Source organism: Bradyrhizobium sp. 179 (assembly GCF_023073535.1).
In the GTDB taxonomy this organism is placed as follows: Bacteria; Pseudomonadota; Alphaproteobacteria; order Rhizobiales; family Xanthobacteraceae; genus Bradyrhizobium.
In genome coordinates, this window is the sequence record NZ_JADPJR010000020.1 from 55500 (window position 1) to 100028 (window position 44529).

General features: G+C 62.2%; 45 protein-coding genes and 3 pseudogenes (1 of these 48 cut by a window edge). 22 read left to right on the forward strand and 26 right to left on the reverse strand.

What is annotated here, in order from left to right:
• The 3 genes from gor to rpiA all read right to left on the reverse strand — a co-directional run.
• A protein-coding gene (gor, locus tag IVB12_RS03655; protein ID WP_247295733.1) for a glutathione-disulfide reductase crosses the window boundary here: on the reverse strand, positions 1 to 561 show its beginning. Its footprint begins 828 nt before the window's first position; the window shows 561 of its 1389 coding nt (coding positions 1-561); it begins with the start codon at positions 559 to 561; its stop codon lies beyond the left edge, outside the window.
• 126 nt (positions 562 to 687) lie between these two features.
• Complete coding sequence (locus IVB12_RS03660) at positions 688 to 1227, reverse strand: DUF2059 domain-containing protein (RefSeq protein WP_247295735.1); 540 nt, start codon at positions 1225 to 1227, stop codon at positions 688 to 690.
• A 2-nt stretch (positions 1228 to 1229) separates the two neighbouring features.
• The gene (rpiA, locus tag IVB12_RS03665) at positions 1230 to 1943 is read right to left on the reverse strand and encodes a ribose-5-phosphate isomerase RpiA (protein WP_247295737.1); all 714 of its coding nucleotides are present in this window, start codon (positions 1941 to 1943) and stop codon (positions 1230 to 1232) included.
• A gap of 166 nt (positions 1944 to 2109) precedes the next feature.
• Between rpiA and IVB12_RS03670 the strand changes: the two genes are divergently transcribed.
• From IVB12_RS03670 to IVB12_RS03685, 4 genes are all read left to right on the forward strand, one after another.
• On the forward strand, positions 2110 to 2802 hold the full coding sequence (locus IVB12_RS03670) for an HAD-IA family hydrolase (protein ID WP_247295814.1): 693 nt from the start codon (positions 2110 to 2112) through the stop codon (positions 2800 to 2802).
• 367 nt (positions 2803 to 3169) lie between these two features.
• Positions 3170 to 4222 carry a GTP 3',8-cyclase MoaA gene (moaA, locus tag IVB12_RS03675; RefSeq protein ID WP_247295739.1) on the forward strand — a complete coding sequence of 351 codons (1053 nt, stop codon included), beginning with the start codon at positions 3170 to 3172 and terminating at the stop codon, positions 4220 to 4222.
• A 171-nt stretch (positions 4223 to 4393) separates the two neighbouring features.
• Positions 4394 to 4975, forward strand: a complete 582-nt coding sequence (locus IVB12_RS03680; RefSeq protein ID WP_247295741.1) for a TRAP transporter small permease subunit — start codon at positions 4394 to 4396, stop codon at positions 4973 to 4975.
• A gap of 26 nt (positions 4976 to 5001) precedes the next feature.
• Positions 5002 to 6657 carry a TRAP transporter large permease subunit gene (locus tag IVB12_RS03685; protein WP_247295743.1) on the forward strand — a complete coding sequence of 552 codons (1656 nt, stop codon included), beginning with the start codon at positions 5002 to 5004 and terminating at the stop codon, positions 6655 to 6657.
• A gap of 69 nt (positions 6658 to 6726) precedes the next feature.
• Here the strand turns inward: IVB12_RS03685 and IVB12_RS03690 are convergent, their stop codons facing one another.
• The 7 genes from IVB12_RS03690 to IVB12_RS03720 form a co-directional block, all read right to left on the reverse strand.
• Positions 6727 to 8067: an ATP-binding protein gene (locus IVB12_RS03690; RefSeq protein ID WP_247295744.1), complete on the reverse strand. Its 1341-nt coding sequence runs from the start codon at positions 8065 to 8067 to the stop codon at positions 6727 to 6729.
• Entirely contained in the window at positions 8068 to 8742 is a 675-nt protein-coding gene (locus tag IVB12_RS03695) for a response regulator transcription factor (RefSeq protein ID WP_247295747.1), read from the reverse strand.
• Between the two features lie 239 nt (positions 8743 to 8981).
• Entirely contained in the window at positions 8982 to 9122 is a 141-nt protein-coding gene (locus tag IVB12_RS03700; protein ID WP_247295825.1) for a hypothetical protein, read from the reverse strand.
• Between the two features lie 287 nt (positions 9123 to 9409).
• Positions 9410 to 9736, reverse strand: a complete 327-nt coding sequence (locus IVB12_RS03705) for a hypothetical protein (RefSeq protein WP_247295749.1) — start codon at positions 9734 to 9736, stop codon at positions 9410 to 9412.
• 64 nt (positions 9737 to 9800) lie between these two features.
• Positions 9801 to 10163 (reverse strand): SPW repeat protein, encoded by a 363-nt coding sequence (locus IVB12_RS03710; protein ID WP_247295750.1) that lies wholly within the window; start codon positions 10161 to 10163, stop codon positions 9801 to 9803.
• A 92-nt stretch (positions 10164 to 10255) separates the two neighbouring features.
• Positions 10256 to 10741 carry an Hsp20/alpha crystallin family protein gene (locus IVB12_RS03715; protein WP_247295752.1) on the reverse strand — a complete coding sequence of 162 codons (486 nt, stop codon included), beginning with the start codon at positions 10739 to 10741 and terminating at the stop codon, positions 10256 to 10258.
• A gap of 99 nt (positions 10742 to 10840) precedes the next feature.
• Positions 10841 to 11293 carry an Hsp20 family protein gene (locus tag IVB12_RS03720; protein WP_247295754.1) on the reverse strand — a complete coding sequence of 151 codons (453 nt, stop codon included), beginning with the start codon at positions 11291 to 11293 and terminating at the stop codon, positions 10841 to 10843.
• A 494-nt stretch (positions 11294 to 11787) separates the two neighbouring features.
• On the opposite strand from IVB12_RS03720, the gene IVB12_RS03725 reads away from it, so the two are divergent.
• From IVB12_RS03725 to IVB12_RS03745, 5 genes are all read left to right on the forward strand, one after another.
• Positions 11788 to 12222, forward strand: a complete 435-nt coding sequence (locus tag IVB12_RS03725) for a sigma factor-like helix-turn-helix DNA-binding protein (protein WP_247295756.1) — start codon at positions 11788 to 11790, stop codon at positions 12220 to 12222.
• Positions 12223 to 12277: 55 nt separating this feature from the next.
• A complete protein-coding gene (locus IVB12_RS03730; RefSeq protein WP_247295758.1) occupies positions 12278 to 13393 on the forward strand; it encodes a glycosyltransferase family 4 protein in 1116 nt (371 codons plus the stop codon).
• A 214-nt stretch (positions 13394 to 13607) separates the two neighbouring features.
• Positions 13608 to 13922, forward strand: coding sequence for a co-chaperone GroES (gene groES, locus IVB12_RS03735; protein WP_247295761.1), 315 nt, complete (start codon positions 13608 to 13610; stop codon positions 13920 to 13922).
• A gap of 38 nt (positions 13923 to 13960) precedes the next feature.
• Positions 13961 to 15580, forward strand: coding sequence for a chaperonin GroEL (groL, locus tag IVB12_RS03740; RefSeq protein ID WP_247295763.1), 1620 nt, complete (start codon positions 13961 to 13963; stop codon positions 15578 to 15580).
• Between the two features lie 189 nt (positions 15581 to 15769).
• The gene (locus tag IVB12_RS03745; protein ID WP_247295766.1) at positions 15770 to 16114 is read left to right on the forward strand and encodes a hypothetical protein; all 345 of its coding nucleotides are present in this window, start codon (positions 15770 to 15772) and stop codon (positions 16112 to 16114) included.
• A gap of 228 nt (positions 16115 to 16342) precedes the next feature.
• On the opposite strand, the gene IVB12_RS03750 is transcribed toward IVB12_RS03745, so the two are convergent.
• From IVB12_RS03750 to IVB12_RS03770, 5 genes are all read right to left on the reverse strand, one after another.
• Positions 16343 to 16708: a hypothetical protein gene (locus IVB12_RS03750; RefSeq protein WP_247295769.1), complete on the reverse strand. Its 366-nt coding sequence runs from the start codon at positions 16706 to 16708 to the stop codon at positions 16343 to 16345.
• Positions 16709 to 17094: 386 nt separating this feature from the next.
• Entirely contained in the window at positions 17095 to 18183 is a 1089-nt protein-coding gene (locus tag IVB12_RS03755) for a TRAP transporter substrate-binding protein (RefSeq protein ID WP_247295771.1), read from the reverse strand.
• Positions 18184 to 18346: 163 nt separating this feature from the next.
• A complete protein-coding gene (locus tag IVB12_RS03760; protein WP_247295773.1) occupies positions 18347 to 19435 on the reverse strand; it encodes a TRAP transporter substrate-binding protein in 1089 nt (362 codons plus the stop codon).
• 205 nt (positions 19436 to 19640) lie between these two features.
• Positions 19641 to 20777 carry an Mrp/NBP35 family ATP-binding protein gene (locus IVB12_RS03765; RefSeq protein ID WP_247281409.1) on the reverse strand — a complete coding sequence of 379 codons (1137 nt, stop codon included), beginning with the start codon at positions 20775 to 20777 and terminating at the stop codon, positions 19641 to 19643.
• Positions 20778 to 20829: 52 nt separating this feature from the next.
• Positions 20830 to 21267: a VOC family protein gene (locus IVB12_RS03770; protein ID WP_247295816.1), complete on the reverse strand. Its 438-nt coding sequence runs from the start codon at positions 21265 to 21267 to the stop codon at positions 20830 to 20832.
• A 197-nt stretch (positions 21268 to 21464) separates the two neighbouring features.
• On the opposite strand from IVB12_RS03770, the gene IVB12_RS03775 reads away from it, so the two are divergent.
• The 5 genes from IVB12_RS03775 (at position 21465) to IVB12_RS03795 (ending at position 26335) form a co-directional block, all read left to right on the forward strand.
• Positions 21465 to 22337, forward strand: coding sequence for an NAD(P)-dependent oxidoreductase (locus tag IVB12_RS03775; RefSeq protein ID WP_247295775.1), 873 nt, complete (start codon positions 21465 to 21467; stop codon positions 22335 to 22337).
• 120 nt (positions 22338 to 22457) lie between these two features.
• Positions 22458 to 23738, forward strand: coding sequence for a sodium:proton antiporter NhaD (gene nhaD / locus IVB12_RS03780; RefSeq protein WP_247295777.1), 1281 nt, complete (start codon positions 22458 to 22460; stop codon positions 23736 to 23738).
• Positions 23739 to 23908: 170 nt separating this feature from the next.
• The gene (locus tag IVB12_RS03785) at positions 23909 to 25504 is read left to right on the forward strand and encodes an ATP-binding protein (protein WP_247295779.1); all 1596 of its coding nucleotides are present in this window, start codon (positions 23909 to 23911) and stop codon (positions 25502 to 25504) included.
• Between the two features lie 44 nt (positions 25505 to 25548).
• Positions 25549 to 25752 (forward strand): DUF1289 domain-containing protein, encoded by a 204-nt coding sequence (locus IVB12_RS03790; RefSeq protein ID WP_247295781.1) that lies wholly within the window; start codon positions 25549 to 25551, stop codon positions 25750 to 25752.
• Between the two features lie 28 nt (positions 25753 to 25780).
• Entirely contained in the window at positions 25781 to 26335 is a 555-nt protein-coding gene (locus IVB12_RS03795) for a TIGR02281 family clan AA aspartic protease (RefSeq protein ID WP_247295783.1), read from the forward strand.
• 6 nt (positions 26336 to 26341) lie between these two features.
• On the opposite strand, the gene dusA is transcribed toward IVB12_RS03795, so the two are convergent.
• Positions 26342 to 27334, reverse strand: coding sequence for a tRNA dihydrouridine(20/20a) synthase DusA (gene dusA / locus IVB12_RS03800; RefSeq protein WP_256467089.1), 993 nt, complete (start codon positions 27332 to 27334; stop codon positions 26342 to 26344).
• Positions 27335 to 27469: 135 nt separating this feature from the next.
• Here dusA and IVB12_RS03805 point away from each other — a divergent pair, with 135 nt between their 5' ends.
• Positions 27470 to 28594 carry a site-specific integrase gene (locus IVB12_RS03805; protein ID WP_247295787.1) on the forward strand — a complete coding sequence of 375 codons (1125 nt, stop codon included), beginning with the start codon at positions 27470 to 27472 and terminating at the stop codon, positions 28592 to 28594.
• 87 nt (positions 28595 to 28681) lie between these two features.
• Here the strand turns inward: IVB12_RS03805 and IVB12_RS03810 are convergent.
• Positions 28682 to 29454, reverse strand: a pseudogene (locus IVB12_RS03810) (SDR family NAD(P)-dependent oxidoreductase).
• Positions 29454 to 30377, reverse strand: a complete 924-nt coding sequence (locus IVB12_RS03815; RefSeq protein WP_247295789.1) for a Ku protein — start codon at positions 30375 to 30377, stop codon at positions 29454 to 29456. The pseudogene IVB12_RS03810 and the gene IVB12_RS03815 overlap by 1 nt, the downstream one beginning before the upstream one ends.
• Positions 30378 to 30935: 558 nt before the next feature.
• On the opposite strand from IVB12_RS03815, the gene IVB12_RS38075 reads away from it, so the two are divergent.
• Positions 30936 to 31058 carry a hypothetical protein gene (locus IVB12_RS38075; RefSeq protein ID WP_256467090.1) on the forward strand — a complete coding sequence of 41 codons (123 nt, stop codon included), beginning with the start codon at positions 30936 to 30938 and terminating at the stop codon, positions 31056 to 31058.
• A 502-nt stretch (positions 31059 to 31560) separates the two neighbouring features.
• Complete coding sequence (locus IVB12_RS03820) at positions 31561 to 31776, forward strand: hypothetical protein (protein WP_247295791.1); 216 nt, start codon at positions 31561 to 31563, stop codon at positions 31774 to 31776.
• 271 nt (positions 31777 to 32047) lie between these two features.
• On the opposite strand, the gene IVB12_RS03830 is transcribed toward IVB12_RS03820, so the two are convergent.
• Together IVB12_RS03830 and IVB12_RS38310 are read right to left on the reverse strand one after the other, a co-directional pair.
• On the reverse strand, positions 32048 to 32365 hold the full coding sequence (locus tag IVB12_RS03830) for a PilZ domain-containing protein (RefSeq protein WP_247295795.1): 318 nt from the start codon (positions 32363 to 32365) through the stop codon (positions 32048 to 32050).
• Positions 32366 to 33264: 899 nt separating this feature from the next.
• Positions 33265 to 33858 (reverse strand): low affinity iron permease family protein, encoded by a 594-nt coding sequence (locus IVB12_RS38310; protein WP_346658479.1) that lies wholly within the window; start codon positions 33856 to 33858, stop codon positions 33265 to 33267.
• A gap of 895 nt (positions 33859 to 34753) precedes the next feature.
• On the opposite strand from IVB12_RS38310, the gene IVB12_RS03840 reads away from it, so the two are divergent.
• Positions 34754 to 35035: a DUF3606 domain-containing protein gene (locus tag IVB12_RS03840; RefSeq protein WP_247295797.1), complete on the forward strand. Its 282-nt coding sequence runs from the start codon at positions 34754 to 34756 to the stop codon at positions 35033 to 35035.
• Positions 35036 to 35058: 23 nt separating this feature from the next.
• A complete protein-coding gene (gene glgX, locus IVB12_RS03845) occupies positions 35059 to 37296 on the forward strand; it encodes a glycogen debranching protein GlgX (RefSeq protein ID WP_247295799.1) in 2238 nt (745 codons plus the stop codon).
• 24 nt (positions 37297 to 37320) lie between these two features.
• Here the strand turns inward: glgX and IVB12_RS03850 are convergent.
• The 6 genes and pseudogenes from IVB12_RS03850 to IVB12_RS03875 form a co-directional block, all read right to left on the reverse strand.
• A pseudogene (locus IVB12_RS03850) lies at positions 37321 to 37803 on the reverse strand (hypothetical protein); the annotation flags it as partial.
• A gap of 118 nt (positions 37804 to 37921) precedes the next feature.
• Positions 37922 to 38155 carry a 4-oxalocrotonate tautomerase family protein gene (locus IVB12_RS03855; RefSeq protein ID WP_247295820.1) on the reverse strand — a complete coding sequence of 78 codons (234 nt, stop codon included), beginning with the start codon at positions 38153 to 38155 and terminating at the stop codon, positions 37922 to 37924.
• 47 nt (positions 38156 to 38202) lie between these two features.
• Complete coding sequence (locus IVB12_RS03860) at positions 38203 to 38913, reverse strand: SDR family oxidoreductase (protein ID WP_247295802.1); 711 nt, start codon at positions 38911 to 38913, stop codon at positions 38203 to 38205.
• Positions 38914 to 38970: 57 nt separating this feature from the next.
• A complete protein-coding gene (locus IVB12_RS03865; protein ID WP_247295822.1) occupies positions 38971 to 39561 on the reverse strand; it encodes an NAD(P)H-dependent oxidoreductase in 591 nt (196 codons plus the stop codon).
• A gap of 87 nt (positions 39562 to 39648) precedes the next feature.
• The gene (locus IVB12_RS03870; protein ID WP_247295804.1) at positions 39649 to 40314 is read right to left on the reverse strand and encodes a VOC family protein; all 666 of its coding nucleotides are present in this window, start codon (positions 40312 to 40314) and stop codon (positions 39649 to 39651) included.
• Between the two features lie 40 nt (positions 40315 to 40354).
• A complete protein-coding gene (locus IVB12_RS03875) occupies positions 40355 to 40579 on the reverse strand; it encodes a hypothetical protein (RefSeq protein WP_247295806.1) in 225 nt (74 codons plus the stop codon).
• A 285-nt stretch (positions 40580 to 40864) separates the two neighbouring features.
• Here IVB12_RS03875 and IVB12_RS03880 point away from each other — a divergent pair.
• The 3 genes and pseudogenes from IVB12_RS03880 to IVB12_RS03890 all read left to right on the forward strand — a co-directional run bounded on the left by IVB12_RS03880 (position 40865) and on the right by IVB12_RS03890 (position 44428).
• Positions 40865 to 41713, forward strand: a pseudogene (locus IVB12_RS03880) (enoyl-CoA hydratase/isomerase family protein).
• 72 nt (positions 41714 to 41785) lie between these two features.
• Complete coding sequence (locus IVB12_RS03885) at positions 41786 to 42256, forward strand: (2Fe-2S)-binding protein (protein ID WP_247295823.1); 471 nt, start codon at positions 41786 to 41788, stop codon at positions 42254 to 42256.
• A gap of 3 nt (positions 42257 to 42259) precedes the next feature.
• Complete coding sequence (locus tag IVB12_RS03890) at positions 42260 to 44428, forward strand: xanthine dehydrogenase family protein molybdopterin-binding subunit (protein ID WP_247295807.1); 2169 nt, start codon at positions 42260 to 42262, stop codon at positions 44426 to 44428.
• Positions 44429 to 44529: the final 101 nt, after the last annotated feature.

The window sequence follows — 44529 nt, forward strand, 5'->3', positions numbered from 1 at the left end:
CCCGGCGAATTCCAGCGCGATGTAGCCGCCGCCCTGAATCACGATCCGCTTCGGCAACTTTTTCAGATGGAACGCCTCGTTGGAGGAGATCACGTGCTCGATGCCGGGTATCGTCGCGCCATGGTTTGGCGCCCCGCCGGTGGCGATCAGGATGTACTTCGCCGTGATCTTGCGGTCGTTCTCGAGCAGGCGGACAGTGTGCTCATCCTCGATCACCGCCCGGCTCTTGACGATCTGCGCACCCGACTTCTCGACATTGGCCGTGTAGGCCGCCTCGAGCCGCGCAATCTCCTTGTCCTTGTTGGCGATCAGCGTCGGCCAGTCGAAGGTGGCTGGCGGGACTGTCCAGCCGAAGCCGGCGGCGTCCTCGAGCTCGTGACGAAAATGCGAGCCGATCACGAACAGCTTCTTCGGCACGCAGCCGCGGATCACGCAGGTGCCGCCCATGCGGTACTCTTCGGCGATCATCACTCGGGCGCCGTAACCAGCCGCGATGCGGGCGGCCCGCACGCCGCCCGAGCCGCCACCGATGACAAAGAGGTCGACGTCGAATTCAGCCATTGTCCACTCCGACCTCTTTCAGAGCATGTTCCGGAAAAGTGTGGAGCGGTTTTCCGAAAAGATCTTGCTCAAATAACAACCTGGAGCGCGATGACGCGCTTTAGGACTCCTATCAGATAGGTGCGCTCAGATCTCCTTGCCACGCTTGCGCATCTCGGCGCGGAAGGCTCCCATCACTGTCTCGGAGAAGTTCTGGGCCCAGGAATTCATGAAGGCCATGCTGAGGCCGATGGCGCGCGGCTCGGCCTCGATCAGCTTCTTGCCGAGCGGCGACCTGTAGAAGGTGACGAGGTCCTTGAGCTCCTGCTCGGTGAACTCGCTGGCATAGATCTGCGCCATGCCTTCGCCGATTTCGTTCTGGCGGCCGTTGAGCTGCTGGGCGACGATCGGCGCGACCTCGTTGAGGTCCTTCTGGTAGTTGAGATTCTGCTGGATCAGCGCGATCTTGGTCTTCTCGACGAGGCCGGGCACGGCGCCGCTGTACATCGCAGTCGCGTTCTTGATCTGCAAAATCTCCTTGGCCGCCGCAATCGCCGCAGGCGAGGCTTTCGGCTGGGCCGGCGCGGCGGCCTTTGGCGCAGCCTGCTGGGCCATTGCCGGGGCGCCTGAAAGGGCCAGTCCCACGGCCAGGGTCGCAGCCGGCAAGAATTTCAACACGATCTTCATTCCTAGTCTCCTTTCGGCTTGCGCCGTTCAATCACGCGGATTCCCTCGCCGCCCGCCAAAACGGCCGAGCCGGCCAAGCCGATGAACAACCCATGTTCGACCACGCCCGGAATCGCGCTCAACGCTTTGGCGAGACCGGATGGATCCATAATACGTCCGAGCTGGGCATCGACGATCCAGTGGCCGCCATCGGTGACGAAAACGTGGCCGTCTTTGGCCTTGCGGACCGCCATCTGCCCGGAAACGCCGCATTCGGAAAACGCCGTCTCGATCGCGCGACGCGTTGCCCCAAGCCCGAACGGGATGACCTCGACCGGCAGCGGAAAGCGGCCGAGCGTCGGCACCCATTTGCTCTCGTCGGCAATCACGATCATGCGATCCGACGCAGCCGCCACGATCTTCTCCCGCAGCAGCGCCCCGCCGCCGCCCTTGATGAGGTTGAGCTCGGGATCGATCTCGTCGGCGCCGTCGACGGTGATGTCGAGATGGTCGATCTCGTCGAGCGTGGTCAGCGGCACGCCGCAACGCTCGGCGTCCGAGCGCGTCGCTTCCGAGGTCGGTACGCCGATCACCTTGAGCCCGGCGGCGACGCGCTCGCCGAGCAGCTCGACGAAATGTTTTGCGGTCGAGCCGGTGCCGAGCCCGAGCTGCATGCCGTCACGCACCTCCTCGAGGGCGCGCGCGGCCGCCTGCCGCTTTAACTGGTCCATGTTCACGTTTGCGCCCGCCTTGGATCGAGAATGTGCCGCCGGGTGTGGCCGGTTGCGGCGGCCTATGTAGCCTCGTTTTTTCCCGGAGAACAGGGTCTGGGATCGGGTCTATAAGCGGATCTTATGGTCCCGCCCCTTGCTTCGGTACGACCGGGCCGGTAGCGCTTCGCTCATGACCTACCCTCACACCATCGTCTTCGATCTCGACGGCACGCTTGTGGATACGGCGCCCGACCTGATCACAGCGCTGAATCACGTCCTCGACCGCGAAGGGCTGCCGCCGGTGCCGATGGCCTCGGCCCGCAACATGATCGGCGCCGGGGCCCGCAAGCTGATCGAGCGGGGCCTCGAGGCCGAGGGGCGCACTGTCACCACCGCCGACATGGACCGAATGACGGCGGATTTCATCGCCTATTACGCCGACCATATCGCGGTGGAATCCCGCCCCTTCGAGGGACTCGAGGCCGCGCTCGACCATTTTGCCGCCCAAGGCCACCGCCTCGCGGTCTGCACCAACAAGCTGGAATGGCTGTCGAAGCGGCTTTTGGACCAGCTCGACCTCAGCCGCCGCTTCGCGGCGATCTGCGGCGCGGACACGTTCGGCGTCCAGAAGCCGGACCCGACCATTTTCCGCGAGACCGTGGCGCGCGCCGGCGGGGAGGTCAAAGCCTCCATCATGGTCGGTGATGCCGGAACCGACGTTGGCGTGGCCCGGCGGGCCGGGGTGCCCGTGATCGGGGTCAGCTTCGGCTATACGGACGTGCCGATCGCCGAACTGAAGCCGGACCGGCTGATCCATCACATGCGCGACCTGCCCGCCGCAGCGCGCAGCCTGATGACCGCCAAGGCTCCAGCAAACCAATGATTAATCTCAGTTATTCCCGATAACCCTATGTGATCGACGCGCAGTCCGCGGTTGCCTGCCCAAGCGGCACTCGTTAGGTCCGGCTGGGCGATATAGCGGTTCCATCACCGCGCCAAATCCGGGGTTTGCAGAGCTTCAGCCGGCCACTCCGCCCAAACCGGGTCCGTAAGCCGCAGCGGCCGAAGAAGCCGAAACCGGCGGCAGCCGCAGCCCGGCGGATGCCGCACGGGCCGCGTCCCCCCGAGCCAAGCGCGGGAGGCGCTGACCTATCGAACCCGATTGTCCTTTGCCTCTCCGATGCTTAGATTGCTTCAGAGCACCGCTGAAGCGTCGGTGCGCGAGTTGCCCGAAGTACAAGGCCTCCCGTATGAACGGATCTTCCGCCAGTCCCGCCGCCACAGCGAGCCCCCTCGCCGCGCTGTCGAGCCCCATGACCGATCCGTTCGGGCGGACTATCAGCTATTTGCGCGTGTCCGTGACCGACCGTTGCGATTTGCGCTGCTTCTATTGCATGTCAGAGGACATGACGTTCCTGCCCAAGGCTGACCTGCTGACGCTGGAGGAACTCGACCGGCTCTGTTCGGCCTTCATCGCCAAGGGCGTGAAGAAGCTGCGGCTCACCGGCGGCGAGCCCTTGGTCCGCCGCAACGTGATGATGCTGGTGCGCTCGTTGTCGCGGCATCTTTCCAGCGGCGCCTTGAATGAGCTGACGCTGACCACCAACGGCACCCAGCTTGCGAAGCATGCGCGGGAGCTCGCCGATTGCGGCGTCCGCCGCATCAACGTCTCGCTCGACACGCTCGATCCCCGGAAGTTTCGCGAGATCACCCGTTGGGGCGAGATCGACAAGGTTCTGGAAGGCATCGAAGCCGCCCGCGCCGCAGGGCTCAGCGTGAAGATCAACGCGGTGGCCCTGAAGAACCTCAACGAGGACGAGCTCCCCGATCTGATGCGCTGGGCCCATGGCAAGGGCATGGGCCTGACGCTGATCGAGGTCATGCCGATGGGCGAGATCGGCTCGGGCCGGATCGACCAATATCTGCCGCTGTCCCTGGTGCGCGCGCGTCTCGCCCAGCAATTCACACTGACAGACCTAGCCGAGAGCACGGGCGGACCCGCGCGCTATGTCAGCGTCGCCGAGACCGGCGGCAAGCTCGGCTTCATCACACCAATGACCCATAATTTCTGCGAATCCTGCAACCGGGTGCGCATCACCTGCACCGGAACGCTGCACACCTGCCTCGGCCACGAGGATGCTTCCGATTTGCGCAAACCTCTGCGTGCATCGAACGAGGATGTGCTGCTTGCGGATGCGATCGATCGTGCCATCGGGCTCAAGCCCAAGGGCCACGATTTCATCATCGACCGTCGCCACAACCGTCCCAGTGTCTCCAGGCATATGAGCGTCACCGGCGGGTAGTCCTTAACCTGCCGCGGGTGTTATTCCCCTTAACTATCAACAAACTTCCAATTGACTGGCGGCACGCCCGCTGGTTTGGTGCGGCTGCCTCATGCCTGCGCGGCGAGACAAGCCACGCGCCAACTCGGCGCAGTCAAGACGGCCGGGGCACAATCGGGGGAGGACCTATCGTTGCAAGCGCTCCTAAAGTTGAGCAGCAGGATTGACGCGTTCACGCGCTGGACGGGCAAGCGCCTGGCATGGCTGATCGTGCTCGCCGTCATCATCTCGGCGGTCAACGCCGTCATCCGCAAGACCTTCGATACGTCCTCCAATTCGTGGCTCGAGCTGCAATGGGTGCTGTTCAGCATCGTCTTCCTGCTCTGCTCGTCATGGACGCTGCTCGACAACGAGCACATCCGCATCGATATCGTGAACAACGCATTGCCGAAGACGGCCCGCAACGTGATCGACGTGATCGGTCACTTGTTCTTCCTCATTCCGCTGTGCATCGTGATGATCATCACCGGCGTGCCGTTCTTCCAGCGCTCCTTCCACATCAACGAGCAATCCGGCAATGCCGGCGGCCTGCCGCAATGGCCCGCCAAAGCCCTGATCATGATCGGGTTCGCTCTCCTGCTCGTGCAAGGCATCTCCGAGCTGATCAAGCGGATTGCGGTGATGCGCGGACTGATGCCCGATCCGCATGAATCCCAGGTGTCGGCGCTCGAGGCGGAAGTCGAGCATCTCGTCGAAGCGATCGAGAAGAAGTAGCCGTTGGCGACGGTTTAGGGGGAATCATGACCGCGTTTATCATCGCCAATATGGCGCCTATCATGTTCGCGTCGCTGGTCGTCGTGCTGCTGCTCGGCTATCCCGCGGCATTCTCGCTCGGCGCCGTCGGCCTGTTCTACGCCATTATCGGCGTGCAGCTCGGCCAATTCCACCCCGACTTCCTCCAGGCCCTGCCGGAGCGGGTCTACGGCGTGATGAACAACGACACGCTGCTCGCCATTCCGTTCTTCACCTTCATGGGCCTGGTGCTGGAGCGGTCGGGCATGGCCGAGGACCTGCTCGACACCATCGGCCAATTGTTCGGCACCATCCGCGGCGGACTTGCCTACGCGGTGGTATTCGTCGGCGCGCTTTTGGCCGCGACGACCGGCGTGGTCGCCGCCTCGGTGATTTCGATGGGGCTGATTTCGCTGCCGATCATGCTGCGCTACGGCTATGACCGCCGGGTAGCGACCGGCGTCATCGCCGCGTCAGGCACGCTCGCCCAGATCATTCCGCCCTCGCTCGTCCTGATCGTGATGGCCGACCAGCTCGGCAAGTCCGTCGGCGACATGTACGAAGGCGCCTTCATCCCGGGCCTCGTGCTCGCCGCTCTCTACGCCGGTTATGCCTTCCTCGTCAGCATGATCTTCCCGAAGGCCGTGCCGGGCCTGCCGAAGGAGGCCATCGGCTTCCGCGAGGAGGACGGCAGCCGCGGCCTGGTCTCGCTCGGCATGCTGTTCCTCGCGAGCTGTGTGTTCGGATGGTTCATGATGCGCAATTCGAGCACGCATGGCGCCGACTACGTCGTGCTGAGCATGTTCTACGGTATCATCTTCGCCTTCGCCGTCGCCGTGCTGAACTGGGTCATCGACAAGCTCACCGGCTTCCGTTTCCTCTCGAAGATGGCGCAGCAGACCACCTTCGTCATGGTGCCGCCCCTGTTCCTAATCTTCCTGGTGCTGGGTACGATCTTCATCGGCATCGCGACGCCGACCGAAGGCGGCGCGATGGGTGCCGCCGGCGCCCTCATCCTCGGTGCCGCAAAGCGGCGGCTGAGCTGGGACCTGATCCGGCAGGCCACGGAATCGACCGCCAAGCTGTCGGCCTTTGTTGTGTTCATCCTGGTCGGCGCCCGCGTGTTCTCGCTCACCTTCTACGGCGTCAACGGGCATGTCTGGGTCGAGCACCTGCTCACCTCCCTGCCCGGCGGCCAGGTCGGCTTCCTGATCTTCGTCAACGCGTTCGTGTTCGTGCTGGCCTTCTTCCTCGACTTCTTCGAGCTCGCTTTCATCGTGATCCCGCTGCTCGGACCTGCGGCCGAGCATCTGGGCATCGACCTGATCTGGTTCGGCGTCATCCTCGGCGTCAACATGCAGACCTCGTTCATGCATCCGCCGTTCGGCTTTGCGCTGTTCTATCTGCGATCGGTCGCGCCGAAGGATCGATATACTGATCGCGTGACCGGCAAGCGAATGGAGCCTGTCACCACGGGCCAGATCTATTGGGGGGCGGTGCCATTCGTCGTGATTCAGATGATCATGGTGGGTCTGGTGATCGCGTTCCCCTCGATGGTGATGCACTACAAGGGCGTGCAATCGAACATCGACCCCAGCACGATCAAGATCGAAGTGCCGCAGATCGACTTGCCGCCGCTCGATCTCGGTCCGCCGCAAAAGTAGCGCAGGAGGGCGCGACTGCCCTCCTACCCTCCTCTAAAGGGACTCTAAAGGGGCGAGCGAAGCGTCAGCTCACTTGCCCGCCAACCTGAATCGTAGCGTGAACTCCGCGCCGCCGCCGGGAAGGTTCTCCACCGCGACGGTCGCGGCGTGATCGTCCGCGACGCCGCGCACGATCGAGAGCCCCAGGCCTGCACCGTCGCTGCGCTGGCGGTCACGGCGCCAGAAGCGCTGGAAGATCAGCTCGCGCTCGGCCTCCGCGATGCCGGGACCGCGATCGCGCACCCGCACTGAGCCGTCCTCGCCCACCTCGACCTCGACGGCGGTGTCCCTCGCCGTGAACTTGATGGCGTTTTCGGCGAGGTTGAAGATTGCACGCTGAAGCATCTCCGAATTGCCGTGGATCATGACCGGTGCGTCGCTGCCCCGCAGGGCGATGTCCTTGTGCTGCGCGATCGCGAACGGGGCGATCGAACCGACCACCTCGGCACAGACGGCGCGCAAGTCAGCGGTCTCGCCGGGGTCGAGCACCAGCGTGTCGAGCTCGGCGATCTCCAGCAGCTGGGCGACGATGCGGCTCATGGCTTCGATGTCGGCATGCAGCGCCTCACGTGCCGCGCCGTCACCAAGCGTCTCGATCCGCGCGCGCAGGATCGTGAGCGGCGTACGCAGTTGGTGAGCCGCGTCGGCCGTGAACTGCCGCTGTACCCGAAAGCCGTCCTCGAGGCGGTCGAGCGCCTGGTTCACTGCCGTGACGAGCGGCATGATCTCGCGCGGGATCTGCTTCGTCGGCAGGCGGATGTCGGTGCGCGCCGGGCCGATATTGCTGGCCTCCTCCGATGCCTTCCACAACGGCGCGATCGCACGGCGGAAGATGATGATGTCGGTTGCGAGCAGGACCAGAAGGACCGGGATGGTGATCCACCCGACCCGTCGGAAGAAGTTCGAGACGATGTCGTCGATGATGACGTCGCGATGCGCGAGATCCTCGGCGACCTGGATGCGCAGCGTCTTGCCGTCGATCACCCGGGTGACGCCGGCGCCGGAAATCGTCTCGGGTGGCCGAGGAGCCGCCGCTGCGGCCCGCCGATGCGAGGAAAACAACAGCCGGCCTTCGCCATCGCGAATGTCGTACTGATAGCGGCCGTAGGCGTCCGAATAGAGCCCGCGCAGACTGTCGGGCAGGTTGAACGTCAGCGAACCGTCCGGCTGGGCGACGATGCGCTCCGCCAGCACCTCGGCCTGGGCGCGCATGCCGTCGTGGTGCAACTGGTCGATCTCGGAATTGAGCAGCCAGAACAGCACCAGCGGCAGGACGATCGCGACCATCGCGACCGCCACGATGTGCAGGAAGACGATCCGCCAGATCAGCGATTTGAACGTGAGCGATCTGACGTGCCCTTCGGCAGCCACCTATTTTTCCTCGGCCATGAGATAGCCGACGCCGCGGATGGTGTGGATCACCACCTTGGCGCCGTGTTCGCTGAGCTGCTTGCGCAGCCTGGAGACATAGACCTCGACCGCGTTGGAGGCGACCTCGCCTTCGAGCCCGAAGATGTGATCTTCGACGTTCTTCTTCGGCACCACCCGGCCCTGCCGGCGCAACAGGATCTCCAACACGGACGTCTCGCGCGCGGAGATGATCCGCGGCTGGTCGTCGACGAAGATCTGGCGGCTCTCGGTGTCGTAGACCAGATTGGCAAGACGCAGCGAGCGGCCGAGCAGCTGGCCCGGCCGGCGCAGGATTGCCTCCAGCCGCGCCACCAGCTCCTCCATCGCGAATGGTTTTGTGAGATAGTCGTCGGCGCCACTGCGCAGGCCCGTGACGCGGTCTTGCACGCCGCCGCGCGCGGTCAACACCAGGACCGGCAGCGGCTCCATCTTGAGGCGCAGCTCGCGCAGCACCGCCAGGCCGTCGCCGTCTGGCAGGCCGAGATCGAGGATCATCGCGGCATAGCTGACGCTGCTCACAGCCTCGCGCGCCTCGGCTGCGCTGCCGACGATGTCGCTCTCATACCCGGCAGCCGCCAGCCCGCCGGCCACGAGCCGCGACAGCTCGGCATTGTCCTCGACGATCAGAAGGCGCATCAAATTCCCGCCGAATGTTCCGGTGTCACCGCACGGCTCGCGCCGCATCTGCGTTCTTTTCCAGCATTCGCGGCGCTGCGGCCAGCGAAAAAGCACCGGGGCGGCGGGTCGGTCTTCTGTCAGGTTCGCGTAAGCTTCGATGACCGGTCCTTTCTCTCAGACCAAAGGATGAACTTCTTGAGCAGGCCTATGAAAACCGAAAGCGAACTCATCGCCATGGCGAATCCCGAGTTGAAGGTTCATGCCGACTGTCCCGATGGAATGACCATTTCGATCTCGGCGATGGCAGTCCAGAGCCGGCCGGTCCAGGTCGCCAGGACAACGCCGGCAAGTCTCGCCAGCACATGAGGGCCTTCAACGACGAAGTTCAGATCCCGCAATTGGGCCTGCGGCCGGTATGTTTATTGAGCGGTCCTTTGCGCGGCCTTCTCAATCCTTCTGGAAGAGAACAATCATCCTGGGGACCATCGTGTCCCGAGGCCCCGGGCGGCGCCTTCTGCGCGACGATCGGCGGACGTGGTTGCTGCAGCGCATCCTCGTTCACTGTGCTGAGTGAACGGCTTTTCTCGCGCAAGCCGCCGGCGAACAGGCTCCTTGCCCAAGAGACTATTCCTGCGAAGGACGTGTATTTTGGCCAACCCTCCATGATCAGCACGCGCAATCGTCTTCAGGCAGCGGTCTGCTTCCGCGCGGCCTCCATTCTTCGGAATAGCTCCAGCCACCGCTGCTCTTTCGGAGAGAGCGGTAGCTCGGAATGTCGCCAAGCCGGCTTGCCATCCAGCGGAAGCTGAGCATCCAAAAGTTCGAATTCGGTCGTCTCCTCAGGGGTAAGGCCTGCAAGGACCCGGCGACGCTTCTTATCGAGCGTGTACAAGCGCGAGGTCAGCACGATCTCTCCGCTTGGCGCAAACGTCGACGGAGAAACTATTGGCGTGTTCCCTTTCACTGCAGCACCATCATCGTTCATCTCGCGGGCAACAAGCTTGGCCAGCAAAATGGCGCACTCGCGCAGGTCAGTTGCGAAGGGAGGCTGGCCGCAGCCTCCCCTCACCGAGCATTCACGCTGTCACACGTGGATGACCCTGATGCAGTTGCCAGACTCGGAGAGCCGCAACAGCGGCGACGAGGATTCCGGCGATGACGTGGAGCGGTGCCACCGTTGCCTTGGCCGAGAAGTGCAGCACCCAGGGTGACACGGCGACCCAAACGCCGGCGGCCAGAGCTATCCACTCCTGCCATTCGGCGAACATCGCCAGCGCCGCCACGGCCAGCGCAGCGATCAAGATGCCGCTCAACCAAGCATTCCAGTTAGTGGGACTTTCAGCGGCGAACCCGAAGGCCCACGGCGAGATGAACAAGCCGAGGCCGATCACAAGGTTGACCCCATCGGCGATCATGTCCTTTTTCCAGATGGTGTTCATGTTGCAACTCCTTACATTGGCTCCTTTCCCTCACTCTCTTTGCACAGGCCAGTCCGGCGACGTGCGAAAGCGAACTCCCGCCCGTCCCGCGGTTACTTGCCGTTGATGGCGATCCGTTTCACCTTTTGCTGCGCGGTCGGTAACTTCGGCAGCGTCACGGCGAGCACGCCATTCTTGAAAGACGCCTCGATCTTGTCCTGATCGACATCGTCGACCGGGACGGAGCGCTCGAAGCGTCCGTAGTAGCGTTCGCTGAAGCGGCGCTCCTTGTCTTCGGTCTCGCTCCTTTTTTCGCCGCTGATGGTCAACAGACCGCCCCTCAGTTCGACGTTGACGTCCTTCTCCTCGAGACCGGGAAGCTCGGCGAGGACCTTGACTTCCTTCTCCGTCTCATTGACTTCGATGTTCGGCCATCCGGTCGCTTGGGAGCCAAACGGAGTGACGTCGAACGTGCGGAACGCATCATCGAACAGCCGATTCATCTCGCGATGAAGCGCGAGGAACGGATTGGCTTCGCTGCGGTGCGGACTCAGATCGCGAGAGCCGCTATTCCGGGGAATGAGATCACGTAGTGGCATAGCTTTCCTCCTTCGTGTTTTCTTCATGCTCACTTGACAAAATTCGGCCGCGCGCGGCCACGCCGCGCAGGCGGTTTCGACGGCCCGAACGGAACTCCGTCAGGCGGTCTGCTTTCCTTCGATTTGCTGGTTGTCGTTGCCGGCGACTTCGATCGCGATACGACGTGGCTTCATCGCCTCCGGGATTTCCCGAACCAGAGCGATCTTCAGCATGCCGTTTTCGAACGTCGCATCCTTGACCTGGACATAGTCCGCCAGGTTGAAAACGCGGCGGAACGGCCGCAGGGAGATTCCCTGGTACAGGTAGTCTTGATCACCTTTGCTGGGCTTGCGCCCCTCAACCGTAAGCGTCGATTGCTCGGCGGTGATGGTGATCTCCTCGGGACTGAAGCCTGCCAGTGCCAGCGTGATCCGGTACTGGTTCTCACCGATACGCGCGATGTCGTACGGCGGATAATCGTCGTCCGCATTCGTCGCGTTATTGACGAGGTCGAACAGACGATCGAAGCCGACGCTCGAGCGCCAGAACGGGGGCATTTCGTAAGTTCTCATAACCACATCCTCCTTGGAGCAACATGGATAGGAGCAACGCCGGTTTTCCGACGGCCTTGACCGGACCCTGAGGGCGTCCGGCGCCACACATGTGGCAACCAAGAGCTAGAACGGCGCCGATCGTTTTCAAGAGCGCCATGCGCCCTCGAATTGTATTTTTGCCGTCCCGACCTCGGCTTCGGTAGATTGTTGTATTCGCATCAGCCGCCGCTGCAGATGGCCACCTTCGCGCTTGCGCCACCAGCCCCATGCTTGGCCGGCCCACACCTTTGGAGTCGGCACGGGAGCTCCGTAAATCGAGGCCGTTAAGGCCATTGTCGGATTCACCGCCTGCATTTCCCTGCTCACACGGGCCCGGCGCGGCTGTTATTTCTCGAAGGAACAATTCGGAAGATACGACATTTTGTGAGCGCCGCCGGCATGGCGCGCCTGGGCGCCGCTTCTGGGCCCAGGCGCATGCTGGGGGAGCTCACCCGCTTTGCTCCGAGGAGGAATTGGAAAATGAGCACCCTGTCAGTCCGATCGAGTCTGCCCGCCACCTGCTCCGGAGCAGGTCGAATATCACCGACAAAAAAGTAGCCTCGCGCGAGGTCGTCGAGATGAACGGCTGGATACGGGGTGATACTTCGCTCAACCTGCCCACGACGCGGGAGCACGGGGCCGAGCAAATCGAGGACTGGCTGATCGATCCGGCGCCCGACCCGAAGAGGCTGCTGTCGGAGGCGGAGGATCGTAGCGGGGTAAGAAGCGCACCGGAGGACGCGCTCGCTCTCCTTGACCTCGGTGAGCGCCATATCGTCGGGGCGCGATTCCTGGCCGAACAGCCGAAGACCCTGGCGGAGCTTGCCGGCACTTTCGGCGTATCGCGCGAGCGGGTCCGCTCGCGCACTGCAAAAGGTCAGGAACGCGATGCGCTCCCGTTTGGATGATCTGCGCGCCGTCCCGATCGGGGCTGGCGCAGCGGTTAATCGCGGAGGGAAGAAGATGAAGATTGCGCAGATTGCCCCGCTGTTCGAGAGCGTCCCGCCCCGGCTTTATGGGGGAACGGAGCGGGTGGTTTCGTGGCTGACCGAGGAGCTGGTGCGACAGGGTCACCAAGTGACGCTGTTTGCGAGTCAGGACTCCATTACCTCGGCCGAGCTCGTTCCCTGCACCACTCGTGCGCTGCGCCTCGATCCCGACGTGCAAGATGCTATTCCCCATCAGATGGTCATGCTCGACAAGGTGCGCGAGCGCGCGGATGAGTTCGACATCCTGCACTTCCACACCGACTATCTGCATTTTCCGCTGTTCCGGTCCGAACGCGGCCGGACGCTGACAACGTTGCACGGCCGGCAGGATCTGCTGGACCATATGCCGTTCTACCGCCGATTTTCCGACATGCCGCTGGTTTCGATTTCGAACGCGCAACGGGCGCCGCTCTCAGGCGCGAACTTCGTGGCGACGGTGTACCACGGCCTTCCGCTCGATCTGCACACCCCCAGCTTCAGCCCGAAAGGCGGCTATCTCGCGTTTCTCGGCCGCATCTCACCGGAGAAACGTCCCGACCGCGCTATTGCAGTTGCGCGGGCGGCGGGGCTTCCGCTCAAGATAGCTGCCAAGGTCGACAAGGCCGATGAAGCCTATTTTCGCGGTGTCATCGCGCCGATGCTGAACGAGTCGGGAATCGAGTTCATCGGCGAGATCAATGAGAGCGCCAAAAGCGAATTTCTCGGCAATGCGGCAGCGCTGCTCTTCCCGATCGACTGGCCGGAGCCTTTCGGTCTGGTCATGATCGAAGCCATGGCCTGCGCCACGCCGGTGCTCGCCTTCCGTTGCGGATCGGTCCCGGAAATCGTCGACGACGGACTGACCGGCCGTATCGTGTCCGACGTCGATGAGGCGGTGCGGGCCATTCCCGGATTGCTGGCACTCGACCGCAAAGCCATCCGCGCCCGGTTCGAGGGACGTTTCTCGTCCGCCCGCATGGCGACGGAGTATACCAGGATCTACCAGAGGATGCTTCGCAGCCTTACCGCCAACTCCGGCTATCGGCACTCGCTGCGCGTTCGGCCGACCTCCACGGACACCGCTCCGGGAGCGCCGCCCACGGCCGCGTAAAAGGATCATTGAAGGGGCGGACCTGCGGCACTGCGGAAAGCCGGCAAGGGCGCCGCTCCGTCCCGCCGTGCACGGCAAGTCGTCGCCGGCGGTGTCGAAAAATTTTCGTAGCCCCTCTTGACCTCATCTTTGCCGCGCCTAGGTCGATTTGGCCGGACGGCCGGTTGCGGCCCCCGGTTCTTATGACATCGCTGAATTGTAGGGGAGGATGTGCATGCATTTCCGTCCATTGCATGATCGCGTGCTGGTGCGACGCATCGATGCCGAGGAGAGGACCGCCGGCGGCATCATCATTCCGGACACGGCGAAGGAAAAGCCGCAGGAGGGCGAGGTGATCGCCGCCGGGCCGGGTGGCCGCAACGAACAGGGCCAGTTGGTGCCGCTCGACGTGAAGGTCGGCGACCGGGTGCTGTTCGGCAAATGGTCCGGCACGGAGGTGAAGATCGACGGCAAAGAACTTCTCATCATGAAGGAAAGCGATCTACTGGGCGTGATCGAGAAGGCCGCCGCGACGAAGAAGGCCGCGTGAAGCGCTGACACTCATTGAACGGCAAAGGAGAGAACGTCATGGCTGCCAAGGACGTCAAATTCTCGACGGAAGCCCGCGACCGCATGCTGCGCGGCGTCGATACGCTGGCAAACGCTGTCAAGGTGACGCTCGGACCGAAAGGCCGCAACGTGGTGCTGGAGAAATCGTTCGGGGCGCCGCGCATCACCAAGGACGGTGTCACCGTGGCCAAGGAGATCGAGCTCGAAGACAAGTTCGAGAACATGGGCGCGCAGATGGTGCGCGAGGTGGCGTCGAAGACCAGCGACGTCGCCGGCGACGGTACGACGACTGCGACCGTGCTGGCGCAATCGATCGTCAAGGAAGGCGCCAAGTCGGTTGCAGCGGGTATGAACCCGATGGACCTCAAGCGCGGCATCGACCTCGCAGTCGAGGCGATCGTCAAGGACCTCCAATCGCACGCCAAGAAGGTCACGGCGAACGACGAGATCGCCCAGGTCGCGACGATCTCCGCGAATGGCGACACTGAGATCGGCCGCTTCCTCGCCGAGGCCATGAAGAAGGTCGGCAACGAAGGCGTCATCACCGTGGAGGAGGCAAAGAGCCTCAACACGGAGTTGGAGGTGGTAGAGGGCATGCAGTTCGATCGCGGCTATGTGTCGCCCTATTTCGTCACCAATGCCGAAAAGATGCGGGCGGAGCTCGAAGACCCGTACATCCTGATCCACGAGAAGAAGCTGTCCGCACTGCAATCGATGCTGCCGCTGCTCGAGTCGGTGGCGCAGTCGGGCAAGCCGCTGCTGATCATCGCCGAAGACATCGAAGGCGAGGCGCTGGCGACGCTGGTCGTGAACAAGCTGCGCGGCGGGCTCAAGATCGCAGCCGTCAAGGCGCCGGGCTTCGGCGATCGCCGCAAGGCAATGCTGGAGGACATCGCGATCCTCACCGGCGGCACGATGATCGCCGAAGATCTCGGCATCAAGCTCGAGAACGTCACGCTGAACATGCTCGGCCGGGCCAAGAAGGTGGTAATTGACAAGGAGAACACGACCATCGTCAATGGCGCCGGCGCCAAGAAGGACATCGAGGCGCGCGTTGCCCAGATCAAGCTGCAGATCGAGGAGACCACCTCGGACTACGATCGCGAGAAGTTGCAGGAGCGGCTTGCCAAGCTCGCGGGCGGCGTGGCCGTAATCCGGGTCGGCGGTGCCACTGAAGTCGAGGTCAAGGAGCGCAAGGATCGCGTCGACGACGCGATGCATGCGACGCGCGCTGCGGTGGAAGAAGGCATCCTGCCGGGCGGCGGAGTGGCGCTGTTGCGGGCGCTCAAGGCGCTTGAACGCGTCAAGACCGCCAACGCCGACCAAAAGGCCGGCGTCGACATCGTGCGCCGGGCGATCCAGATGCCAGCCCGCCAGATCGTCGAGAATGCTGGCGAGGACGGTTCGCTGGTGGTCGGCAGGCTGATCGAAAACGGCGACTACAATTGGGGCTTTAACGCCGCGACTGGCGAGTACCAGGATCTGGTGCGGGCCGGCGTGATCGACCCGGCCAAGGTGGTTCGCACAGCCCTGCAGGATGCCGCGTCTATCGCCGCCCTTCTGATCACCACCGAAGCGCTCGTCGCCGAGAAACCAAAGAAGGTGGAAGCCCCAGCCGCGCCGCAGATGGACTTCTAACTTAGCAAGTAACGGACCCACGTCTCGACCAGGAAAGGAGACATCGACGTACGAGGAGCGGTCAGATGAGCAGAGATCGTCAGCAAAGGCTGCGTAGAAACGGAGCGGCGGCCGTGCACTGGCTGATGTTCACCCTCAGCTGCGCCACGATCGCCTGGATCAGTCTTTTTCGAACGATAGGAGGATGAGATGATCAGCGATCACATCATTATCTCCGCTCGGGCGGAGAAATCCCGCGTAGTGCTCGCGCAACGCCTGGCCCGCCGGATACTCACGGCGTCGATCGCTGCGATCCTCCTGCTGCCGTCGCTGGCGGCTTGGGGAATGGATCGTATGCCGGGCAAACCCCTTCCGGCCGACGCGTTCGAAAGGAAGATCGCGCTCCCACCGATTCCTCATCTTGAGTCGATGCCATGGATGAAGTGGAACGCTGGCGTGAATACCAGGGTCGATAGCTTGATGACGGCGGATACGCCTTCATCCTGGTTCATGCTGGCGCCGCGCGAGCTTCCGGCACCGTCGTTCGGCTCTTGAACCCGAACATCCCCGGCGTCGGTGAACTCCGCGCCTGAGATCGCTTGCAGCCTCGATGCTTAGATCGGTGGCTGCAGCGGCGTGAAACTCCGCCTCGCGGGAGGGAGCCTCGTGCTTGCCTTGGGCCCCCGAGAACCCTCCGCGGTATTGTCGCCTTATCCTCGAAGCCGGCGTTCTCGGGCTCGATTGGCTCATGCCCAGCGCAGAGGACGCGGCAGGCGTTGTTCGCTAAGGCATTGAACCCTTGCCTCGCTTGGCATGATGTTCCTGAAATGCTGTTCTGAGTTCCGCTAGTTCGTCGTTTGTTGCACCAAGCTCCGCTTCCGCACGACTTGCCAACAAATCCAGGTAAACGATCGGCCGATCGAACTGGCTCGCCGTGAAGTCGTACCTCACGCCTTCGATCCGGTTGTAAAAATGGTCCGCGGCAGGCAGCGGTGTCCTCAGCAACTGGCCGCCGAACAGTTCATGAATGAGCAGCGCAGTGACATTGCATTGCCCGGCCGCCGGATTGTCCGCGGTCCATTGGCTGGCTGTCGATGACGACCATGCCTTTCGCAGTGCGTCTTGAACTTCATCGGGATCAAAGCTCATGGCCATTCCCCCCAGATCGGCGCGAACCCAAATTTCGGATTATACGATTTTCGCTTTTTGCCACTGTTTTGCCCGACGAGTCAAGCGGGCTCCGTAATTCACAGAATCGGAACAGCAAAACGAATCCGTCGCTCGGCATCCCTAGCGCTAGTTTCGCGCCCAAAATCGCGGCGCGGACGCCAGCTGCCCGCCGATCGTCTCATCCCGCTAATTAGCTCGACATATCAGCCTATTGGCAGCACCGACAGGCAATCCCGCTATCACCCCTCGTCTACTGTGCATGGGGTTGTTTTCGCTGTTTTTGTTTTGGACGTGCTTCGGAACGCCGCAACAACAACGCCCCGGAGCCTTCCGCTCCGGGGCGTTGCAGGCAACACGTGGCGTGATCAGCTCTGGGAGCGCCGGGCCATGAAGATGTCGTAGCCGACCTCGGCGACCTGGAACCAGGCGTAGCCGTCGCTCGTGAACTTGGCGAGGGAATCGTGGACCTTCTTGAAGTTGGCGTTGGTGACGCCGACCTCGGCGTGCAGCTCCTTGGCGGCCTTATGGCAGGCGTCCATGATCGGCGGCGAGAAGGCGTGCAGCTTGGCTCCGCCGGCGAGCAGCTTCTTCAGCGCCAGCGGATTGGCGGTGTCGTAGCGCGCCATCATGTAGTTGTTGGCGTAGTGGCCGGCCTGCTCCAGCACGCTCTGGTAATATTTCGGCAGCGCGTTCCACTTGTCGAGATTGACGAAGGCCAGCAGCATCGGTCCGCCTTCCCACCAGCCGGGATAGTAGTAATGCGGCGCGATCTTGTAGAAGCCGAGCTTCTCGTCGTCATAGGGGCCGACCCATTCGGCGCCGTCGATGGTGCCCTTCTCCAGCGCGGGATAGATGTCGCCGCCGGCGAGCTGCTGCGGCACCACGCCGAGCTTCTGGAGCACGCGTCCGGCAAAGCCGCCAATGCGGAATTTCATGCCCTTGAGATCGTCGGGCGTGTTGACCTCTTTCCTGAACCAGCCGCCCATCTGGCAGCCGGTGTTGCCCGCGAGCAGCGAGATGACGTTGTAGTTCTTGTAGAACTCGTTGAGGACGTCGCGCCCGCCGCCCTGCATGTACCAGGCCTGGTTGATGCGCATGTTGGGACCGAACGGCACGGCTGAGCCGAAGGTGAAGGTCGGATCCTTGCCGAAATAGTAGTAGGACGCGGTGTGGCCGATCTCGCAGGTGCCGTTCTGCACGGCATCGAGCACCTGGAGACCCGGCACGATCTCGCCGGCGGCGAAGATCTGGATCTGGAATTTGTTGTCGGTCGCTTCAGCGACCATCTTGCACATCATCTCGGCGCCGCCAAACAGCGTGTCGAGCGATTTCGGCCAGCTCGTCGGCATGCGCCATTTGATTTCCGGCATCGACTGCGCGATCGCAGGCGCGGCGAGCGTGGCGGCACCGGCCGCACTAAGTCCCGTGACCTTGATGAAGTCTCTTCTCTTCATGATTTCCTACCCTGATGGATCTGATTGTGGGCCTTCTTGTCGAGGCTTGGGGACAGCATGGAACATCGCCGGGCCGAATGCCATCCCGATCGCACTGCGGCAAAGAAAAAGCCCGGCCTCGCGAGCGAGGCCGGGCGATCCGTCTTACGACTTAAGCCGTAGATCAGCCGCGCGTGCGGGAGCGGATCATGAAGCTGTCGTAGGTATATTCGGCGACCTGCCACCACAGATATTCGTCGGAGCGATAGGCCTGCATGGCGTCGATCGACTTCTTGAAGTCGGGGTTCTTGGCCGAGACTTCCGCCCAAAGCTCGTTGGTCGCCTTGAGGCAGGCTTCCAGCACCTCGTTGGTGAAGGGACGAAGCTGGGTGCCGCCGGCGACGAGACGCTTCAGCGCCGATGGGTTCTGCATGTCGTAACGCGCGGCCATCCAGGTGTTGGCATTGGCCGTCGCGTTGGTGAGGATCGCCTGATAGTTCTTCGGCAGCGCATTCCACTTTTCCAGGTTGGCGAAGGCGTGGACGGTCGGACCACCTTCCCAGAAACCCGGATAATAGTAGTACTTGGCGACCTTGGCGAAGCCGAGCTTCTCGTCATCGTAGGGACCGACCCACTCGGCCGCGTCGATGGTGCCCTTCTCCAATGCCGGGTAGATGTCGCCGCCAGCGAGCTGCTGCGGCACCACGCCGACCTTCTGGAGCACCTGCCCGGCAATGCCGCCGATGCGCATCTTCAGGCCGGAGAGGTCGGCAACCGTCTTGATCTCCTTGCGGAACCAGCCGCCCATTTGGGTGCCGGTGTTGCCGCAGGGGAAGCCGACCACGTTCGACTTCTTGAAGAACTCGTTGGCGAGTTCGTTGCCGCCGCCCTGATAGAGCCACGAATTCTGTTGGCGCGCATTGAGGCCGAACGGCACCGAGGCGAAGATCGCGAAGGTCGGATCCTTGCCGACATAGTAGTAGGACACGGTATGGCACATCTCCACCGTGCCGCTGGAGGTCGCATCGAGCGCCTGCAGGCCGGGGACGAGCTCGCCGGCCGCAAACACCTGGATCTGGAATTTGTTGTCGGTCATCTCGGCGACATACTTTGCCACCTGCTCGGCGCCGCCATAGATGGTGTCGAGCGACTTCGGGAAGCTCGAAGTCAGGCGCCACTTCACCTCAGGCGAGGATTGCGCGATCGCCGGCGAGGCCACCGCGGTTGCCGCCGCGCCCGCTGCCGACACTTTAAGAAATTCACGACGCTTCATCTTCATCTCTCTCCTTGCTGGGGCGTTTCCCCTCAACTTCTCTTTTGCCGCCGCTCATTCCGGCGACGCGTGAAGGCCGCGTCGAACCGAAGGGGCTTGACTGCCGTGGGCGTTTAACACGGAAGCCCCGCTTGCGGAACGCGACAATGGCATGACGGGACTCTACGAAAGTCGCATGTCCCCGGAGCTTGCCGTGGCGACCGGTTCAGGCCGCGGCGATCACACCCTTGAGCTGGTCCCGGACCTGGCCTGCAATGGCGCGGTAGATCGCCGCATGAGGTCCGTCCGGCTCGCTGTCGACGACGGGATTGCCGGCATCCGAGGTGGCGCGAATCGCCATGTGCAGGGGGATCTCGCCCAGGAACGGTACTCCGAGCTTCTCCGCCTCGTGCCGCGCCCCGCCATGGCCGAATATATCCGACTTGGTGCCGCAATGCGGGCACTGGAAGTAGCTCATGTTCTCGACGATGCCGAGCACGGGCACGTTGACCTTCTTGAACATGGCAAGCCCCCGCCGTGCATCGATCAGAGACAGGTCCTGCGGGGTCGAGACGATCACGGCGCCCTTCAGCGGCACGTTCTGAGCCAGCGTGAGCTGGGCGTCGCCGGTGCCAGGCGGCATGTCGACCACCAGCACGTCGAGCTTGCCCCATTCGACGTCGCGCAGCATCTGCGTCACCGCCGACATCACCATGGGGCCGCGCCAGATCATCGCGGTCTCCTCCTCCACCAAAAAGCCGATCGACATGATGGCGAGGCCGAAGCGCCGGAGCGGAATCATCTTGCGCTCGTCGTTCAGCTCCGGCTTGTCGCGCAGGCCGGTCAGCCGCGGCACCGAGGGGCCGTAGATGTCGGCGTCGAGCAGCCCGACCTTGAGGCCGAGGTCGCGCAGGCCGAGCGCCAGATTGAGCGCGGTGGTCGATTTTCCCACCCCGCCCTTGCCGGAGGCCACCGCGATCACGGCGGCAACGCCCGGGATCTCAGACTGCCGCGCCATCGGCGATTGGCCGGCCTGCGGCGGCTTATGGGCGTGGGCCGGCTGCACGCCGGGCGTGCCGCGGCTCGGCTGCGGTGGTGGCGGCGGCGCGGAGCCCGGCTTGCGCTCCGCGGTCAGCGCCACCATCACGGTGGTGACGCCGGGAATGGCGCGCACAGCGGCTTCCGCTTCGGCCCGGATGGACTCCCAGGCTCGCGCCTCGGCGGCATCGACATTGATCGAGAAGAACACCTTGCCGTCGGAGGCGCTGATTGCGCTCAGCACATTGGCGTTGGTGAGCGCGACCCCGCGCGGCGACTTGATCCGGCCAAGGCTGTCGAGAACCTGTTGCTGCGTCACGCTCAAAGCGCATCTCCTGATTTCAAGATGCCCCATTAGAGCGGAAACGCCCAAAAGGCTACTGCCTGCCGATATCGTCGGCCATCTCCGCGGGCGCGGCTCCCTGCTCCCGGGCCGCCTCGTAGTTCAGCTCGATCATGACCCCGTTGGGATCGTGGACGAAGATCTGCCAGAGGTCGCCGCCGGGCACCTGGCGGGACTCGAACTTCATCCCCTTGGATGCGAGCCGCTGCTTCATGGCGTCGAAGCCGCGGCTGACGAAGGCGACATGGTGGACAACGCCGGAATCCGGCTTTTGTGGCTCGGCGGTCGGAGAAATATCGACGAGGTGCACCACCGGCTTGCCCTCGCTGTACATCCAGGCGCCCGGAAAGGCGAAATTCGGCCGGGCATCATTTTCCAGGCCCAGCACGTCTTCGTAGAAGCGGACCGTCTCCGCCAGTTTCCGGGTTCGGATGTTGAAATGATCGAGCACGCCCACGCTCACGCCGCCCAAACCCATGTCCATGCCTTCGCTCCCTTTTTTGAAGTCCTTGAGGTCGGCCATCCTAGCACAGGGGACCGCCAAACGAAGCCGTTGCCCTCTGGCCTCAAGGGTTTATGGTGCGCCCCAATCCGCCCTCACGGCGGAACCAGGCGCCCTGCTCGCCCGGCAAGAACCGTAAAACCCAAACTACGGACAAGGTCCCATACATGGCAAAAGTCGCTTTCCTCGGTCTTGGAGTCATGGGCTTCCCCATGGCCGGACACCTCGTGAAAAAAGGGGGCCATGAGGTCACCGTCTATAACCGCACCGCGGCGAAGGCGAAGGAGTGGGCGGACAAGTTCGGCGGCAAGATCGCAGCGACGCCCAAGGCCGCCGCTGAAGGCCAGGATTTCGTGATGTGCTGCGTCGGCAACGACAACGATCTGCGCGCGGTCACAATCGGCCCCGACGGCGCGTTTGCCGGCATCAAGAAGGGTGCGACCTTCGTCGACCACACCACCGCCTCGGCGGAAGTCGCGCGCGAACTCGATGCGGCCGCGACCAAGGCCGGTTTCAGGTTCATCGATGCACCGGTCTCCGGCGGCCAGGCGGGCGCCGAGAATGGCGTGCTGACGGTGATGTGCGGCGGCGCGGAGGACGCCTATGCCGGCGCCGAGCCGATCATCACGGGGGCCTATGCGCGGATGTGCAAACTGCTCGGGCCCGCCGGTTCCGGCCAACTGACCAAGATGGTCAACCAGATCTGTATCGCCGGCCTGGTGCAGGGTCTTTCCGAGGGTATCCATTTCGCCAAGAAGAGTGGTCTCGACGTCGCCGCAGTGATCGAGACCATCTCGAAAGGGGCTGCGCAGTCCTGGCAGATGGAAAATCGCTACAAGACCATGAACGAGGGCAAGTACGATTTCGGCTTCGCGGTGGAATGGATGCGCAAGGACCTCTCGATCTCGCTGGCGGAAGCCCGCCGCAACGGCGCCACTTTGCCGGTGACCGCACTCGTGGACCAGTTTTACGCCGAAGTCGAGAAGATGGGCGGCAAGCGCTGGGACACATCGAGCCTGCTCGCGCGCCTGCAACGCTGAGGAGCGCGAGGCGGTCGCGGCCGGGCAGCTGCGGCCGTCACCCGCCTTGACGCGGCGCCATGCCGCATCAAAGCCTGACAAGCGCATTGGGTGAAAGAACTAATCTCCGGGGGGACTGACTTGCTGAGCGTGATAGCCGCCGTTTTCATCGTTGCATATGCTGCGATCGCGCTCGAACACCCGCTCGGCATCAACAAGAGCGCTTCGGCTCTTCTGGGAGCGGGCCTGCTCTGGACCATCTACGCGCTGTCCGTGGGCGACGCATCCCTTGTCAACCACCAGCTCGACGAATCCGTCTCCTCGACCGCCCAGATCGTCTTCTTCCTGATCGGCGCCATGACGATCGTCGAGGTGATCGACGCCCACAATGGCTTCGAGGTCATCACGTCCGTGATCCGCACCACGAAGCAGATCACGTTGATGTGGATCATCGGCTTCGTGACGTTCTTCCTGAGCGCGATCCTCGACAATCTCACGACAACCATCGTGATGATCTCACTGATCCAAAAGCTGATCGGCAACAAGAACGACCGCCTGCTCTTCGCCTCTCTCATCGTCATCGCGGCCAATGCGGGCGGTGCCTGGACCGTGATCGGCGACGTCACGACCACGATGCTCTGGATTGGAGGGCAGATCACGCCTGTCAGCATCATGAGAGCGGTGTTCCTGCCGTCCCTGCTCGATCTGCTGATCCCGCTGCTCATCATTGGCTACTCCGTCAAGGGGAAGGACATCGTCCCGCCGCCGCAGCGGCAAGCGCAGGCTCTCAAGGTCGAGGTGTTCGAGCGCAATCTGATGTTCTATCTCGGCCTCGGTACGCTGGTCGCCGTTCCTGTGTTCAAGGCCGTGACGCACCTCGCCCCCTTCATGGGGATCCTGTTCGGGCTGGGCATCCTCTGGCTGGTGGGCGAGATCGTTCACCGCCACAAGGACGAGGATGCGCGTCGCCCCCTCACCCTCGTCCATGCGCTGACGCGCATCGACATGAGCTCCATTGTGTTCTTCGTCGGCATTCTCATAGCCGTCGCGTGCCTGGAGCACGCCCACATCCTGGAGCTGCTGGCTAAATGGCTCGACACAACTGTCGGCCGTCTCGACATCATCGTCATCCTGCTCGGCCTGTTGAGCGCCATCATCGACAACGTGCCGCTCGTCGCGGCGACGATGGGCATGTACAATCTGGCGCAATATCCGCCCGACAGCTTCATCTGGGAATTCATCGCCTATTGTGCCGGCACCGGCGGCTCGATCCTGATCATCGGCTCGGCCGCAGGCGTCGCCGCGATGGGGCTCGAGAAGATCGAGTTCTTCTGGTACGCCCGCCGCATCGCGGGTCCCGCGCTCGTGGGCTACCTCGCGGGTGCACTGGTCTACATCGCGCAGCACTCGCTGCTGCATTGATCTGCCCGTCGTGACGCCCTCGCCAGTGCCGGTTCCCATCACGGAAGGCGTTTCTTAATCAGGCGTTAACGTAATTCTTTAGCTCCTTAAGGCACCTCTTAAGGATTTCTTGCCAGAGATAGACAATGCAGAAGGCCCGCGTCCGGCGTGGGCAGGAATCGTGTTGCTTGATGAGTAACCCCGCTGAAAAGCCTGAGGTTGTGCAGCTTCCGGCCGAGCCGGTGAGCGCTCCATCGGCGAGCAGCCGCAGGGCTGCGGCGCAGCGGGTACGCGAGGCCCGCGACAAGTTAACGTCGACCAGCGGAACCCGGCCGGCGTTCGACGCCGAGATGTTGCGTCAATATGCCCAGACGCGGCTGTCGGCTTCCTATGTGGTGATGCTGCTGGTGGTCGCCACCGGCGTGCTGTTCGGGCTCTGGTTGCAGCCGATCCCGGCGGCGGCCTGGACCGCGGGCATGCTCTGCATCCACAGTGCGATGATCCGCAGTTGCCGGCGGTTCCTGACAGAGCCCACCTCTCCGGCCGCGACGCGCGCATGGCGAACGCGTTTCGTCGTGCTCGACCTGCTCTATGGCCTGTGCTGGATGGCGATCTTGATCCACCCGGTGCTCGACATGGTCACGGAATCGCTGATGATGTTCCTGATGCTGCTGGTGATCGCAGTATCGAGCATGCTGGCCGCCAATCTGCCGATCGCTGCCCTTGCCGCCACCGCGCCGGTCGCTGTCGCAATGGCGCTGAGCTTCGTGATGACCGGCTCCCTGGACAACTACGTCCTGGCGGCACTCGCGCTGGCGGCCGAAGGCTATTTCGTCCTGCTGGCTCACCGCCTGCACTCCTCGACCTTCGCCACGCTTGAGGCGCGCGCCGAGAAGGACGCGCTGATCGGCGAACTCGAACAGGCCAAGGCCATCTCAGACGAAGCGCGCCACCGCGCCGAATCCGCCAACGTCGCCAAGTCGCGCTTCCTTGCGCAGATGAGTCACGAACTGCGCACGCCCCTGAACGCCATCCTCGGCTTCTCCGAGGTGATGAAGAGTGAGATTTTTGGCGCACACGCGGTGCCCGTCTACAAGGAGTACTCGGCGGACATCCATAATTCCGGCGTGCACCTGCTCAACCTCATCAACGAGATCCTCGATTTGTCGCGGATCGAAGCCGGCCGCTACGAGCTCAACGAGGAAGCCGTGTCGTTGGTCGGCATCGTCGCCGACTGCCATCATTTGATGAAGCTGCGCGCCTCGAGCCGTGGCATCACGATCCACGAAGTGTTCGAGCAGGCCATGCCGCGGCTCTGGGCCGACGAGCGCGCGATCCGCCAAGTCGTGCTCAACCTGCTCTCCAACTCGATCAAGTTTACGCCGCAGGGTGGCGAGATCTGGCTCAAGGCGGGGTGGACCGCTTCGGGCGGACAATATCTCTCGGTGAGGGATTCCGGCTCCGGAATCCCCGAGGACGAGATCCCGGTCGTGCTCGCCTCGTTCGGCCAGGGCTCCAACTCGATCAAGTCGGCCGAACAGGGCGCAGGCCTCGGCCTGCCCATCGCCAAGAATCTGATTGACCTGCATGGCGGCACGTTCACTCTGAAATCGAAGCTGCGCATCGGCACCGAGGTGATCGTCACCTTCCCTCCGGAGCGCGTGATGAGCGCGCTGGCGCCGCTGTCGGATGATTCTCCGCCGCTTCAGCCCGAGAGTTCGCTCATTCCGGACGAGAAGCGCCGGCCGCGCCACAAGCCGATCATGAGCGCAGGCACGGGCTCTTAACGAGATGCTTGCAGAAATGCCCGACGATCCCTCACAATATCCGCATGAGCAAAGAAACGCCGTGCGTCGCCGTCTGCATAATCGATCCCAAGACCAAGCTTTGCTTCGGCTGCGGCCGGACCTTGCCGGAGATCGCGCGCTGGCACGCCATGCACAGCGCGGAACGGCTGGCGGTCATGGCGCTGTTGCCGGCGCGCATGAATCAGGCAGGACTCGCGCCGATCGCAGTATTGCCGAAGCGTACCTGATCGGCACGAACGCCTCTGGAGGCGCGCAATGATCCGCGTCCTGCTCGTTCTCCTCATGCTCGCCGGCACCGCAGGCGCCGTCGTCGCCTATGGCGATCCCGATCAGATCGTGCGTGCCAGTCACAAGGTTTCCCACATCTTCCGGGCGCAGACCGCCGCCCCGGCCCCCGCCGTGCATATCCCGCGCGGCCAGGGTGGCGAATTTGCGCTGCGTGCGAAGATCAACGGCGTCACTGCGCCGATGGTCATCGATACAGGTGCAACTTCCGTGGTGCTGACCTGGGAAACCGCGAAAGCGATCGGGCTGCCGCTCGAGATGCTCGAATACGATGTCGACCTGGAGACCGCGGGCGGCCACACCAAGGCGGCACGGCTCACGCTAGACCGTCTCGCCGTCGGCAAGCTGGTCGAGAAGTCGGTGCCGGCCCTGGTCGTGCAACGCGGCCAGATGAAGACCAATCTGCTCGGCATGAGCTTCCTCGACCGCCTGGAAAGCTGGGGCGTGCGCGCGGACACGCTGATGCTGACAGGTTATCCGGAGCTCCAGAGCAGCCCCCGCCGCTCGCGGATCGCGGCCGACTAGACAACTCTACGCCGCCTCCGCTGGCACGCGTGCACCGACATGCGCGATCGCCTCGCGCAGCACGTCGAGACCGGCGCCCGGCTTCACCCCCTGCTCGGCAAGATGGCGGCGGAAGGCGCGCGCGCCGGGCACGGCGTGGAACGCGCCGACGAAATGTCGCGTAATCGCGTGCAGCCGGGTGCCGCGCGCGAGCTGCTCTTCGATATAGGGCATCATCGCCTCGAGCGCGTCCTGCATCGACGCGTGCGGCGCCGCGTCGCCGAAGATGTCGGTATCGACGCTGAGCAGCCGCCACGGCTCCTGATAGGCGGCGCGGCCGAGCATCGCACCGTCGACGTGGGCAAGATGCGCCTTGGCCTCCTCGATGCCTGGGATGCCGCCATTGATGATGACAGGCACAGCAGGCATCGCGCGCTTGAGCCGATAGACGCGATCATAATTGAGCGGCGGGATGTCGCGGTTCTCCTTTGGCGACAGGCCAGTGAGCCAGGCTTTGCGGGCATGCACGATCAGCGCATCGCAGCCGGACGCCGCCACCGCACGCGCGATCGTATCGAGCGCCACTTCAGGGTCCTGGTCGTCGATCCCGATACGGCACTTCACCGTGACGGGAACGGCGACCGCGCGCTTCATGGCCTCAACGCACCGCGCCACCAGTTCCGGCTCCGCCATCAGGCAGGCGCCGAAACGGCCGTCCTTGACGCGATCGGACGGGCAGCCGACATTGAGATTGATCTCGTCATAACCAAATCCTTCGCCGATCCGCGCGGCCAGCGCGAGGTCGTGCGGATCCGACCCGCCAAGCTGAAGCGCCACCGGATGCTCGCACGCGTCGTACCCAAGCAACCGCTCCCGGTTGCCATGGATAATGGCGCCGGTGGTCAGCATTTCCGTATAAAGCAGCGCCCGCCGCGTCAGATGACGGTGGAACACCCGGCAATGCCGGTCAGTCCAATCCATCATCGGAGCCACAGAAAAGCGATAGTGTTGCGATTTCAATGATTTACCTTATCATCTCAATAGGATGAAACACGAAAGTGTGCACTCCAAACTAGCCGAAATTGCACACGTTTGTACCCGTTTTGACCTCTCGGTGCACACGTAGCGCACACGAAATGGGGAGTGCACACGGCCATGGCCAGCTTCACTCAGTTGCCCTCCGGGAACTGGCGCGTCCAGGTCCGTCGCAAGAACCGCTATGTGTCAGAGACCTTCCGCCGTCGCAAGGACGGCGAGGATTGGGCGCTCGATATGGAGCGCAACATCGACCGCAGCGGGTCACCAAAGCCACGTGCCGCCGTCCAAGCCAAGACGTTCGGCGATATCATCGATCTGCACATCGAGGACATGCACGAGGTCGGCCGCCCTCCCCGCCGCTCCAAGGCAGCGGTGCTAGAGGCACTAAAGGACGCCTTAGGGACAGTAAAGTTGCCCAAGCTCAATCGCGAGCGCCTCATCGAATTTGGTCGTAAGCGCGCGAAGGAAGGCGCCGGCCCGGCGACGCTGGCAATCGATTTTTCCTTCATAAGAACCGTTACTACGCACGCTGCTGCCGTTCACGGCATTGAAGTCTCGGCCGAAGAGGTTCGATTAGCGCGATATGCGATGAAGCATTTGGGCCTTGTGGGGAAGTCCGAAGAGCGAGACCGACGTCCGACCGAAGACGAGCTCGGCGAACTCATTGAGTATTTTGAAACCAATCCTCGACAGGTCATCCCGATGGGTCGGATCGTTCGGTATGCGGTCGCGACAACAATGCGACAGGAGGAAATCTGCCGTCCGGATTGGCCAGACGTAGATATGAAGACGCGGGTACTCATCATCCGCGACCGCAAGGATCCGCGAGCGAAGGACGGCAACGATCAGAAAGTGCCGCTTCTCAATCTAACGGGCTTCGATGCGTGGGAGATCTTGCTCCAACAGCGCATCATCACGAGAGGTTGGGGTCGCGTATTTCCGTATAACCACCGCTCGGTGAGCGCGGCTTTCACGCGAGCCTGCGATGATTTGAAGATCGATGATCTGCATTTTCATGACTTGCGACACGAGGGGACTAGCCGTCTTTTTGAAGCAGGGCTCACAATTGAGAAAGTAGCGCTTGTGACCGGCCATAAGGATTGGCGGACGCTGCGGCGCTACACCAAGCTGAAGCCGGAAGAACTCCACAAGTTACAAACGGCGCCACAACCATCTTTGGAAGAGTTCATGCAAACGCTCGCCGCAAACTCATCTGCGACAAAGGCCCAGCAACAGGTCTAAACGACTACGTTCCGCGCGGAGACTGCGGCAATCCGTCCGCGCGTCGATCGAGGTTCCACACGTCAAAACGAACCCTGGGCTGCGATCTTAAGTTTGGAGAAGCGGTACGCCTGTCAGCTCCGTCAGTCGCGCGATGAGGTTATCCTGGAACGCGGGATCGGCCGCCTCGCGAGCCGGCTGCTTCTGGCGGAGATGATGCCAGTAACGACCACCGACCTTCGCGGCCGGATCATCGCTTACCGCGAGCCAAGTCTGGGTTTGCTGCCCGGTGTCAAGGTCAACCGGAGCTCCTGGGCCACCCATTTTCGTGCGCACCCAGCCGGGATCGACCGCATTGCCCAACACTCCTGGCCAGCGACGCGCCAGCGCGGAAGCGAGAGCGACGGCGTGCAGCTTGCTTTCGGCATATGCCTGTGCCGGGTCCCAAGCGCGCTTCGTCCAATCAAGGTCGTCCAGCAACCCTCACCTCCGCGATGCAGGCCACTGCTGAGGTAGACTAGGCGGCCGGGTCGTTCGATCAGCGCTGTCAAAAGGTAAGGAGCAAGCGTGTTGATCGCCAGCGTACTCGCATGGCCTTCTGGCGTGGAGCCGCGGCTCCGCTCTGCGTAGACGCCCGCGTTGTGAATAATTGCATCCATGCGGCCGATTGCATTTACTTGATCCGCGATGCTTCTGACGTCGCCGGCGCGGCGGAGATCGCCGATCGCAATTCCGGCTGCGCTTGACGCTAGTTCGCCGATGCCCGCCGCACGATCCTTAGACCGGACATGCAGCACCACGCGATGGCCGCCGTCGAGAAGCGACTCGGCCGCGGCCCGACCGAGTCCGTCGGCGCCGCCGGTAATAAATACGATGGCCATTAGGCCGACTTTCGTTGCGGCCGAGCCGCCGGCTTCTTCGCCGCTGCCTCCTTCAGCTTCTTCCCTTCGATTGGCATTAGCATCTCCTTCTGCCCGGCGGAGGCTTTCTTCGGCTTCTTGGCAGGCTTGGGACCCTTCGCCGGCGCGGCCTCCTTGCCAACGGATCGACGGAGAGCTTCCATGAGATCGACGACGTTCGTCGCCGCCGGCTTGGACTTCGGCGTGATCGGCTTGCCGGCGCGCTTCTGGTTGATGAGGTCGATCAGCGCGGTCTCGTAGTGATCCTCGAATTTCTCAGGTTCGAACCGCCCGGCCTTCTGGTTCACGATGTGCTTGGCGAGATCGAGCATGTCCTTGGTGACCTTCACGTCCTGGATCTCGTCGAAATACTCGGCCTCGCTACGCACCTCGTACGGATAGCGCAGCAGCGTGCCGACCAGACCTTTGTCCATCGGCTCGAGTGCGATGATGTGCTCGCGGTTGGTCAGCACCACCCGGCCGATGGCCACCTTGTTCATCTCGCGAATGGTCTCTCGGATCACGGCGAAGGCGTCGTGCCCGACCTTGCCGTCAGGGCGGATGTAGTAGGGTCGGATCAGATAGCGCGGATCGATGTCGCGCTTGTCGACGAACTCATCAATCTCAATGGTGCGTGTGGATTCCAGCGCGATCTCCTCTAGCTCCTCTTTCGTGACCTCGATGAACTGATCTTTCTCGAGCTGGTAGCCCTTGACGATGTCCTCGTTCGGCACCTCGTCGCCGGTGTCCGCATCGACCTTCAGGTACTTGATGCGATGGCCGGTCTGCCGGTTTAGCTGATTGAAGGAAATCTTCTCGCTCTCCGAGGTAGCGGGATAGAGCGCGACCGGGCAGGTCACCAGAGACAATCGCAGAAAGCCTTTCCAATTGGCGCGCGGTGCCATGTACGCAGAACTCCGGTCTTAGGGTACCTGACTCAAGACGGATGGGAGCACCGGGTTCCGACAACCCAGGAAGCCCGTTGCATGATTTCTACGGGAGGGGTATCGACTCTTTCGTTCCCGTTATGTTCTAATTGGGGTATGTCTGGACCACGAACAGCCGATCGCCGTGCCCGGCGATCCCCGAGGCCTTCGGTTGCTGCCTCTCCCCACACCATCCAGACGTACGCCTTCGCGCGAAGGGCGCCTCTCCGCGAGTACGGCTCAAACTGAGGGTGAGACGCGAAAAGGAGATCAAGGCCAATAGGAGCGGCGGTGCGAGCCGCCGCTCCTCCCACGACGAGAACCGCCAATGAGAGCGATCGATCGCCAGAGCAGATTGAAGCGAGCCAAAAAGCTGGGCCGGATGGCGTACGATATTCTCCGGTTCGAGCACATCTGTTGTGTCATCGGGATCGAGGATGAAGAAGCAGCTTCCGAGACGATCAGCGAGAGGTCTCAGGCTCTCTCGTTACGCTGTTCCGGCCCAAGGCGCCCCCGGACGAGTTCTCGCGAATTCAGGTGCGCCGCCTGGGCCTGACGGTTCTTGAGCTGCGGTTGGTGATGGTCGGAAACTTTCAGATGGCCGCTTATGAGCCTGACGACTGGGAGGAGCTGCTGGAGTGCGTCGCGACGGTGTTCTGAACTGCAGTCAGTTCTGTGATGGGTGCGTGTGGCCGAGCGCCGCTCGAGCGGCTCAGGCAGCAGGAGAGGTGGCAATCCAGCCGACCCAGATCAGGAGCACAACGAATATGGCTACGCCGATCGCGATGTATGATGGATCACCTCGCCTCACAGCCGCCACTCGCACGCCTAAAGTTGGACCTGCAACTCAGGCGCCCTTAAGATGTTCCGCGGTGAATAGGACGGGCGGCTCCCGCGCATCTTGGGATGGGTAAGCCGAAGCCGCCCTGACCGGAAACGGAGGCGAAGCCAAACCGGATGCGACAGACGATAGTCGGCACGGGCGAGGGGCCAATGTTCAATTTTGAACATTGCAGAGGCGATCTTCATGTAGATGGTTTCTGAACAGTGCTCCCCGTCTGCGACGTGGACGGCAGCTGGTGTTAACGCTCTTGCCGCTTTGCTGTTGTGCGTGAGCTCCGAGGCGGCATGCTGTGCACTTCCTTAAAGCCCGGAGGGAGACATGGGCGAACTCAGCTCGCGCACGCAGGCCAATATGGATGTTATCCTCGAGCAAGTGTGCCGAGAGCTTCCGAACGGCGGAGATCATGATAGCCGCAAGTTCATCGCAGAGCAGTTGATCCAGGCTGCGCAGGCAGGTCACGTTTCTCTCGGTGAACTGACCGCGGTTGCGCGTCGCGCAATGATCGAGCTGAAAAACCGCCCGATGTCGGCCTGACGCCACGACGCCGCTGGTCTATTCGCCTTCACGAACGAACTCCACTCCGATCCGGTTACCCATTGACCAGATCAAGCGGCACTCCCTGACCATGCGACTGCACTCGAGCACAGAGTAAACCGCGCTCTCATAAAGCGGCTGTCCGGCAGCTCGATAGCAGCGCCATAATCGGAGATGTTCCGCACCCGACAGCGAAGGCTTGATCCGTCACCTGAAATGTACGCAACCTCGTCGACTTCGCTGCGCTCCTGTCTGCGACGATCGGTTGTCATCACTTCACCAGCGTTTCGCCGCGTCGCGCTCTCTTCGAAACTCGACCGCGATTGATGAATTGAACGCCGGCGAACTCTCCGTTGACCCAGGAGAGCTCGCAGTGTCGGTAGGCTAATCCGATCGGCGACAGTACGAGGAAAAATTCCTTCTGGCCGATACCTGTCACCGCACCGTCAATCACTAGCTTTGCGCCAAATTCGCAAACATCATGAATTTTGGAGGCGCGCTGCCATGTGCCGTCGATCGCCATCAACCGCGCTTCGATTGGCCGTTCGAAGACGACGCGCCTGTCGGATCGTTGTTCCGCCTCACTCATGAACCACCCCGTGTGGCCTTCGGGCAGCCGCTCAGAGTAAGGCAAGAGCGTTGACGGTCTGTGAACGAACAGTTGGGCCGCTGCGAGCGCCCAACACGCGCGTCTGGGTAGCGCGCTATCGCTGACTGCCCGGCTCGGTTGATGCCTACGATGAGCCGCCGGCTCAACGCGCGAAGCTGACGGCGAAGCGGAAAACCCGCTTATGAGGCCCGCCCGCCCGGAGACTACGCTCCCGACCGCGCTTCGTCGCATGGCCGCCAGCATCAATCCTAGCACTGGGCGGGGCCGCCGGCCGAAGGGCCGGCGCCCCCTCGCCGCGAAGACGCCAGTACGCGAACAAGGGCGACTTCGCGACTGCATCCGGCATCGGCGCGCCCGCCGGCAAGCGCAATGAGATACGATCGTTAGTGTTACTTGGGTCGGTTAGTGGTGACTGGTCGCTTCGCTAATGACCTGCGCGAGGTGATCGCCTCCACCTTCTTCAGCGTCTGTGCAAACTCAGATTGGAGATGCTGTTCGTGCTTCGGGTCTGTAGGCTCCGAGAGGAATGCAACCTTCACGAGGAAGCGGTTCAGTAGCGATGCTATCGCAAGGTTTTCCGAGTGCTGTGAGCGCAGGACCGTGAGTTGCCGACGCATCTCGATAAGGTCAAGTTTTCCGCCGTCTGACTGCTGTTTCAAATACAATGGCCTGCAATCAAACGAAGCCGCCGCGTCGAATATAATGGCGCGACGGCTCCGCCATTGGGGACCCGGACCAAGGGCAATGTCCGGCCATAAGAAGCTAGCGCTCCGCAGCTTCGGTGCAATCAACCTCTGGAATTAAGCTTGATGTCGCGGTGGCGAGTTAATTCTGGAACCAGGAAGGAGGAGCATTCAACGTGGTCAGACCGCCAGGGCTCACGACGCACGCGCCTGGGCTCGTTCCCGCTCGACTTCCTCAGCGTCCTTGTCATCGATGTTCATAAGGGAGTTTTTGGCATCGCCGTGAACCTTCAGCAGCTCGTCGAGCTTCGCATGAATGGCTTGCGTGTCGCGGTGCTCGGCGCGCTGGATCACGAGGGTCATTCCCCAGGTCGCGAGAGTGGCAAGCGAATGCCACTCTAGGCCATTGCCGAAGGCGAACCAAAGCGCGGCATAAGCGAGAAACACCACGAACGCGGCTGGCCGCGAGGCCAGCACGCCTATGTTGGTCAACCAGCCTCGGATTTCCTTCAGCGCCATGACGATCAACGTGGCGCTGCTTTGGTCGGTTCCAGAAAGCTCTACAACTCGCGATCCATTGCGCAAAAGCGTCAAGGGCTCATTAAGCGCGCGCGGTTGTTCCACCTGCCTGGATGGGGGATCAGATCGGGCTCCAGACCGCCAACTGCCGGTTCGTAAGCCTCGAGGCGAAGGAATCGAGCGCCGCTTTTTCTTCAGCAAGCGCCGAATCTGGTATGGCTCGTCGTAGCCTGTGGTCGACCCGTCGGCGTTAAGAATATCAATGCCCAACAGATAAATCGTTCCATCCGTTAAAGTTGTCGATGGGACATTGCCACTGGCGTCGACATCCGGTCAGTCCCCGAAAAGGGGTGGTCGGCAAGTTGATAGATCTCAAACTCGCGCGTTCCATCCGCGTTGTCGATTTCACGGTGGATCACATTGGCCGTGGCATCGGTTGTTGTGTGATCGTGGTAACGCCGTTGGTGAACGTCGATGTGGTTGTGTTAGGCGCTCCGGTGCCGCGGGGAGTATGCTCGTGTGAGAACTGGTGATAGGCGATGCCAAGCACGTCCATTTCCACCCGGAAGTCACCAGCGCGATGGTTGGATCTTCTCATGTCGCTGATTTAACGCGATCAACGTAAGCGCAAGCACCGCTCCGACCACGTTCGAGGACGATGATCCAGTCTCGCTTCAAGAACCCATAAGCAATCCAGAGGATAGCCCGCTGGCGAGCGCGACCAGCATCTTCAGGGAAAGGTCCTCGGTCGAACCAGGCGCACGTGCTTTACGCACTTGCTGCAAGTAAGACAGAGACGTCAAACCCGCGGCGAGAACTCCCATGGCCTGAATGGCAGTTTCCACGCCGGTCAGTTCTCGTGATGAACCCGAACGACGATATCATCTGGAAAAAAGTCGGTGGTCGGGCCGGCACGTGATCGCCACAGGTCCTTTCCTCGAATCAATGATGGGATAACTAGTTCGCGCTCGGCAATGCTCGCCACAATGCACCGGGCCGCCATGGACCACGTCTTCAGTTGGGCCGTTCAGCGAAGTCATGCGCGGCCTGCCCAAAGCATCGAACAAGGGGGCGGGCCGACCAGTGCGCCTTGTTGCATTCAGCAAGCGATTTCTGGAACAGAAGGACCGGCCGCTGGTTGCTCCGATAGACAGGAGCCGTCGCCATGCAACGCTCGAAGCCACAACCCATCCGCAACAAGCTGGACCTGACGGATCGTACCCAGGTGCGCCACGTCAGAAAGCGACTACGCCTTTCTGACGCCGAACTGATCGCGATCGTCGGTCGGATCGGAAATTCCATTTCGGCGATCAGCAAGGAAGCGACGCTGCAGAAGGCCAGCGTGGCAACGCAGGCCGCCGATGCGCTTCCTGCCGCCGTGGTCGCCTGCGCGCCCGGCACGGAGCAAACAGCAACCGAGCCTTTGCCAACCGCGCCGGTTTCTTAAATAGATTCCTCTTGGGGGCGGACATGGATCAATCAGCGCGTTCGGATGAAGCCCTGACGCGGACGGCCTCGAGCCTGCGCCGCTCCCGGATCACAGAAGGCAGGCCGTTTCCGCTCGGCGCCACCTGGGATGGGCTCGGCGTCAACTTCGCGCTGTTTTCGGCTCACGCCACCAAGGTCGAGCTTTGCCTGTTCGATGACACCGGCGAAACCGAACTGGAGCGTATCGAACTTCCGGAATACACCGACGAAGTTTGGCACGGCTATCTTCCCTCCGCCCGTCCCGGCACCGTCTACGGCTACCGCGTCCACGGTCCTTATGAACCCGACGCGGGACACCGCTTCAATCCCAACAAGCTCGTGCTAGATCCTTATGCGAGACAATTGGTCGGCCAGTTGCGCTGGGGGTCTGAGCTGTTCGGCTACCAGCTCGACCATGCTGACAAAGATCTCTCCTACGACGAACGCGACAGCGCGTCGCTGATGCAGAAATGCCGCGTCATCGACCCCGCCTTTACCTGGGGCGTGGCGCGCAAGCCGGAAGTGCCGTGGGAGCGTACTATTATTTACGAAATGCACGTGAAGGGCTTTACGCAGACGCATCCACTGGTTCCTGAAGCAGACCGCGGCACATTCTCAGGGTTGGCGCACTTTGAAATTCCCTCTTATTTGCGCTCGCTTGGCATAACCAGCGCCGAGCTGTTGCCGATCCATGCTTTCGTCGATGACGGTTATCTGGTGGAGAAGGGCCTTCGCAACTATTGGGGGTACAATTCCATTGCCTTCTTTGCACCGGAGCCACGGTATCTCAAGGCGCCGCTCGCGAACGAATTCAAGACTATGGTTAACCAGTTCCATGCCCATGGCATCGAGGTCATTCTTGACGTCGTCTACAATCACACTGCGGAGGGGAACGAGCTCGGCCCGACCCTGTCATTCAAGGGCATCGACAATGCCAGCTATTACCGCCTGCTGCCGGACCAGAAGCGCTACTACATCAACGACACGGGCACCGGAAATACGGTGAACCTCTCGCACCAGCGCGTGCTCCAGCTGGTCGCCGATTCTTTGCGCTATTGGGCCAGCGAGATGCGGGTCGACGGCTTCCGTTTCGATCTAGCCACTATCCTGGCGCGGGAGCCCTATGGCTTTGACGAAGGCGGCGGCTTCCTCGATGCATGCCGCCAGGATCCTGTACTCTCCAGCGTCAAGCTGATCGCCGAGCCTTGGGACATCGGACCGGGCGGCTATCAGGTCGGCCAATTTCCGCCGGGATGGGCGGAGTGGAACGACAAATTCAGGGACACTGTGCGTGCCTTCTGGAAGGGCGATCCCGGCACGATTGCCGACTTTCCCAAGCGTATCTCAGGATCGGGCGATCTCTTCAACAAGCGCGGACGGCGGCCATGGGCCAGTGTGAATTTCGTGACGGCCCATGACGGCTTCAACCTCAACGATCTCGTCGCGTACAACGACAAGCACAACGAGGCGAATGGCGAGGAGAACCGCGACGGCCAGAGCAACAATCATTCCTGGAACTGCGGGGTCGAGGGTCCGACCGACGATCCCGCGATCACCGCGCTACGCGAGCGCCAGAAACGGAATCTGTTCGGGACGATGCTGCTCTCCCATGGTACACCCATGCTGCTCGGCGGCGACGAGTTCGGACATACCCAGAAGGGCAACAACAACGCCTACTCCCAGGACAACGAGACCACCTGGCTTGACTGGATGGGCATGACCGCTAACGGCCGCAACCTTCGCGAATTTGTGCGAAAGCTGATCGCTACACGCAAGGCATTTCCCATTCTCTACCGCAGCCGCTTCCTGGTCGGCTCTCACAACGAGGAGCTCGACGTGAACGACGTGACCTGGCTGTCTCCAACCGGCGAGGAGATGATGACGGACCAATGGGAGGACGGCAACGCCAAGTGCTTGGGGATGCTGCTTGACGGACGCGCCCAGGAGACCGGAATCAAACGCCGTGGCTCGGATGCGACCCTGCTACTGGTCTATAACGCGCACCATGACGTCGTAAACTTCATCTTGCCGGCCGTCGCCGACGGGCTCAGTTGGCTAGGCCTGATCGACACCAACCAGCCGGACGCGCGCATGGTCGAGTTCGAGTTCGGGCACGCTTACGCGGTGACCGGGCGATCCTTGTTGGTGTTTGGGCTTGCCAACGATAACCTCGCAACGCGCCGCCTGCGGCACGGTCTCGGCGCGCTGTTAGACATCGCTGACACGCCTCTATCTCGCTAGATTCATGAGCCTCGACACCGCCGCTCAGCGGTCCACCTCGCCGAACACGATGTCCAGCGATCCGAGGTCGCCGAGACGTCGGCGAGCAAGTGGCCCTTGCACAGGAAGTCCATCGCGCAGATGGGCAAATCCCGGCGACCGGATCTTGCACTTGTAGGCTTTGTTAGTCCCGTCCGAGACGAGGAACACGCCGAACTCACCTTTGAGTGCTTCGACTGCGACGTAGATCTCGCCGGCAGGAAGATGAAAACCTTATGCCCGAGAATCCCCATGCCGATGCCTGCACGAGCGCCACTCTGTCGATACCCACGTTGCCCGCCTTGAAGATCCGGTTGAGCGAGAGCAACGAGTCCAGGTCGTCGACGACACGCAGGAATGGATCGCACCAGGCCTCGCTGTCATCGATCAGCTTGGGCGGAAGGTCCTGATGCACGCCGCCTGGACGGAATCGTTTGTATGCATCCGGCTCCCGGAGGCACGCTCCTAGAACAGCATGAGTCTTTTGCGCCTAAGTGCCTGAGATTGCTGGCGCTCCCTAGGGCACTTTAAGTTCCGAGGCAAATCAAACACTTAGGGAAGGTGGGACAGAAAGCGTTTCTACAGTTTCTCGACACTCGAGGGAAGCTCATCGCTCCTTTGCGAGCTTCTTTCGATATTCAAGCGCAGGAAGCCCACCCCAGCCCCAGTTGTCCGTATCGACTTCGTCAATGATCACGAATGTTGACTCAAGCGGCTTCTTCAGCACATCGAACAGCAGCTCGCTCGCGCCCTTGATCAGCGCGGCCTTTTCGGTCGCGGAGACGGACTGGACGCCAGTCGTAGTGCCCTCACGCGTAACCTGTATCGTCACAATCGGCATGGTCATATCCTTTCCCTAGAGCAATTTGACGTCGCGATAGGTGCGCGTTAGTGGCCAGCGCTTTGCCCGCCATCGACGTGCAGGATCTCGCCAGTGACGAAGGCTGCGTTCTCCAGATAGAGCACCGCATCGACCACGTCGCTCGCCTCTCCCATTCTCCCGACTGGATGTAGTTTTGAGAGAAACGCGTGCGTTTCCACTGGGTGCATCGGAGTCTTAATGATGCCCGGCGAAACGGCATTGACCCGGATGCCTCGCGACGCGTACTCGATGGCAAGCGACCTGGTTGCGGCATTCAGTCCGCCTTTAGTCATCGCCGCGAGCGCTGACGGAACGCTGCTGTTGGGATGATCGACCAGACTGGTCGTGATCTGCACAACATGTCCCGAGCCCCGCTTCAGCATCTCGGAAGCGACGCGCTTCGTGAGGCGGAAGAACCCGCCCAGGTTGATCGCAACAATCGAGGCGTAGTCATTTTCGCTGTAGTCGACGAACGGCTTGGCGATGAAGATCCCCGCGTTGTTGACCAGAGTGTCAATGTGACCGAAGCGATCAAGACCCTGGCGGACGATGCGCTCCGCCGTCTCGGGGGCGGCGATGTCGCCGGCGACGTTTAGAACCTCCGGATCCGACGACGGCTTGATCGAGCGCGAGTTGGCGATAATGCGGTAGTTGCGATCGCGAAATCCCTTGACGAGATCCGCGCCGATGCCTTGCGTCGCACCGGTGACGATAGCGACCTTCTGTTCAGTGCTCATAGTTAGCTCCGTTAGGTTGCGTCAAGTTGGTCTGGTATTGTCTGTGTTCATCCTCGATCAGTACGGCGGCGCCTTGCGTTGCCGCTGCGCCTTGCCGGCTTCGACCCACCACATCAGATCGTTGGCGAAGCGCGGGAACGCCTGCTCCAGCGCGGCGCCGGCTTCGCCCGTGGCTTCACCTTCAGCCGACAGTGCCTGCCCGATTGGACCGACAGCAACCGTGCTTGAGATCACCACCATCCCCATCTCGGAGAGGGTGCCGTGCCACGCAGTTCCGGCGCGTGCGCCTGACAAACGGCCGGCCGAGTAGCTGACGATGGCGGCCGGCCGCCAGAACCATTCCTCCAGGAAATGGTCGGTCAGGTTCTTCAGTCCAGGCTGAACGCCCCAATTGTATTCGCCGGTGACGAAGACAAACCCGTCAGCGGCGCGAATCTTTTGCGCCAGTTGCTCGAGAGCCGCCGGGGCTTCGCCCTTCGGATACTCTTTGTACATACGGTCGAGCATCGGTAGGTTGATCGTCTTGGCGTCGATCAGCTCGACATCGTCGCCGCGGCGCCGCAACCGCTCGACGACGAATTCGGCCAAGCGAATACCCATTCGGTCCGATCTATAGGAGCCATAGAAAACGAGAATTCGATTATTCATCGCATTCACCCAGCGGCCGAAATTGAGAGAGCGTGCGGTTCGCCGGCCGCCGGCGAACCGCAGCTAATGATGGAGACGCCGTCGCAGTTATTGCGGCAGGGGCTTGCCGGCCTGCTCGTTGACGATGTACTCGGCGTACCAGTCGGGCCAGTTGACATCGTGCTCACCGGTTCGCTTCTCGTGTTCGCCATGCGCTGCCGCAGCGCGGCGGAGCGCAGCCGCAACATCGGACATCGAGGCGAAGGTCGTGTCGCCTTCCACGCGTCCGGGAAGGCGCGTCGTCACCTCCTGCAGCAGCCAGCCGTTACCGTCCGGATCATTGAATGAGGCCAGGGTAAAATAGCTGCGGCGTTCGGGATCCGGGCCGCTGACCCGGACGCTTCCGAATAGGTGCGGCTCGTCGGCGCCGCGGTAAACGTCACCGCCGCCGTGAAACGTTTCACTGACCTTCACACCGCGCCTGAGTAATTCCTCGCGTGCCGCTTCGATATCGGACACGATCAAGTAAAGTCCCTTTGCGGAGCCGGGCGCCGCGCCGGTGACCTCCGTGCCGAAGATGACGGAAGCTGCGGAACCGGGTGGCGTGAATTGGACGATGCGGAAGCCGTTCTCGAAGGCGAAATCGGCGTCTAGGCGCCAGCCAAGGCCTGCGTAGAACTGCTTGGAGCGCTCCACATCGGAAACAGGGATGACGATTAGCTCGAGCTTCATGTCCGCCGCACGGACCTTGGCGGGATTGACAGTGACAGTCATGGTTCTCTCCTTGATGTTGCAGTGGCAGATTCCACGCACGCTATCGGGCCCCAGCGCGCATGTGAGTTGAGCTGGCCGCTTCTGACTCGAAGACGACCGCGGGACCGAATTGCACGAGAATGAGAAGAAGGCTCGCACCCAGCACTATAAAGGCGAGCAGCTTGCGCACCTTCATCATCCCGTGTGCAGCGGTGCCGAAGAATCCCGGCGGCCATGCCTGATCTCGGTTGACATCTTCTTGCTCCCGCTCGTTGTTGGCAGACACGCTGCTCTCCTGTTCGGTCGCATACTGCACCCCGACCCAGCGTGTTGGCTCGTTAACCGTTGTTAGACGTTGTCAGCAGGAATTCGCCCCGTCAGAGGCCGGCGTCAGAGCGCGGTGACAACGAGAACGTCGGGGGCGTCTCGGACTGCACAGAGACCACCGCTTAACCAACTGGACTCACGAGTCTTTGCTGCCCGTCAGGACTGCCCAACAGCGTTTAACATCACCTAACGGGCCATTTGCCGCCATTTGCGCCAGTGTTTGCGGGCAACCAAGGAGTGCACCATGACCCGTCTGGAAAGAACGCTTACCGCACAACGCATCCGCCTCGAGCGTCGCCTGCCCTCTTACTGGCGGGTCACGTTCGACCATCCGCCGCTGAACATCTTCGGCCCGGAAAGCATCCCACAGCTGAATGCGATCATCGCGGCTCTGGAAACCGATGAGCAGGTGAAGGTCGTTGTGTTCGACAGCGCCGTCGAGGGGTTCTTCCTGACCCATTACGACTTCCTCGCGCCCCTCGAGGACTCGACGAGCATTCCGCCCGGACCGACCGGCCTGCAAGCTCTTCCGGATATGCTGGTGCGGCTCAACCGCGCGCCGGTGGTCTCGATCGCCTCGATCCGTGGGCGGGCCACCGGCGTCGGCAGCGAGCTCGCGCTGGCGAGCGACATGCGTTTCGCGAGCCGCGAATAGACCATTCTTTCCCAATGGGAGGTCGGTGCCGGCCTCGTGCCCGGTGGCGGGCCGATGGCGCGATTGCCTCGCCTGGTCGGGCGCGGACGCGCGCTGGAGATCCTGCTCAGCGCGGATGACGTTAGCGGCGACCTCGCCGAGCGTTACGGATATGTCAACCGCTCGCTTCCTGACGCCGAACTCGACAGCTTCGTCGATGCCCTGGCGATGCGGATCGCCTCGTTCGACAAGGATGCGATTGCCGAGACGAAGCGCCTTGTCGACAAGGCAAGCTTGCCTGCTGACGCGGACATCGCACCAGAGTGGGACGCCTTTATTGCCTCGCTCGGACGGCCTGCCACCCAGGCCAGGATCAAGGCGCTGATCGCGCGCGGCTTCCATCGCCCCGGCGATGTCGAGAACCGCCTCGGGCACTACGTCGGCCAGCTCGGCAGCTGAAACGCTACGGCTCGATGAAGAAGCGGGCGCGCCATGTGCGCGCTCATCTGGCAACTCAAATGGAGATCACCTATGGCCATCACCATTCAAGTCAATGGATCAGCACGCAGCGCCGATGTGGATGGCGAGACACCCTTGCTCTGGGTACTGCGAGATGTCCTCGGCATGACCGGCACGAAATTCGGCTGCGGCGCGGCGCTTTGCGGTGCCTGCACCGTTCACATTGACGGGGTCGCCACGCGGTCCTGCATCACGCCGGTCGACAGCATCGGCAACTCGCAGGTCACGACGATCGAAGCTGTCGGCAAGATTGATGCCGGCGCAAAGATTCAAAAGGCGTGGCTCGAGCATGAGGTCGTGCAATGCGGCTACTGCCAGTCGGGACAGATCATGTCCGCTACTGCGCTCCTGACGAGCAATCCACATCCGACCGATACCGACATCGATGACGCCATGAGCGGCAATATCTGCCGTTGCGGCACCTACGTCCGCATCCGCGAGGCCATCAAGCTCGCCGCGCAATCGACAGCAAAGGGAGGTTGAACCATGACCCCCGATCGTACCGGTAAGACCCACACCGTGTTCTCGCGCCGGGGCTTCCTGGCCACGGCCGGAGCAGCGGGCGGCGGCTTGATGCTGAGCCTGAGCCTGCCTTTCGGCAGAAGCGACGCTGCCGCCAGCGACTTCGCTCCGAACGCGTTCATTCGCATTCAGCGTGACGGCCAGGTCGTTCTGACGATGCCCTATGTGGAGATGGGTCAAGGCACCTACACCTCTATTCCCATGCTGATTGCCGAAGAGCTCGAGGTGAACCTCAAGCAGGTGCGCCTGGAGCACGCACCACCCAACGAAAAGCTCTACGCCAATCCGTTGCTCGGTGTGCAGGCAACCGGTAATTCGAATGCAATACGCGGTGCATGGAAGCCGTTGCGCGAAGCGGGAGCCACCGCAAGGACCATGCTCATCGCCGCGGCAGCCGGCCGCTGGGGTGTCGATCCGAAGTCCTGCAGCGCGCAAGACGGTGAGGTGATTCACTCCCCGACAAAGCGCCACCTGAAATATGGCGAGATCGCAGCTGACGCAGCGAAGGTCCCCGTGCCGACCAGTGTCATGCTCAAGACGTCCGAAGCATTCAAGCTGATCGGCACTCCGGCCAAGCGTCTCGACGCAGCGGGAAAGGTCAACGGAACGGGCGTCTACGGCATCGACGCAAGACCGGACGGGGTCAAGTTTGCGACGCTGGCGCAATCGCCGACGTTCGGCGGCCGACTGAAGACTGTGGACGATGCGGCAGCCATGGCAGCCAAGGGCGTGCGCCAAATCGTGAGGCTCGACGACGCGGTTGCGGTCATAGCCGACCACATGGGAGCCGCCAAGAAAGGGCTGGAGGCGCTCAAGATTGAATGGGACGATGGTCCCCACGCCGGGCTCACGACTGAAGCGGTTGCGCGCGAGCTTGAGCAGGCGACGCTTGGTGCAGGCGCGGTCGCGCAGAATATCGGCGACTCGGAGGCCGCCCTGGCGGGCGCCGCGACCAGGATCGAGGCGAAGTACCAACTCCCGTTTCTGGCTCATGCCACGATGGAGCCGATGAATTGCACGGTTCATGTCAGCAAGGATGGATGTGAAATCTGGGTTGGTAGCCAGGCGGTCGCGCGTGTGCAAGCCGCCGCGGCGAAGACTGCCGGCCTGCCGCTCGAAAAAGTCATCGTTCACAATCATCTGATCGGTGGTGGCTTCGGCCGCCGGCTGGAGGCCGATGGCGTGATTCGTGCCGTTCAGATCGCGCAACAGGTGGATGGGCCTGTGAAGGTGGTTTGGACGCGCGAGGAAGACATCCAGCACGACATGTATCGGCCCTACTGGTTCGACCGGATCACCGCCGGGCTCGATCATCAAGGTAGGCCGGTAGCTTGGCGCCACCGCTTCGCAGGCTCCTCTGTGATTGCGCGCTGGTTACCTCCTGCCTTCCGGAATGGCCTCGATCCCGACTCGACTGAAGGCGCGATCGATCTCGTCTATGGGGTACCGAGCCTTCACGTCGAGTATGTCAGGGTAGAGCCGCCTGGCATTCCGACCGCGTTCTGGCGCAGTGTCGGTCCGTCGCATACGGTGTTCGTGGTCGAAAGCTTCATGGACGAGCTAGCAGCGGCGGCAAAACAGGATCCGGTCGCCTACCGCAAGGCTCTCCTAGACAAGTCTCCGCGCGCCAGGGCGGTGCTCGATCTCGCTGCCGAAAAGGCGGGCTGGGGACGGCCCTTACCTAAGGGAATGGGCCGCGGCGTCTCGGTGCAATCCGCCTTCGGTACCTACCTGGCGCAAGTTGCCGAAGTCGAGGTCTCGAAGGATGGAGCTGTGCGCGTACGGCGAGTCGTATGTGCCGTTGATTGCGGCACCGTCATCAACCCCGACACCATCGAGGCTCAGATCCAAGGCGGAATCGTCTTTGGCGCCACAGCCACGCTCTACGGCGAGGTCACGCTGAAGAACGGACGTGTCGAACAGACGAACTTCGACACTTATCAGATGCTGCGCATGAACGAAGCCCCAGCGGTCGAAGTTCATATCGTCAACAGCTCGGAGCCACCAGGAGGCGTGGGCGAGGCCGGCACCTCAGCGATCGTGCCGGCGATCAGCAATGCCATCTTCGCAGCAACCGGCAAGCGTCTGCGGAAAATGCCCGTTGATCGCGGTTTGCTGAAGCAACCAGGTTGAGGTGTGTTTCGGCATGGAATAAGGACCCCGTTTTCGGGGTGATCGGCATCCAATCGGGACCCCGGGATAAGGGTCCACAGTGGCTTCCATCGAGTCATGGA

Bases quoted from the DNA above. Each gene is read 5' to 3' on its own strand.
- IVB12_RS03660 (WP_247295735.1), bottom strand. From the start codon at position 1,227: ATGAAGATCGTGTTGAAATTCTTGCCGGCTGCGACCCTGGCCGTGGGA.
- IVB12_RS03670 (WP_247295814.1), top strand. From the start codon at position 2,110: ATGACCTACCCTCACACCATCGTCTTCGATCTCGACGGCACGCTTGTG.
- moaA (WP_247295739.1), top strand. From the start codon at position 3,170: ATGAACGGATCTTCCGCCAGTCCCGCCGCCACAGCGAGCCCCCTCGCC.
- IVB12_RS03685 (WP_247295743.1), top strand. From the start codon at position 5,002: ATGACCGCGTTTATCATCGCCAATATGGCGCCTATCATGTTCGCGTCG.
- IVB12_RS03695 (WP_247295747.1), bottom strand. From the start codon at position 8,742: ATGCGCCTTCTGATCGTCGAGGACAATGCCGAGCTGTCGCGGCTCGTG.
- IVB12_RS03710 (WP_247295750.1), bottom strand. From the start codon at position 10,163: ATGAACACCATCTGGAAAAAGGACATGATCGCCGATGGGGTCAACCTT.
- IVB12_RS03715 (WP_247295752.1), bottom strand. From the start codon at position 10,741: ATGCCACTACGTGATCTCATTCCCCGGAATAGCGGCTCTCGCGATCTG.
- IVB12_RS03720 (WP_247295754.1), bottom strand. From the start codon at position 11,293: ATGAGAACTTACGAAATGCCCCCGTTCTGGCGCTCGAGCGTCGGCTTC.
- IVB12_RS03730 (WP_247295758.1), top strand. From the start codon at position 12,278: ATGAAGATTGCGCAGATTGCCCCGCTGTTCGAGAGCGTCCCGCCCCGG.
- groES (WP_247295761.1), top strand. From the start codon at position 13,608: ATGCATTTCCGTCCATTGCATGATCGCGTGCTGGTGCGACGCATCGAT.
- groL (WP_247295763.1), top strand. From the start codon at position 13,961: ATGGCTGCCAAGGACGTCAAATTCTCGACGGAAGCCCGCGACCGCATG.
- IVB12_RS03745 (WP_247295766.1), top strand. From the start codon at position 15,770: ATGATCAGCGATCACATCATTATCTCCGCTCGGGCGGAGAAATCCCGC.
- IVB12_RS03750 (WP_247295769.1), bottom strand. From the start codon at position 16,708: ATGAGCTTTGATCCCGATGAAGTTCAAGACGCACTGCGAAAGGCATGG.
- IVB12_RS03755 (WP_247295771.1), bottom strand. From the start codon at position 18,183: ATGAAGAGAAGAGACTTCATCAAGGTCACGGGACTTAGTGCGGCCGGT.
- IVB12_RS03760 (WP_247295773.1), bottom strand. From the start codon at position 19,435: ATGAAGCGTCGTGAATTTCTTAAAGTGTCGGCAGCGGGCGCGGCGGCA.
- IVB12_RS03775 (WP_247295775.1), top strand. From the start codon at position 21,465: ATGGCAAAAGTCGCTTTCCTCGGTCTTGGAGTCATGGGCTTCCCCATG.
- IVB12_RS03785 (WP_247295779.1), top strand. From the start codon at position 23,909: ATGAGTAACCCCGCTGAAAAGCCTGAGGTTGTGCAGCTTCCGGCCGAG.
- IVB12_RS03790 (WP_247295781.1), top strand. From the start codon at position 25,549: ATGAGCAAAGAAACGCCGTGCGTCGCCGTCTGCATAATCGATCCCAAG.
- IVB12_RS03795 (WP_247295783.1), top strand. From the start codon at position 25,781: ATGATCCGCGTCCTGCTCGTTCTCCTCATGCTCGCCGGCACCGCAGGC.
- IVB12_RS03805 (WP_247295787.1), top strand. From the start codon at position 27,470: ATGGCCAGCTTCACTCAGTTGCCCTCCGGGAACTGGCGCGTCCAGGTC.
- IVB12_RS03815 (WP_247295789.1), bottom strand. From the start codon at position 30,377: ATGGCACCGCGCGCCAATTGGAAAGGCTTTCTGCGATTGTCTCTGGTG.
- IVB12_RS03820 (WP_247295791.1), top strand. From the start codon at position 31,561: ATGGGCGAACTCAGCTCGCGCACGCAGGCCAATATGGATGTTATCCTC.
- IVB12_RS03830 (WP_247295795.1), bottom strand. From the start codon at position 32,365: ATGAGTGAGGCGGAACAACGATCCGACAGGCGCGTCGTCTTCGAACGG.
- IVB12_RS03840 (WP_247295797.1), top strand. From the start codon at position 34,754: ATGCAACGCTCGAAGCCACAACCCATCCGCAACAAGCTGGACCTGACG.
- glgX (WP_247295799.1), top strand. From the start codon at position 35,059: ATGGATCAATCAGCGCGTTCGGATGAAGCCCTGACGCGGACGGCCTCG.
- IVB12_RS03855 (WP_247295820.1), bottom strand. From the start codon at position 38,155: ATGCCGATTGTGACGATACAGGTTACGCGTGAGGGCACTACGACTGGC.
- IVB12_RS03860 (WP_247295802.1), bottom strand. From the start codon at position 38,913: ATGAGCACTGAACAGAAGGTCGCTATCGTCACCGGTGCGACGCAAGGC.
- IVB12_RS03865 (WP_247295822.1), bottom strand. From the start codon at position 39,561: ATGAATAATCGAATTCTCGTTTTCTATGGCTCCTATAGATCGGACCGA.
- IVB12_RS03870 (WP_247295804.1), bottom strand. From the start codon at position 40,314: ATGACTGTCACTGTCAATCCCGCCAAGGTCCGTGCGGCGGACATGAAG.
- IVB12_RS03885 (WP_247295823.1), top strand. From the start codon at position 41,786: ATGGCCATCACCATTCAAGTCAATGGATCAGCACGCAGCGCCGATGTG.
- IVB12_RS03890 (WP_247295807.1), top strand. From the start codon at position 42,260: ATGACCCCCGATCGTACCGGTAAGACCCACACCGTGTTCTCGCGCCGG.